60 protein-coding genes, 1 tRNA gene, 2 pseudogenes and 2 riboswitches (1 of these 65 cut by a window edge) are annotated in these 55,495 nt (G+C 67.3%); of the genes and pseudogenes, 25 read left to right on the forward strand and 38 right to left on the reverse strand.

Annotated elements, in window-relative coordinates; translation table 11 throughout:
• Positions 1-588: pseudogene (locus tag ON43_RS41490) on the forward strand (hypothetical protein); the annotation flags it as partial.
• Between the two features lie 7 nt (positions 589-595).
• Here ON43_RS41490 and ON43_RS41495 read toward each other — a convergent pair.
• The gene (locus ON43_RS41495; RefSeq protein WP_157514450.1) at positions 596-1,225 is read right to left on the reverse strand and encodes an SRPBCC family protein; all 630 of its coding nucleotides are present in this window, start codon (positions 1,223-1,225) and stop codon (positions 596-598) included.
• A gap of 68 nt (positions 1,226-1,293) precedes the next feature.
• A complete protein-coding gene (locus ON43_RS41500; protein ID WP_040816584.1) occupies positions 1,294-1,743 on the reverse strand; it encodes a TIGR03618 family F420-dependent PPOX class oxidoreductase in 450 nt (149 codons plus the stop codon).
• Between the two features lie 142 nt (positions 1,744-1,885).
• Between ON43_RS41500 and ON43_RS41505 the strand changes: the two genes are divergently transcribed.
• The 4 genes from ON43_RS41505 to ON43_RS45415 all read left to right on the forward strand — a co-directional run bounded on the left by ON43_RS41505 (position 1,886) and on the right by ON43_RS45415 (position 4,095).
• A complete protein-coding gene (locus ON43_RS41505; protein ID WP_040816585.1) occupies positions 1,886-2,851 on the forward strand; it encodes a DNA polymerase domain-containing protein in 966 nt (321 codons plus the stop codon).
• A 218-nt stretch (positions 2,852-3,069) separates the two neighbouring features.
• Positions 3,070-3,591 (forward strand): hypothetical protein, encoded by a 522-nt coding sequence (locus ON43_RS41510; protein WP_051180230.1) that lies wholly within the window; start codon positions 3,070-3,072, stop codon positions 3,589-3,591.
• 29 nt (positions 3,592-3,620) lie between these two features.
• Positions 3,621-3,926 (forward strand): DUF3467 domain-containing protein, encoded by a 306-nt coding sequence (locus ON43_RS41515; RefSeq protein ID WP_157514451.1) that lies wholly within the window; start codon positions 3,621-3,623, stop codon positions 3,924-3,926.
• A 10-nt stretch (positions 3,927-3,936) separates the two neighbouring features.
• The gene (locus tag ON43_RS45415; RefSeq protein WP_157514452.1) at positions 3,937-4,095 is read left to right on the forward strand and encodes a hypothetical protein; all 159 of its coding nucleotides are present in this window, start codon (positions 3,937-3,939) and stop codon (positions 4,093-4,095) included.
• A 27-nt stretch (positions 4,096-4,122) separates the two neighbouring features.
• Here ON43_RS45415 and ON43_RS41520 read toward each other — a convergent pair whose 3' ends face one another.
• Genes ON43_RS41520 through ON43_RS41530 form a run of 3 tightly spaced genes read right to left on the reverse strand, consistent with a single transcriptional unit; the run spans position 4,123 to position 7,917 of the window.
• Positions 4,123-5,424, reverse strand: a complete 1,302-nt coding sequence (locus ON43_RS41520) for an ABC transporter ATP-binding protein (RefSeq protein WP_040816588.1) — start codon at positions 5,422-5,424, stop codon at positions 4,123-4,125.
• A 25-nt stretch (positions 5,425-5,449) separates the two neighbouring features.
• Positions 5,450-7,207 (reverse strand): ABC transporter permease, encoded by a 1,758-nt coding sequence (locus tag ON43_RS41525; RefSeq protein ID WP_051180232.1) that lies wholly within the window; start codon positions 7,205-7,207, stop codon positions 5,450-5,452.
• Complete coding sequence (locus ON43_RS41530; protein WP_040816590.1) at positions 7,204-7,917, reverse strand: DUF8020 domain-containing protein; 714 nt, start codon at positions 7,915-7,917, stop codon at positions 7,204-7,206. Before ON43_RS41530 ends, ON43_RS41525 begins: the two co-directional genes overlap by 4 nt.
• A 91-nt stretch (positions 7,918-8,008) precedes the next feature.
• Here ON43_RS41530 and ON43_RS47305 point away from each other — a divergent pair.
• A pseudogene (locus ON43_RS47305) lies at positions 8,009-8,083 on the forward strand (hypothetical protein); the annotation flags it as partial.
• Positions 8,084-8,129: 46 nt separating this feature from the next.
• Positions 8,130-8,300: riboswitch (M-box (ykoK) riboswitch) on the reverse strand.
• A gap of 75 nt (positions 8,301-8,375) precedes the next feature.
• On the opposite strand, the gene ON43_RS41535 reads toward ON43_RS47305, so the two are convergent.
• From ON43_RS41535 to ON43_RS41570, 8 genes are all read right to left on the reverse strand, one after another.
• A complete protein-coding gene (locus ON43_RS41535; protein ID WP_040816592.1) occupies positions 8,376-8,555 on the reverse strand; it encodes a hypothetical protein in 180 nt (59 codons plus the stop codon).
• A 235-nt stretch (positions 8,556-8,790) separates the two neighbouring features.
• Positions 8,791-8,962: riboswitch (M-box (ykoK) riboswitch) on the reverse strand.
• 47 nt (positions 8,963-9,009) lie between these two features.
• Positions 9,010-9,201 carry a hypothetical protein gene (locus tag ON43_RS41540; RefSeq protein WP_040816594.1) on the reverse strand — a complete coding sequence of 64 codons (192 nt, stop codon included), beginning with the start codon at positions 9,199-9,201 and terminating at the stop codon, positions 9,010-9,012.
• 268 nt (positions 9,202-9,469) lie between these two features.
• Positions 9,470-10,462 carry an AraC family transcriptional regulator ligand-binding domain-containing protein gene (locus ON43_RS41545; RefSeq protein ID WP_157514454.1) on the reverse strand — a complete coding sequence of 331 codons (993 nt, stop codon included), beginning with the start codon at positions 10,460-10,462 and terminating at the stop codon, positions 9,470-9,472.
• A gap of 9 nt (positions 10,463-10,471) precedes the next feature.
• A complete protein-coding gene (locus ON43_RS41550) occupies positions 10,472-11,416 on the reverse strand; it encodes an AraC family transcriptional regulator ligand-binding domain-containing protein (RefSeq protein WP_040816598.1) in 945 nt (314 codons plus the stop codon).
• On the reverse strand, positions 11,413-12,318 hold the full coding sequence (locus ON43_RS41555; protein WP_063712735.1) for an AraC family transcriptional regulator ligand-binding domain-containing protein: 906 nt from the start codon (positions 12,316-12,318) through the stop codon (positions 11,413-11,415). The genes ON43_RS41550 and ON43_RS41555 overlap by 4 nt, the downstream gene beginning before the upstream one ends.
• A 123-nt stretch (positions 12,319-12,441) precedes the next feature.
• The gene (locus ON43_RS41560; RefSeq protein ID WP_040816600.1) at positions 12,442-12,651 is read right to left on the reverse strand and encodes a hypothetical protein; all 210 of its coding nucleotides are present in this window, start codon (positions 12,649-12,651) and stop codon (positions 12,442-12,444) included.
• Positions 12,652-12,692: 41 nt separating this feature from the next.
• Entirely contained in the window at positions 12,693-14,393 is a 1,701-nt protein-coding gene (locus tag ON43_RS41565; RefSeq protein WP_040816601.1) for an AMP-binding protein, read from the reverse strand.
• Complete coding sequence (locus ON43_RS41570; RefSeq protein WP_051180235.1) at positions 14,390-16,069, reverse strand: AMP-binding protein; 1,680 nt, start codon at positions 16,067-16,069, stop codon at positions 14,390-14,392. The genes ON43_RS41565 and ON43_RS41570 overlap by 4 nt, the downstream gene beginning before the upstream one ends.
• Before the next feature lie 55 nt (positions 16,070-16,124).
• Between ON43_RS41570 and ON43_RS41575 the strand changes: the two genes are divergently transcribed.
• Positions 16,125-16,985: a helix-turn-helix transcriptional regulator gene (locus tag ON43_RS41575; RefSeq protein WP_040816602.1), complete on the forward strand. Its 861-nt coding sequence runs from the start codon at positions 16,125-16,127 to the stop codon at positions 16,983-16,985.
• 14 nt (positions 16,986-16,999) lie between these two features.
• On the opposite strand, the gene ON43_RS41580 is transcribed toward ON43_RS41575, so the two are convergent.
• A complete protein-coding gene (locus ON43_RS41580; protein WP_040816603.1) occupies positions 17,000-17,347 on the reverse strand; it encodes a hypothetical protein in 348 nt (115 codons plus the stop codon).
• Positions 17,348-17,504: 157 nt separating this feature from the next.
• Entirely contained in the window at positions 17,505-17,936 is a 432-nt protein-coding gene (locus ON43_RS41585; RefSeq protein WP_040816605.1) for a winged helix-turn-helix transcriptional regulator, read from the reverse strand.
• 54 nt (positions 17,937-17,990) lie between these two features.
• Here ON43_RS41585 and ON43_RS41590 point away from each other — a divergent pair, with 54 nt between their 5' ends.
• Positions 17,991-18,509, forward strand: coding sequence for a PaaI family thioesterase (locus ON43_RS41590; protein WP_040816606.1), 519 nt, complete (start codon positions 17,991-17,993; stop codon positions 18,507-18,509).
• Between the two features lie 18 nt (positions 18,510-18,527).
• Here the strand turns inward: ON43_RS41590 and ON43_RS41595 are convergent, their stop codons facing one another.
• Complete coding sequence (locus ON43_RS41595) at positions 18,528-19,736, reverse strand: UDP-N-acetylglucosamine--N-acetylmuramyl-(pentapeptide) pyrophosphoryl-undecaprenol N-acetylglucosamine transferase (protein WP_083914403.1); 1,209 nt, start codon at positions 19,734-19,736, stop codon at positions 18,528-18,530.
• Between the two features lie 173 nt (positions 19,737-19,909).
• On the opposite strand from ON43_RS41595, the gene ON43_RS41600 reads away from it, so the two are divergent.
• From ON43_RS41600 to ON43_RS41615, 4 genes are all read left to right on the forward strand, one after another.
• A complete protein-coding gene (locus tag ON43_RS41600; RefSeq protein ID WP_083914406.1) occupies positions 19,910-22,120 on the forward strand; it encodes a terpene synthase family protein in 2,211 nt (736 codons plus the stop codon).
• 42 nt (positions 22,121-22,162) lie between these two features.
• Positions 22,163-22,900: a polyprenyl synthetase family protein gene (locus ON43_RS41605; protein WP_051180236.1), complete on the forward strand. Its 738-nt coding sequence runs from the start codon at positions 22,163-22,165 to the stop codon at positions 22,898-22,900.
• A gap of 274 nt (positions 22,901-23,174) precedes the next feature.
• The gene (locus ON43_RS41610) at positions 23,175-23,999 is read left to right on the forward strand and encodes a hypothetical protein (RefSeq protein WP_040816607.1); all 825 of its coding nucleotides are present in this window, start codon (positions 23,175-23,177) and stop codon (positions 23,997-23,999) included.
• The gene (locus ON43_RS41615; protein ID WP_040816608.1) at positions 23,999-24,439 is read left to right on the forward strand and encodes a hypothetical protein; all 441 of its coding nucleotides are present in this window, start codon (positions 23,999-24,001) and stop codon (positions 24,437-24,439) included. The genes ON43_RS41610 and ON43_RS41615 overlap by 1 nt, the downstream gene beginning before the upstream one ends.
• Before the next feature lie 9 nt (positions 24,440-24,448).
• Here ON43_RS41615 and ON43_RS41620 read toward each other — a convergent pair whose 3' ends face one another.
• Positions 24,449-25,261 (reverse strand): SAM-dependent methyltransferase, encoded by an 813-nt coding sequence (locus ON43_RS41620; RefSeq protein ID WP_040816609.1) that lies wholly within the window; start codon positions 25,259-25,261, stop codon positions 24,449-24,451.
• A 101-nt stretch (positions 25,262-25,362) separates the two neighbouring features.
• On the opposite strand from ON43_RS41620, the gene ON43_RS41625 reads away from it, so the two are divergent.
• On the forward strand, positions 25,363-26,475 hold the full coding sequence (locus ON43_RS41625) for a cytochrome P450 (RefSeq protein WP_245569099.1): 1,113 nt from the start codon (positions 25,363-25,365) through the stop codon (positions 26,473-26,475).
• Here the strand turns inward: ON43_RS41625 and ON43_RS41630 are convergent.
• Both ON43_RS41630 and ON43_RS41635 read right to left on the reverse strand, forming a co-directional pair.
• Positions 26,462-27,193, reverse strand: a complete 732-nt coding sequence (locus ON43_RS41630; RefSeq protein WP_083914409.1) for a phosphatase PAP2 family protein — start codon at positions 27,191-27,193, stop codon at positions 26,462-26,464. The genes ON43_RS41625 and ON43_RS41630 overlap by 14 nt on opposite strands.
• A 53-nt stretch (positions 27,194-27,246) precedes the next feature.
• Positions 27,247-27,852: a TetR/AcrR family transcriptional regulator gene (locus ON43_RS41635; RefSeq protein ID WP_040816703.1), complete on the reverse strand. Its 606-nt coding sequence runs from the start codon at positions 27,850-27,852 to the stop codon at positions 27,247-27,249.
• Positions 27,853-27,974: 122 nt separating this feature from the next.
• Here ON43_RS41635 and ON43_RS41640 point away from each other — a divergent pair, with 122 nt between their 5' ends.
• Positions 27,975-28,781 carry a methyltransferase domain-containing protein gene (locus ON43_RS41640; protein ID WP_040816611.1) on the forward strand — a complete coding sequence of 269 codons (807 nt, stop codon included), beginning with the start codon at positions 27,975-27,977 and terminating at the stop codon, positions 28,779-28,781.
• Between the two features lie 16 nt (positions 28,782-28,797).
• Here ON43_RS41640 and ON43_RS46660 read toward each other — a convergent pair whose 3' ends face one another.
• Complete coding sequence (locus ON43_RS46660) at positions 28,798-29,556, reverse strand: QcrA and Rieske domain-containing protein (RefSeq protein WP_051180241.1); 759 nt, start codon at positions 29,554-29,556, stop codon at positions 28,798-28,800.
• Positions 29,557-29,596: 40 nt separating this feature from the next.
• Here ON43_RS46660 and ON43_RS46665 point away from each other — a divergent pair, with 40 nt between their 5' ends.
• The 5 genes from ON43_RS46665 to ON43_RS41670 all read left to right on the forward strand — a co-directional run bounded on the left by ON43_RS46665 (position 29,597) and on the right by ON43_RS41670 (position 35,271).
• Positions 29,597-29,734, forward strand: coding sequence for a hypothetical protein (locus ON43_RS46665; RefSeq protein WP_167333512.1), 138 nt, complete (start codon positions 29,597-29,599; stop codon positions 29,732-29,734).
• A 166-nt stretch (positions 29,735-29,900) separates the two neighbouring features.
• Positions 29,901-30,920, forward strand: a complete 1,020-nt coding sequence (locus ON43_RS46670; RefSeq protein WP_245569105.1) for a hypothetical protein — start codon at positions 29,901-29,903, stop codon at positions 30,918-30,920.
• Positions 30,917-32,368: an FtsW/RodA/SpoVE family cell cycle protein gene (locus tag ON43_RS41660; RefSeq protein WP_051180244.1), complete on the forward strand. Its 1,452-nt coding sequence runs from the start codon at positions 30,917-30,919 to the stop codon at positions 32,366-32,368. The genes ON43_RS46670 and ON43_RS41660 overlap by 4 nt, the downstream gene beginning before the upstream one ends.
• A gap of 45 nt (positions 32,369-32,413) precedes the next feature.
• A complete protein-coding gene (locus ON43_RS41665) occupies positions 32,414-33,487 on the forward strand; it encodes an amidohydrolase family protein (protein WP_040816612.1) in 1,074 nt (357 codons plus the stop codon).
• Positions 33,488-33,888: 401 nt separating this feature from the next.
• Entirely contained in the window at positions 33,889-35,271 is a 1,383-nt protein-coding gene (locus ON43_RS41670; protein ID WP_086008122.1) for a condensation domain-containing protein, read from the forward strand.
• A gap of 51 nt (positions 35,272-35,322) precedes the next feature.
• Here the strand turns inward: ON43_RS41670 and ON43_RS41675 are convergent, their stop codons facing one another.
• Positions 35,323-36,324 (reverse strand): polysaccharide deacetylase family protein, encoded by a 1,002-nt coding sequence (locus ON43_RS41675; RefSeq protein WP_245569109.1) that lies wholly within the window; start codon positions 36,322-36,324, stop codon positions 35,323-35,325.
• A gap of 124 nt (positions 36,325-36,448) precedes the next feature.
• Between ON43_RS41675 and ON43_RS41680 the strand changes: the two genes are divergently transcribed.
• Together ON43_RS41680 and ON43_RS41685 are read left to right on the forward strand one after the other, a co-directional pair.
• Positions 36,449-37,783 carry a putative glycoside hydrolase gene (locus ON43_RS41680; protein WP_051180247.1) on the forward strand — a complete coding sequence of 445 codons (1,335 nt, stop codon included), beginning with the start codon at positions 36,449-36,451 and terminating at the stop codon, positions 37,781-37,783.
• Positions 37,784-37,910: 127 nt separating this feature from the next.
• Positions 37,911-39,260 (forward strand): DUF2254 domain-containing protein, encoded by a 1,350-nt coding sequence (locus ON43_RS41685; RefSeq protein WP_051180249.1) that lies wholly within the window; start codon positions 37,911-37,913, stop codon positions 39,258-39,260.
• Positions 39,261-39,277: 17 nt separating this feature from the next.
• Here ON43_RS41685 and ON43_RS41690 read toward each other — a convergent pair whose 3' ends face one another.
• Genes ON43_RS41690 through ON43_RS41700 form a run of 4 tightly spaced genes read right to left on the reverse strand, consistent with a single transcriptional unit; the run spans position 39,278 to position 43,912 of the window.
• Positions 39,278-41,395, reverse strand: coding sequence for a hypothetical protein (locus ON43_RS41690; RefSeq protein ID WP_040816614.1), 2,118 nt, complete (start codon positions 41,393-41,395; stop codon positions 39,278-39,280).
• Complete coding sequence (locus ON43_RS41695; RefSeq protein ID WP_157514455.1) at positions 41,392-42,630, reverse strand: hypothetical protein; 1,239 nt, start codon at positions 42,628-42,630, stop codon at positions 41,392-41,394. The genes ON43_RS41690 and ON43_RS41695 overlap by 4 nt, the downstream gene beginning before the upstream one ends.
• A 10-nt stretch (positions 42,631-42,640) precedes the next feature.
• A complete protein-coding gene (locus ON43_RS45420) occupies positions 42,641-42,787 on the reverse strand; it encodes a hypothetical protein (protein WP_157514456.1) in 147 nt (48 codons plus the stop codon).
• 9 nt (positions 42,788-42,796) lie between these two features.
• Entirely contained in the window at positions 42,797-43,912 is a 1,116-nt protein-coding gene (locus ON43_RS41700) for a serine/threonine-protein kinase (protein WP_157514457.1), read from the reverse strand.
• 177 nt (positions 43,913-44,089) lie between these two features.
• Here ON43_RS41700 and ON43_RS41705 point away from each other — a divergent pair.
• Positions 44,090-44,165 (forward strand) — tRNA-Ala (locus tag ON43_RS41705).
• A gap of 74 nt (positions 44,166-44,239) precedes the next feature.
• On the opposite strand, the gene mihF is transcribed toward ON43_RS41705, so the two are convergent.
• The 4 genes from mihF to ON43_RS41720 all read right to left on the reverse strand — a co-directional run bounded on the left by mihF (position 44,240) and on the right by ON43_RS41720 (position 45,485).
• Complete coding sequence (mihF, locus tag ON43_RS41710) at positions 44,240-44,551, reverse strand: integration host factor, actinobacterial type (protein WP_040816619.1); 312 nt, start codon at positions 44,549-44,551, stop codon at positions 44,240-44,242.
• A gap of 65 nt (positions 44,552-44,616) precedes the next feature.
• Entirely contained in the window at positions 44,617-44,940 is a 324-nt protein-coding gene (locus ON43_RS41715) for a hypothetical protein (protein WP_040816621.1), read from the reverse strand.
• Positions 44,941-45,041: 101 nt separating this feature from the next.
• Entirely contained in the window at positions 45,042-45,299 is a 258-nt protein-coding gene (locus ON43_RS45425; protein ID WP_157514458.1) for a MarR family transcriptional regulator, read from the reverse strand.
• A gap of 6 nt (positions 45,300-45,305) precedes the next feature.
• Entirely contained in the window at positions 45,306-45,485 is a 180-nt protein-coding gene (locus ON43_RS41720; protein WP_040816623.1) for a hypothetical protein, read from the reverse strand.
• Positions 45,486-45,628: 143 nt separating this feature from the next.
• Between ON43_RS41720 and ON43_RS41725 the strand changes: the two genes are divergently transcribed.
• Positions 45,629-47,017, forward strand: a complete 1,389-nt coding sequence (locus ON43_RS41725) for a helix-turn-helix domain-containing protein (protein ID WP_157514459.1) — start codon at positions 45,629-45,631, stop codon at positions 47,015-47,017.
• Here ON43_RS41725 and ON43_RS41730 read toward each other — a convergent pair.
• The 4 genes from ON43_RS41730 to ON43_RS41750 all read right to left on the reverse strand — a co-directional run bounded on the left by ON43_RS41730 (position 46,993) and on the right by ON43_RS41750 (position 49,641).
• A complete protein-coding gene (locus ON43_RS41730; protein ID WP_051180251.1) occupies positions 46,993-47,505 on the reverse strand; it encodes a GNAT family N-acetyltransferase in 513 nt (170 codons plus the stop codon). The two genes, ON43_RS41725 and ON43_RS41730, sit on opposite strands and share 25 nt — an antisense overlap.
• Positions 47,506-47,703: 198 nt before the next feature.
• Positions 47,704-48,009, reverse strand: a complete 306-nt coding sequence (locus ON43_RS41735) for a hypothetical protein (protein WP_040816627.1) — start codon at positions 48,007-48,009, stop codon at positions 47,704-47,706.
• Between the two features lie 194 nt (positions 48,010-48,203).
• Positions 48,204-48,440, reverse strand: a complete 237-nt coding sequence (locus ON43_RS43300; protein ID WP_245569115.1) for an ankyrin repeat domain-containing protein — start codon at positions 48,438-48,440, stop codon at positions 48,204-48,206.
• 739 nt (positions 48,441-49,179) lie between these two features.
• On the reverse strand, positions 49,180-49,641 hold the full coding sequence (locus tag ON43_RS41750) for a hypothetical protein (protein ID WP_040816631.1): 462 nt from the start codon (positions 49,639-49,641) through the stop codon (positions 49,180-49,182).
• A 100-nt stretch (positions 49,642-49,741) separates the two neighbouring features.
• Here ON43_RS41750 and ON43_RS41755 point away from each other — a divergent pair, with 100 nt between their 5' ends.
• The gene (locus tag ON43_RS41755; protein ID WP_040816633.1) at positions 49,742-50,287 is read left to right on the forward strand and encodes a hypothetical protein; all 546 of its coding nucleotides are present in this window, start codon (positions 49,742-49,744) and stop codon (positions 50,285-50,287) included.
• 248 nt (positions 50,288-50,535) lie between these two features.
• Positions 50,536-51,030, forward strand: a complete 495-nt coding sequence (locus tag ON43_RS41760) for a DUF4232 domain-containing protein (RefSeq protein WP_051180252.1) — start codon at positions 50,536-50,538, stop codon at positions 51,028-51,030.
• 68 nt (positions 51,031-51,098) lie between these two features.
• On the opposite strand, the gene ON43_RS41765 is transcribed toward ON43_RS41760, so the two are convergent.
• From ON43_RS41765 to ON43_RS41785, 5 genes are all read right to left on the reverse strand, one after another.
• Entirely contained in the window at positions 51,099-51,770 is a 672-nt protein-coding gene (locus ON43_RS41765; protein WP_063712733.1) for a PAS and ANTAR domain-containing protein, read from the reverse strand.
• Positions 51,771-51,891: 121 nt separating this feature from the next.
• Positions 51,892-52,824, reverse strand: coding sequence for an N-acetylmuramic acid 6-phosphate etherase (gene murQ, locus ON43_RS41770; RefSeq protein WP_040816637.1), 933 nt, complete (start codon positions 52,822-52,824; stop codon positions 51,892-51,894).
• The gene (locus ON43_RS41775) at positions 52,821-53,693 is read right to left on the reverse strand and encodes a MurR/RpiR family transcriptional regulator (protein ID WP_040816638.1); all 873 of its coding nucleotides are present in this window, start codon (positions 53,691-53,693) and stop codon (positions 52,821-52,823) included. The genes murQ and ON43_RS41775 overlap by 4 nt, the downstream gene beginning before the upstream one ends.
• Entirely contained in the window at positions 53,690-54,850 is a 1,161-nt protein-coding gene (locus ON43_RS41780) for an anhydro-N-acetylmuramic acid kinase (protein ID WP_040816639.1), read from the reverse strand. The genes ON43_RS41775 and ON43_RS41780 overlap by 4 nt, the downstream gene beginning before the upstream one ends.
• Positions 54,850-55,495 carry the 3' end of a sodium:solute symporter gene (locus ON43_RS41785; RefSeq protein WP_040816640.1) on the reverse strand. 884 nt of this gene lie beyond the right edge of the window, so 646 of the gene's 1,530 nt are visible here — the last part of the coding sequence; the start codon falls outside the window, past its right edge — the gene reads right to left on this strand; it ends in the stop codon at positions 54,850-54,852. Before ON43_RS41785 ends, ON43_RS41780 begins: the two co-directional genes overlap by 1 nt.

A 55,495-nucleotide genomic window follows, 5' to 3' on the forward strand; every position in this document is an offset into this window, starting at 1 on the left:
GTGGCTGCGCGCGGGGCGCTGCTCGCCGCGACCGGGCCGGGGTTCGCCCATCGAGTTCCGGCGCAGCCGTCGCAGCAGCGGCGGACCGCTTCGCGTACGGGCCCGATCTGGGCGGCCGTTCTCGCCGTTGTCGTCGTAATGGCCGGTGGCGCAACCGCGGCGGTCATCCTGGCCGCCGGTAGTGACGACACCACCGCGGCGATCGGGACCACCACAACGGTTTCGGTGACTTCGAGCCCGTCGCCGACCGTCGCCCCGGGTCCGGCCCTCGGCGGGGATCCGTCGCCGCAGGCCGTGCCGCCGCCGGAGACCACCACCGAGCCACCGCCGACCACGTCGAACACTCCGACAACCGCGAAACCGCCCGAGCCCGAACCGGAGAAGCCCAGCACCACGGAGAAGCCGCCACCGCCGACCGACACACACGAGGCGATGATCCGCGGCAGCTGCCAAGGGATCCTGAATCGGCTCGACGGGTTTCCCGGCGGCCTCAACGGAATGCGAGCCGCGATACAGCGACCCTTCTACCTGTCTCCGGCCGATTGGGACGAGGTATGGGCCCGCGCGGCGACCGGGTCGTGTCAGTAGAAACCGTTCAGAGCGTGCCGTTTTCGATGTCGCGCTTCAGCGCCGCCTGATAGGCCCGATGTGATGACGCCCCGTTGTCCGCGGTGAACCCGATCAACAGCGGGTTCGCGGTGAAGGTGATGTGCTCGTTCACCGTCGTGGTCCCGTTCCCGTTGTCGGTGAACGTGATCTTCTGATGCGTGATGACATCGGGGTTGTCATAGCTGTCGGTCAGGTAATAGTGCTGGGCCGGGAACAGCCGTTGCTCGGCCTGCGTCTTGGCCGGGTAGTCCACCGACCCCATAGGAACGTTCTCCAGCGCCGTGAAATCGATCGTCTGCATGGTCCCGTCGTCGCAGGTCCGATGCGTGATGATGTCCTTCAGGAACGGATGCCGCCCGATGTCGTTGCGCAGGTTCGAGTACACCGTCCACACCTTGGCCAGCGGCGCGTTGATGGTGATCGGCAGATCGACCGTGCGCGTGGTCGCCCCGGAGGACGGACTCTTGTCCGCGACCTGGTAGGCGGCCCAGCCGGTCTGCCAGCCCGCGGTGTAGGAGTTCGGGGTATCGGTACAGGTCGGTGCGGAATCCGCTTGCGCTACCGGCGAACCTGTCGCGAACGACAGGGCCAAGGCGCATCCCACAAGGTATTTCACGCGCGGACTGTAACGTGTTATCGCAGCATTCCGCGCGCCCGGCCCTGATCTTGATATGAAATCGTGGCTCAGCCCAGCGCCACGGAACGCCGGAACGGCTCGACCCCGACGGTGCGGTGAATGTGATCGGGCTCGATCACCACCATGACCCGGGTCTCCCCGTCCACCAGCCAGGGGAAGGTCTCGGTGCCGAGGTACTTCCGCGCCAGCCGGTCCATGCACTCCACGGCTTCCCGCCCCGCCACGAAGCCGATCGCGCGCCCGCGAATCTCCATGCGGTCGTAGCGGTTCTCCTCGTCCATGCAGCACAGCGACAGCCGCGGATCGCGGCGCAGGTTCTCCTCCTTGACCCGCCCCGCCGAGGTGTCGACGACGATCCGCTCGACCCCGTCGATCACCTCGAGCCCGACCCACATCGGGCTCAGCTGCGGATAGCCGTCCCCGTTGAGCGTGCCCATCACCCAGAATCGCGGTTCGCTCAGCCAGCGGCGAGCGACGTCGTCCAGTTGCACCGTCATTTCGATCCCCTTCGTATTCGAGTCTCGATTGTCCGCCGCCGCAATGTCTTTGGCGGAAATTTCACGACGGCGAGTCACCCGGCGACGCGACGCGATGCGACCGGTCATTGACGGCGCCCCGATCGGGACGCATGGTGGGGCGATGGGTGACGATGTGCGGGCCGGGCTGAAGTTCTCCAGTCTCGACAGCCCCCTGTTCGACGGGGCCGAGGCGACCAAGGGCGATCTGATCGACTATCTGGAGGCGGTCGGCGAGCGCATGGTGCCCTCGCTACGGGACCGTCCGCTGTCGGTGGTGCGGGTCCGGCCGGGCCAGGAGCCCTTCATGCAGAAGAATCTGCCCAAGTACACCCCGGACTGGATCAAGCGGGCGACGCTGTGGGCGGGCAGTTCGAAACGCGAGATCTCCTACGCGCTGTGCGACGATGTGCGCACGCTGCTGTGGTTCGGCAATCAGCGGGCCGTGGAGTATCACGTGACCTTGCTGCTCGCCGAGGGGCTGGTCGATTATTCCGGCAGCCCAACGCATCTCGTGCTCGATATCGACCCCGCGCCGGACGCGTCCTTCAGTCAGGTTGTGGCGGCCGCAGAGCTCATCCGGCAGGCGCTGGACGCCGACGGGTTGGCGGGGGCGGTGAAAACCAGTGGCTCCAAGGGTGTGCACATCTTTGTGCCGGTGCGCCCCGGCATCGATCTCGAGGATGCGGCGGCCGCCACCCGCGCCATCGCGGCGCGCGCCGAACGCCTCGACCCGGCGCTCGCCACCACCGCGTTCATTCGAGAAGACCGGGGCGGCAAGGTTTTCCTGGATTCGACCCGGGCCGGCGGCGCGACGGTGGTGTCCGTATACAGCCCACGTATCCGCCCGGGCGCGACCGTCTCCTTCCCGGTTGCCTGGTCCGACCTGCCGAGCGTCGATCCGCGCGACTTCACCATCCGCACCGCCGCCAAACTGCTCGGTGATCGTGACCCGTGGGCCGAGGCCATGCCCGAACCTCAGGAACTCCCAGCGGATTTGGTGGAGGAGGGGCACACGATCCCGGTCGCGCGGGTGCAGGCCATGCACGAGGGCAAGCGCCGTGCCCGCGCCCGGCGTACCACCCCTTGACATGGTTTGCCGATCATGTGCACACCGAAGATCATTCGATAAAGCCCTGTGCCATACCGTTTTTCGAAACCTAGCTACGCGCCGGTTCCACGTTTCGAACATGTTCCGGGCGCATTGCGGCCAATTCCCAAGGGGCAGAGGATTGTCACGTCACACTCCATCGGTGAAGTGGACATCCCCCGAAGTAGACATCCCCCAGCGGATGTATTGGAGTCGAAATGGCACAGGAAACCGCAGAAGCAACGCGTGAGGGCACCGTGAGCCAGCGGGATATCGACGTGTTCCAGATGCGAGTCGACGAGGCCCGGCAGGAAGCGCAGAGCGCACGGCAGTACGCGCAACAGGCGCAGAGCCTGGCCCGGCAGGCACAGCAGCAGTCGCGCCAAGTCCAGCATCAGGCGAATATGGCTCAGAGCGAGGCCAATCAGGCCACGCAGCAGGCCCAGCAGGCCCGGCAGCAGGCCAACCAGGCCCAGAACCAGGCGCAGCAGGCTCAGAACGACGCGGACCGCGCGCAGAGCCAGGCTCAGCAGGCACAGAACCAGGCTCAGCAGGCCCAGAACGAGGCCACGCAGTCGCAGCAGAAGGCGCAGAACGCGCAGGATCAGGCCGATCAGGCCAACCAGTTGGCGCAGCAGGCCGATGATCAGGCCACCCGCGCGCAGGATCGAGCAAGTCAGCAGGAGCTGCAGCTTCAGCAATTCCGGCAGCAGTCCCGGCAGTTCTCGCCGCGTCAGTAGGTGAGATCACCCGGTGGGGAGGTGTACTCGTGACGGATGCGACACCACCGGTGAACGTCGAGGTGATCGTGCCGGAGGCCTGGAGTGCCGGGGTCTACGCCAACGGCTTCACCTGCTGGTACAACCGCACCGACTTCACCCTCGACTTCGTCGTACACCTACCCACCGATCCCGGCGTCGACGACAGCGGCAGACCCGTTGTGCGGCAACCGGTTCAGGTGGTGACCAGGGTGAAGTTCCCGCCGTCCATGGTCTTTCGCCTGATGCAGACCCTGAACGACAGCATGAGCAACTACGAGCAGCAGTTCGGGCCGATCGAACACCTGGGAGAATGAGGCCGGGAGAATGAAGAACACCATGCTGGTCACCAGCGCGATCATGACGGTGGACAGCCGGAACGACCGGCCCATCATGGCCGATCCGGCCGTGCGCTACCGCCCCGAACTCGTCCGGGGCCGCCGCTACCGCATAATCGCGGAAGTCCCACGGGCCCGGACGAATTGAGTCCTGCTCAGGCGGCCGCACCCATCGTCAGGCCGCCTGATCCCGGACCAGCAGGTGCTCGTCGGCGTCGTATTCGTAGAGCTCGCCGTAGCGGCCCCAGTCGATGGCGATGCGCAGCTGCTGTTGCGCGGACTCCTCGGTGAAGCCGCGGCGCAGCAGATCGAGGAAGAAGCCGTCGCGCATGCGATGGTTCTGCGCCGTGCCCAGGGCGTGATCGATGGTCGCGACCAGTGGCGCCTTGGCGCGGGCCAGTCGCGCGAAAATCATTTTGGCACTGTCGATATCGGCCTGGGCGAACATGGTCCCGTCCACGGTGAGCTCGATATCGCCGTCCGCGGTGGTGGCCAGGCCGAGCAGGGTCGCGGCATCCACCAGCGGCATCAGATCGTCGACCTCGAACCGCAATCCGGCCGCCAGATCGGGCAGATCGGCGCGGCCGCCCTGCTCCGCCACCAGATCCAGCATGCCGCCGATGCCGTCCACGCCGGCGTCGGGCAGCGGGCGGGTGGTCGGGGTCGGCGCGATGCGTGCGCGGTCGCCGTCGAATCCGCCGTCGGTGAACAGCCGGTAGGCCTGATCAACCAGGGCCTGGAAGGCCGGGCTGCGCGGATCCCGGGGCTGGGTCAACCCCACCCGGATCTCGCCCTTGATGCGCCCGGGATTGTTGTCCAGCACCAGGATTCGATCCGCGAGCAGCACCGCCTCCTCGATATTGTGGGTGACCATCAGCATGGTCTTGGTGGGGAAGGCGGTCTCGGCCCACAGCCGCATGAGCTCGCCGCGCAGGTTCTCCGCGGTGAGCACGTCCAGCGCCGAGAACGGCTCGTCCATGAGCAGCACCTCCGGCCGCACCACCAGGGCGCGGGCGAAGCCCACCCGCTGGCGCATGCCGCCGGAAAGCTCCTTGGGATAGGCGTTCTCGAAGCCGTCGAGCCCGATCATGTCGATGGCGTCGGTCACCCGCTCGCCGCGCTCGTAGGCCGCGACACCCTGGGCGCGCAGCCCGAGTTCGACATTCTGGCGCACGGTCAGCCACGGCAGCAGCGCGAAGGTCTGGAACACCATGGCGGTGCTGGCATTCGGCGCGGTGATCTCCGTCTCGCGCAGCCGCGCGGTGCCCGCCGAGGGCTGCACCAGCCCGGCGATGATGCGCAGCAGCGTGGACTTGCCGGAGCCGGATTTGCCGAGCAGCGCGACGATTTCGCCCTCGCGCAGTTCCAAGCAGACGTCCGAGAGCACGGGCAACTGCTCGCCGGAAGGGTTGGTGAAGTTCTTGGTGACTTTGTCGACGGTGATGACGGGGGCGGCTGTCTTCATTTCAAGGGACATGACAGCTCTCCTTTCGAAAGATGTTTCAGTTCAAGGCGAATCGCTGCTCGGCCTTGCGTTGCAGCCGCCGCCACAGCAGCCGGTTGATGGCGACGGTGACGATGCTCATGACCAGGGTGCCGAGCAGCACCTTCGCGAACTCGTCATTGGCGGTGGCATTGGTGATGTACGCGCCCAGGCCGAATGCCTCGAGATGCGTATTGCCGGAGTCGACCACCTCGCCGACCAGCGTGGCGTTCCACGCACCGCCGAACGCGGTGATCGCGCCGACCACGTAGCCGGGTGCGATGGCGGGCAGGATCAGCGACTTCCACCGCTCCCTGCCGTGCACGCCCAGATCGTCCATGGCCTCGCGCAGATCGGTGGGGATCTGCCCGGCGGCCGCGATCACGTTGAACAGCACGTACCACTGCGCACCCAGCGCCATCAGGACGGTGCCGCCGAAGTTCAGCGAGATGCCGGTGTAGGTGAGCCCAGCGATCACGAAGATGTAGAGGAACTGCGCCGGGAAGCTGGCCATGACCTGCACCACCGGTTGCGCGAACCGGCAGATGCGCGGATTCATGCCGATCCAGACGCCGATCGGCACCCACACGACGGTGGACACGATCAGCAGCACCACCACACGGCTGAGACTGACCAGGCCCATGGCGGTGGCGGGCCCGAATTCGGCGAAGCCGACGGTCCTTTCGAGATAGGTCGCCAATGCCCAGGCGCCCCAGGCCATTCCGGCGAACACCAGCCCGAAGAACAGCACGTCCCCGGCCAGGCTGCCGCGCCCCTCGTCCCACGCGGAGCGGGTGCTGCGCCCGAACACCCGCATGGCGCGGTCGATGCCCTCGCCGACCGGCCGCAGTCGCGCCCCGATCCGCGCGGGAATCGTGCTGCGCCGGATCAGATCCAGCACCAGGCTGCGCGGGGCGACCGCGGCCTCGGTCTGCTCCACCCGGAACCGCTCGGCCCACGCGGTCAACGGCCGCCAGAACAGCACATTGACCGCGACGATGCACAGCACCATCACGCCCGCGCCCGCCATCAGCTTGCCCACCGCGGCGTCGGAGGTGGCTGCGGCGATGAAGCTGCCCATGCCGGGCAGGGCCTGATCGCGGCCCGAGACGCTGATGATCTCGGAGGAGGCCAGCATGAACCAGGCGCCGCCGAAGCTCATCATGCCGTTCCACACCAGCGGAATGGTGGCCGCCGGAATCTCCACGTGGCGCAGCCGCTGCCAGCGGGTCAGGCGCATCATGCGCCCGGCCTCGTCGAGTTCGCGCGGGATATTGCGCAGCGCCTGGTAGTAGGCGAAGGCCATGTTCCAGGCCTGCGCGGTGAAGATGGCGAACACGCACGCCGCCTCCGCGCCCAGCATGGAACCGGGGAACAGGCCGATGAACGCGGTCACCGTGATCGACACCAGCGCCAGCACCGGCACCGACTGCAGGATGTCGGTCATCGGGATGAAGATCTTCTCCACCCGCCGCGACCGGGCCGCGAGCTGACCGACGATCAGGGTGTAGACCATGGACAGGCCCAGGCCCAGGAACATGCGCAGCGTGGTGCGGGCCGCGTAGTAGGGCAGGTTCGACAGATCGGTGGAGACGGCGTCGGGGCTGTCGCCCGGCACCCAAGGCACCGAGATGTCGCGAAAGAGCTTGACCACCAGCAAGGTCAGCACCACCGCACCGGCCAGCAGTGCGTAATCGGCGGTGCGCAGCCCGGAGCGCGGCCGCACGACATCGGGAGATGTCTTGGGGCTGTTCGGGATTACGAGTTCGGCGGTCATCGGTTGTCCTCGGCGGGCGGCGCGGTCATGACGTTGTATGCGTGGATGCCCGAGGCGATGAGCGCGGGCACACCGATCAGCAGGTTGAAGGCGACGACGCCGATACCGGCCCCCGCGACCGCGCCGAGCAGGCAACCGGCCACCGTTCCGATACCGGGTGTGGCGATGAAAGTGCCCAGGGCTCCCGCGAATACACAGCCGAGCGGGCCGCCGATGATGGCGCCGAGCAGGGTGCCGACCGAGACGGCCAGGCCCAGTTCGGTATTCGCATTGGCCATGGCGTCGTTCATCCGGTCTTCGGGGCTGTCGCTGCCCGCGATGGCCGCGGCCGCCGGTACGAGCAGCCGGCGCTCGTCGTCGGTCAGTAGCCGGGTGCGGTCGGTGGCCGGTGTCAAGGTGGCGTCATTGCCGTCGATGTGCGCGTCGACGGGGTAGGCCGTATCGCCCTTGACCAGAGTCAGCGGAATCGCGCCGACCACAACGCCTTTCGGGTCGACGATCTGCAGGTGCCGATCGGCGACGCGCATCGTGCCCAGGCCGGTGTGCAGTTCGACGGCCTGTCCGACGATCTTCGCGTCGACGTGCAGCGCGGGTGCGTCGACGAGCGTGGTGGTGTTCGGCGCGGGCGCAGCGGCGTACGCGGTGGCCTGGACGGTGAGCACGGTGGTGGCGGCGGTGGCCGCGGCCATCATGAGCTTGCGGATCCTCATCGGGTGTTCCCCTCGTGCAATGGCTGCCCGCAGGGGTATCGGGGCAGCATTGAATTCCGTCGCGCACATTTGTGCGGACGGCATCGGACTGATGCGAAATCTCGGAATTGTTCGGCGAAATTCCGCGCGAAATAACGGCGGCGCAATATGCGCAACCGTCATTTCGGTGATCGACGCACGCGGGGCGGTTGTCCCGGCCGCAACCGGGAGGAACGGCACCCCTCTCGTCAGAGTTTTGGCACTGTACGACGTGTTCCGCTAAGGGAAAGCCACTTTGGATTACCCCTTGATCCGGAGAAATCTGTCCTAACCTTGGGCGTCTCTCGACGTCGTCAGATCAGTGGCCTGTGTTCGTACAGGAGCCTCGCCTATCGAGGTGCGGGGACAACGTATCGAGTTCGATATCGAAAGTCAATATTCGATGAATTTCGCAGGCTGAATTCGATATCGAGCGGCATTCAGCTGTGGAAGGGGTGCCCGCCCAGCGACGCGGTGTACACCGCGACGCGCGAGCGGGCGGCGGCCATGTTGTGACGCTCCTGATCGGTGAGCCGGGCACGGATGTGCAGGCGGTGGGCGATCGCGCTCAGCGTCGCCGGCAGCGAAACGGCACGGGGGGTGAGGGTGATGGCGGCCATGATGGCGCTCCTTTGCGGAAGTCATTCCGCCGCAAGAGCTTTCGGGCATGCCGAAGGCGCAGCGCTCAGGGCTGATCGCGGCGGGAGAGGGAAGGGACTACTGGTCGACCCGGACTCGGATACGGACTGTCGCCGGATTTCATGTCTTCTCTCACCGCCTCATGGCCGGGACGCGCGCGGGCGTCGGTATCGCTGGTCCATCGCAGCGGGGGCCGGACGTGCCGATACGGCAGGTGGGGCACCCCTCTCGTCAGAGCTTCGGCACTACACGACGTATCCCGTCGACCGGGAAGCCACCTGGGGTAACCCCTTAATCCGGGGAAACCTGTCCTGAGCCTGGGCGTCTCTCGACGTCGTCGGATCAGTGGCCTGTGTTCGTGCAGGAGCCTCGCCTAGCGAGGTGCTGACCTACCCAGCTTGCACCGCGATGATCATGAGGTCAAATCTCGCCGGATCAGTGCTCCAGGAAGGTCGCGACGATGTTCCAGAACATGTTCCGGTCCACGGTATGGAAATCCCAGCTCTCGGTGAGGCTGTGGGTGGCGCTGACGATCGCCGGGATGTCGAAGTCGTGCCGGGTGGCGGTGCCCTTGGCCTCCACGGCGGTGACGACGTACGCGGTGGCGGTTTCTGCGGTGTGGGCCACGAGGAAGCTCCAATCGATTAACCGGTCCGGTGGGATGGTGCGGTGGATGCGTGGCCGTGGACAGCGTCGGCCGCGACCACACATCCTCAACGCCGTGGCGAGCCTCGCGGCTGGCGCGTCATGGCGTATCCGACCAGTCTTGTTTCCGGTCACGCCGCAGGGGAGTTCCGAAGACGCCAAACCGGCCGGGGACACGCCAACCTAGCTGTGTGGTTGCCGGAATACCGTACGGTAGGTGCGATTTCGGCGTGCGGGCGGGGTCGGTTTTCTAGGATTCCGGGTGCTCGCGCCAGCGGTTCACGGCCCGTCGCAGGCTGGCCGGATCGGCATATCCGAGGAATTCCGCCTGCTGGGCGCGTGGAAGGTGTTCGGCCCGTTGCAATCTGCGCCGCCGCGCGCGGTCCACCTCGCGGCGCCAGGTGGTTCCGGCCTCGGCCAGGCGGCGTTGCAATGATCTTGGTGAGGTCAGCAGCCGCCGCGCTACCACTTCGAGGGTCGCCACGCCGTCCGCGAGGGCGGCGTCGAGGGCATCGCCGAGCTGATCCAGCCAGGTCACCCCGAACTCGGGTGTGGCGGGGAGGGTGGCCGCGTAGGACAGCAGGACCGCGGTCAGTTCGGGGTCGGCGGACTTCATGGGCAACGCGAGGTCGGTCGTCCGCAGGGTGAGGGTGTCGGCGCCGCTCCCGAAATCGATTGCGTGGGTGCCGAACAGCTCGGTGAAGGCGTCGAGCCCGGTCGGCGCCGCCTGGCGCAGGCTCACCCGGGACGGCACCACGGGATACCGTGTGGCCGCGCGGCCCCGGCCGACGAGCAGGGCGAAGCTGGCCTGTACCAACAGCTCTCGGCCCCGGCAGTCGTCGACCGCCGACACGATCTCGTAGCAGACCTCGTGTTCGGTGCGCTCCGCGATTCGGAAGCTGTAACTCGTTGTGAGACTGCCGCTGTGGCGCACGCACGCGTCCAGCGCCGCGCCCAGGGTGTCGGCCGACAGGAACAGGTACTCCAGCAGCCCGAACTCGCCGGTGGTGCTCTCCTCCGAAACCCGCAGCGCGATATCGGGATCGCCGGTCTCCAGCTCCAGCAGCTCCCACACGCGCAGGCAGTAGCGCGGCGCCACCCGGGTGCCCTCGCCCCCCTCCCGCCAGGCGGGAACGCCCGCCAGCCGCGCGATCCGGTCGGGATCCAGTCCGGCGCGGGCCGCCCGCTCCAGCGCGAAGCGGGCCATGAGAATGCTGTCGTGGCAATCGGATCGATTAGTCACGAGCACCCATTACCCCGTGGCCCGACCGCGAGCGCTCGCCAGTTCCCGGCTCCAGCTGGTGCCCGCCGCGGCCAGCCGCCGCTGCAGCGTCCGGGCGCTGACCCCGAGCCGCTCGGCCATGTCGTCCAGGGTCACGGCCTCGAGCGCAAGGGCCTCGATCGCCGCGGTTCCCGGTTTCGCGGGGCCGAGTGATGCGGCGTCCGTGGACCTTCGATCGGGCTGTAGCGAATCGAACTCCGCGGCAAGCAGATCCACCCAGGCACGTGCCGGGGGTGTGGCCAGGGCTGCGACGGCCGCGCCTCGGCGCAGCACCGCGGCCAGGGCGGGATCGGCGCTGTGCTGCGGGCGGTCGCGGTCGGCGCGATGCAAGGTGAGAGTGTCGGCGTCGGCTCCGAATTCGATCGCGGTGGTGCCGAAGAACTCGGTGAACGCCGTATGTCGGTGCGGCGGGCGCTGCCGGAAGGTGACCGCGGCCGGCGTGATCGGGGCTTTCGTGGCGAGGCGGGTACGCGAGATCAGAAACGCGAAGCTGGCCTGGGCGGCCAGTTCCGCGCCGCGCCCCTCGGCGTCGGTGGCCGTCGCGACGGTCAGGTGCCGGTCGGTGTCGGCCACCACGTCCATTCTTCGGGTGGTGGTCAGCCGTGAGCCGAATTCCGCTGCGGCGCGGAACCCTTCGCCCACGGTCGGCGCAGTGGCCACCAAATAGTCCATCAACCCCAATTCCCCCATTCCATACCGTTCGGCCGCTCGCAATCCCACCTGCGGCTGCTCAACCCGCTGCTCGAACAACTCCCACAACCGCGGATAACACTGCCCCGGAACGCTTCCCGACACCCCGTCCAGTGTGCCGGTCCCGATACCGGCCGCCCGCGCCAATCCGGCCGCATCCAACCCCACCGCCCGCGCCCGCACCAGCACGAACCGGGCCAGCAGCACGCTGTCCGAGGTGGTCATAGTTTCGAGACTCGCCGGGAGTCGTGGTCTTCCACATGCCTTTTGCGGGCGCGATCGACCTCGAACCGCCAGGTGGTGCCGGATTCGGCCAGGCGGCGCTGCAGGGTGCGCGGGCTGGTGTAGAGGCGGCGGGCCACCTGATCCAGCAGCGGGCCGGTGTCGTCGAGTACCTCGGTCAGCACCGCCGCCACGCGGTCGGGCCATTCGGTGGTGCGCGGCGGCGGGGGTGGCATATCGGCCGCGCGTCGGCGGAGCACGGCGGCGAGCAGGGGGTCGGCGGTGATCTGCGGGAGCTCGAAATCGGCATTGCGGTAGGTGATGCGATCGATCGGGGCCCCGAAATCCAGTCGCGCCGTGCCGAAATGATCGGTGAAGGCGTCAAGCCGCCGCGGCGCGCGCTCGCGCAGCTCGATTGCGACCGGGTCGATGGGCTGCCCGGTCAGCTGCCGCATGCGCGAGATCAGGGTGACCAGTGCCATCTGCACGGCCAGGTCGCGTCCACGGCCCTCGGCGTTGACCAGATAGATGTCGAAGGTCGACTCGGTTTCGGTCTGCTCGCCCGGCTCGATCCGGAAATTGGTGGAAACCGCGCCCACGTAGGGACCCAGCACGCCGAAGCCCGCGCCGACGGTGTCGGCCGTCGAGATCAGATAGTCGATCAGCCCGAATTCACCCAACCGGTAGCTGCCGGTGGCGCGCAGGGTGACTTCCGGATCGTCCAATTCGTATTCGAGCAGCTCCCACAGGCGCGGGAAGTAGTCGCTGGACACCCGGGCATCGCCGTCGCCCAGTAACCACCCCGGGATCCCGGCCGCGCGCGCCAGCCGGACCGGGTCCAGGCCCGCCGCGACGGCGCGCGCCAGCACGAAACGTGGCAGCAGCACGGAGTCGGAGGTGTGCATGAGCCAATGGTGCGGGGAATTCCCGGCCGGAAACCGGGAATTCGCCGAACTGTGAGCCATCCGGCTCGACACCCCGGTCCGTGGCTGCGCGCCTCGGAGTTTTGCTGCGAGTCGCGCGGCGTGTCAGGCGCGCAGGAAGGTTGCCGCTATGCCCCAGAAGCGGCGGCTGTCGATCTCCTGGAAATCCCATGTCTGCGTGAGGCCGTGCGTGGTGGTCACGATGCCGGATACGTCGAAATCCTCGTGCGAGGCGGCGCCCGTGGCCTCCAGGGCGGCGATGACGTAGGCGGTGGCGGTTTCCACGGTGTGGGCGTTGGACACGAACTGGGGCATGGGAGCTCCGATCTGTCGTAGGGCCTTGGGGCGGTGCGGATTCAGCGGTTGGTGTCGCTCAGTACGTCCTCGTAGCGGTACTCGGTGGAAATGGTTTCGCCGGCCGCGTGCGCCTGCTCCTCTCGGCGGCGCAGGTCGACGCGACGGATCTTGCCGGAGATGGTTTTCGGTAGCTCGGTGAATTCCAGACGGCGAACTCGGAGATAGGGAGCCAGGTGATCGCGGGCGTATTCGAGGATGGCGCGGGCGGTTTCACCGTTCGGTTCCCATCCTGCCGCGAGCGCGACGTACGCCTTGGGCACCGCGAGCCGCGTGTCGTCCGGCTGGGGCACCACGGCGGCCTCGACCACGGCCGGATGCTCGATGAGCACGCTCTCCAACTCGAAGGGCGAGACCTTGTAGTCGGAGGATTTGAAAACGTCGTCGGTGCGACCGATATAGGTGATGTAGCCGTCCGAATCCCGGCTCGCCACATCGCCGGTGTGGTAGTAGCCGCCGTCCATGACCGCGGCATTGCGCTCCGGATCGCCGAGATAGCCGGTCATCAGATTGACCGGCGTCGCGCCCAGATCCAGGCAGATCTCGCCCTCGTCGGTGAGCGCGCCGGTGATCGGATCCACCAGCACCACCGGCACGCCGGGCGCGGGGCGGCCCATGGAACCGGGCTTGAGCGGCTGGCCGGGCGTATTGCCCACCTGCAGTGTGGTTTCGGTCTGGCCGAAGCCGTCGCGGATGGTCAGACCCCACGCCTTCTCCACCTGGGCAATGACGTCCGGGTTCAACGGCTCACCCGCGCCGAGGATTTCACGCAGACCAATCGGTCGCTCACCTAGATCGGCCTGAATCAGCATGCGCCACACCGTCGGTGGCGCGCAGAACGTGTTCACCTCGGCGCGGCGCAGCTGATCCAGCAGCGCGGCGGCGTCGAAACGCGCGTAGTTGTAGACGAAGATGGTCGCCTCGGCCAGCCACGGCGTGAAGAAACAGCTCCACGCGTGCTTGGCCCAGCCGGGCGCGCTGATGGCCAGATGCACATCGCCCGGGCGGACGCCGATCCAGTACATGGTGCTCAAATGACCGACCGGGTAACTGATCTGGGAGTGCTGCACCATCTTCGGCTTGCTGGTGGTGCCGGAGGTGAAATAGACCAGCAGGGGATCGGTGACCTCGGTGACGGCCCGGAAGGGACCGGCCGACTCGACCGTCGAGGCCTCGGCGTAGTCGTGCCAGCCCGGCACCGGCTCACCCACCACGATGCGGGTGTAGTCGCCGGGCACCTCGTCGAACTTGCCGGTGTCGGCGTGATTGGCGATGACGAAACGCGCTGCGCCGCGCTCGATCCGGTCGGTGAGATCCGCCGGGCCCAGCGCCCCGGTGGTCGGCATGATGACCGCGCCCAGCTTGGCCACCGCCAGCATGGCCTCCCACAGCTCGACCTGATTGCCGAGCATGAGCATTACCCGGTCGCCCTTGCCGACGCCCAACCCGGCCAGCCAGGTGGCCACCCGGTCCGAGCGGGCGGCCATGTCGGAGAACGTGATCCGCTGCTCCGAACCGTTCTCCTCCACGATCCACAGCGCGGGCCGGTCGTTGTTCCGGGCGATCGCGTCGAACCAGTCGGTGGCCCAGTTGAATTCGCCGGTCAGCCGGGGCCACTCGAACTCGCGCACGGCGGCGTCGTAATCCGTCGCGACGGATAGCAGCCCGTCGCGGGCCGCGCGGTACACCTCGGTGTTGGTCATGCGTTCTCCTCGGTCAGGCCGAGCATTCGCGCGCCGATCTCGCGCATCTCGACCTTGCGGATCTTGCCGGTCACCGTCATCGGGAACTCCTCGACGAGGTGCACATAGCGGGGAATCTTGTAGTGGGCCAGCTTGCCGGTGCAGTACTCGCGCAGGCTCTCGGCCGTCAAAGGCGTTGCGCCCGCGCGCATTCGGATCCAGGCCATCAGCTCCTCGCCGTACTTGGCGTCGGGCACGCCGATCACCTGGGCGTCGAGGATGTCGGGATGGGTGTAGAGGAATTCCTCGATCTCGCGCGGGTAGATGTTCTCCCCGCCGCGAATCACCATGTCCTTGATGCGGCCGGTGATGGCGACATAGCCGTCGGCGTCCATGGTGGCCAGATCGCCGGTGTGCATCCAGCGGGCGGCGTCTATCGCCTCGGCGGTCTTCTCCGGCTCACCCCAGTAACCGAGCATGACGGAATAGCCACGGGTGCACAGTTCACCGGCTCGTCCACGCGGGAGGGTTACCCCGGTGACGGGGTCGACAATCTTGATTTCTATATGCGGTCCGGCCCGGCCCACGGTGGCGGTGCGCTGGGTCAGTGAATCGTCGCGGCGGGTCTGCGTCGACACCGGCGAGGTCTCGGTCATCCCGTAGCAGATGCTCACCTCACGCATGCCCATGCGCTCGATGACCTGCTTCATCACCTCCACCGGGCACGGCGATCCGGCCATGATGCCGGTGCGCAACGAGGACAGGTCGTAGGTGTGGAATTCCGGATCGGCCAGTTCGGCGATGAACATGGTCGGCACCCCGTAGAGCGACGTACAGCGTTCCGCCGCAACGGCGTCCAGGGTGGCGCGCGGATCGAACGACGGGGCCGGAATGATCATGGCGGCCCCGTGGCTGGTGGCGGCCAGGTTGCCCATCACCATGCCGAAGCAGTGATAGAAGGGGACCGGGATGCAGATGCGGTCCTGTTCGGTGTAGCCGCACAGCTCGCCGACGAAGTAGCCGTTGTTGAGGATATTGTGATGGCTGAGCGTCGCGCCCTTGGGGAAACCGGTTGTGCCCGAGGTGTATTGGATATTGATCGGGTCGTCCGTGGACAGCGCCGAACCGGCCGCCGCCAGCAGATCCGGATCGGCCGCCCGGCCGGTGACGAACAGGTCCCGCCAGTCGGTGCTGTCGAGCAGCACCACCTGCTCGAGCTCCGGGCAGTCCGGCCGCACCTCGGTGATCATGGCCGCGTAATCGGAGGTCTTGAACGCCGGCGCGGCCACCAGTAGCCGAATTCCGGCCTGCCGCAGCACATATCGCAACTCGTGCGCCCGATATGCCGGATTGATATTGACCAGGATCGCGCCGATCTTGGCGGTGGCGTACTGGGTCAGCGTCCACTGCGGGCAGTTCGGGGCCCAGATGCCCACCCGATCGCCCTTGCCGATCCCGGCGGCCAGCAGACCCAGCGCCAGCGCGTCCACCTCGGCGGTGAACTCGCGATAGGTCCAGCGGATGCCGGTGGTGTAGTCGATCAGCGCCTCGCGATCCGGATGCGCGGCGGTGGTCCGATCCAGATTCGCGCCGATGGTGTCGCCCAGCAGCGGCGCGTCCCAGACCCCGAAGGTATAGCTCCGCGAGGCTTCGGCGGGGTGTCCCGTCGCCTCGTGTCGGCCCGTGCTCTCGCTCACACCAGTAGGATCTACGTCACACCCAACCCCGACTACCCCCGAAAGGGGCTGACCGATGATCCCGGCCACAGACGGGCTGCTGCGCCCGAGTGACGGTGACGCGCTGCGCGCTGAGCTGCGCGGACTCGCCGCCCTGTCCAAGCTGCCGGTCGTGTTCGGGGGTGAGGTGCACGCGGGCACGCTGGTGCTGAGCGAGTTCGTGGGCACCCGCACCAACAGCATGCGCGGGCTCGCGGTCGCGCCGAGTTCCGGTTTGGGCGGTTCCGCGGTGGCGACGGGCAAGCCGCGCTCGGTGGCCGACTACCGCTCGGCCTCGACCATCACTCACCACTACGACGGGCCGGTGCTCGGCGAGGGGCTGCGCGCGGTGGTGGCGGTGCCGGTGGTGGTGAAGGGTGAGGCGCGCGCGGTGATCTACGTGGCCAATCGGGATTCAGGGGTGATCGGCGACCGCATCGCCGACGAGATGGTGCAGGCCGGGCGGCGGCTCAGCACCGAGCTCGCGATCCGCGACGAGGTGGATCGGCGGCTGCGGCTGTCCTTCGCCCAGCAGGCATTGACGAGCGCCAATACGGTTGTCACCGAACAGCTTCGGGACCTGCACGCGGAATTGCGGGGCATCACCCAGGCAGTGTCGGAGCCCGCGGCGCGCTCGCGCCTGCGGGACGTAACCGAGAAACTCGCGCGCCTGGTGTCGGGCGTCGCCGCCCCCGACGATGCGGTGACGCTCGCACCCCGCGAATTGGATGTGCTCGCGCATGTCGCGCTGGGTTGTACCAATTCCGAAGCCGCACAGCGGCTTTCGGTGGGCGCGGAAACGGTGAAGAGCTACCTGCGCAGCGCCATGACGAAACTCGGCGCCCATAATCGCCACGAGGCGGTCGTGCGAGCACGCCGCCTCGGGCTACTTCCGTAGTGTCACTTGATCTTTCAGTCTGCCACGAGGTGGCGGATGGTTTCGCCGCCCTTGGCGTGGTGGAGTCGGCCGAACTTGCTGTCCAGCAAGTGCGCCATGCTTTCTGCGGCTCCGAGGTAAGCATCCTCGGCGGTTCCCGCCCGGTGTGTGACCGCTACCGGTGGCTGGCCCTTCGGCCGCGCCTCGAGGGAACACTTCTTGTCTTCGGATCCACCCTTGTGGCCGTTCACATCGGTGATGTGGGCTTCTACCCGGGTGAGATGATCCGCGAATCGATCCAGAATCGAAGCGATGGAGTCAGTTGCTTCCTGGGCGATCGCGCCGCCACCGACATGCTTGTCGGCGAAGACCTGGATTTGCATGGCATCTCCAATCTCTCGGAATAGCCGAGAACTTGCTGACACCACAGACCCTACTCGCTATTTGCGGCTTTCGCCGGTCTGAAAGATCACCTCTAAGGCACCTCTTATGAAAGGTAATGTGGCAAGCGAGCTTTGCGTTCGGCCCGTGTCTACGGCCCTATCGCGGGATCGCGGTGAGTTCGCGGCCGGTGTCCTCCAGGTGATGCCCCTCGGCGCAGCACAGCGTCGCGCGGACCGGAGCCCCGCAGTCGGTGTGCGTGACCGCCAGCGGCGGACCCTCCGGCCCGGCCAGGTGCTTGTCGCCCCACTGCATGAGCGCGGTCAGCACCGGCTGTAGTTCCCGCCCCGCCGCGGTGAGCCGATACTCCTGCCGCGTGCGCGCACCGGGTTCGCGATAGTCGCGGCGCTCCAGGATCCCGGCCTCGACCAGCCCACGCAGCCTGCGCACCAGCACCGCGCGCGGTGCGCCGGTGGCCTCCTGAATGGCGTCGAAGCGGCGCACGCCGAGGAACACCTCGCGCAGGGCCAGCAGCGACCATTGCTCGCCGATCAATTCCAGGGTGGCGGCCACCGAACAGTTCCGTGCCATGCTGTGATTCTACCTAGGTTCGCATTGTGAACTCAGAGTGTTAGGGTCCTGGATATGACGACCTTCGATGCCCCCGCCGGTTGGGGAGAAGCGCGCAGCAAGACCGTGCAGTGGTACGACCCCAAGGTCGGACTCGAGGCGGCGCCCGGCAAGACGGGCCTGGAATACCTCACGGCCATGGCGAGCGGGGAGATCCCGGGCGCGCCGATCGCGGGGCTGATGAACATGCGCCCGATCAGCGCCGGGCCGGGTGACGTCGTATTCACCTGCAGCCCAGACGAATCCCTGTACAACCCGATTGGGATGGTGCACGGCGGCGTCGCGTGCACGCTGCTGGACTCGGCGGCGGGGTGTGCCGTGCACACCACGCTGGCGGCCGGGGTGGGCTACACCTCGATCGAGATCAAGGTGAGTTACCTGCGGCCCATCCACGCGCACACCGGGGAGATCCTCGCGCACGGCTGGGTCACCAAGCCGGGTAGGCGCGTCGCCTTCGCCGAGGCGGATCTGCGTGACGCGGACGGGACGCTGCTGGCCACTGCGACGAGCGCCTGCCTCATCATCGGCGCGTAGCCGTCGCGGCGGATCCGGTCAGCGGGTCGCGAGGTCCAGCACGGTGAGCGCCAGGTGTTCGGCCGCCAGTGGGTGGCCCAGAGCCTTCGCGGCCGCGGAAACGGCTGCGCGGGAATCGGATTCGGTGAGCAGCTCGGTGAGGGCGGTGCGCAGGTTGGCGACCGTGGCATCCTCGCCGACCAGGGCGCGGGCGGCATTGTGGTCGGCCAGGATTCGAGCGTTGCGGATCTGCTCGCCGCCGACCGAATGCGGGTAGGGGATCAAGACCGAGGGCTTGCCCAGGGTGGTGAGCTCGGCGAGAGTGCCTGCGCCGGAGCGGGATACGACGACATCGGTCAACGCCAGCACGTCGGGAAGCTCAGGGCCGATGAATTCACGGACCAGGTAGCGGCCGCGCACCTCCTCGGGGAGGGTGGCGGCGAGGTCGCGGACCTTCTCGTAGGACAGGCGGCCGCACTGGTGAATCACGTTGGCGGAGTTGAGGAGTTCGGGCAGCAGCCCGGCGATCAGGTCGTTGATCTGCACCGCGCCCTGCGCGCCGCCGGTGATGTACACGGTCGGCAGGCCGGGGGTGTAGCCGTCCCAGTCGAGGGCCTTGACGGCGGCGGTCGCGTCGCCGGTGGTGAGCGCGGGCCGAATCGGGTTGCCGGTGACCAGCGCCCGGCCCCGCACCTTGGCGGGCAGCATGTCGATCGAGGCCTCGGAGCTGAGCGCGATGCGGTCGGCCATGCGGGCCAGCAGCAGGTTGGCCTTGCCGATGCCGGTGGTCTGCTCGTGGATCACCAGCGGGCGGCGGCGCAGCGCGGCGGCCATGCCGATCGGGGCGCAGACGTAGCCGCCGGTGCACAGCACGGCGTCCGGCCGGAACTTCCCGACCACGCCCTGGGCGGTGACGACGCTGACCGGCACCCGCAGGGCATCGCGAGCATTGTCCTTGTTGAGCATTTTGAGCGGATTGCGGTCGCGCCGTAGCTTTCCGGCCTTGATGCCGTTGAAGTCGATGTCGTTCTCCGCGGCCACCCGCTGTTCCAGGCTGTCGGGGACGCCGACCCACAGCACCTCGGCCTGCGCGCCCGCCTCCGCGGCCAGGTCGCGCAGCGCGCGCACCGCCGCCACGGCCGGATAGGTGTGCCCGCCCGTGCCGCCCCCGGCGACGATCACGCGGACCCGGCCACGATCGCCCAGGCGCCGCAGAATCGGGGCGCGGTCGGCGGCGGGATTCGACATGGACGATCCTCCTGGTGGGGCGGGCGGGTGTGGATGTGGCAGCGCCCAGGCTATCTCGACGGCGGCCGGGATGACTGGTCCGGCTGGTACTGGTCGGTCCGGTGCGATTGCGGGGTGTTGGCGAGACGGCAACGGGCCTCTACCATGGTTGTGACGCTGATCACGTTGTCGCAGTGAGAGTTCTGCCGCGCTCCATCCACCCGGCGCCCAGCAAGAAGGCCCACGCATTGAAGCCCTTCACCCTGCCCGATTTCTATACTCCCTTTCCGGCCCGCCTCAATCCCCATCACGAGTACGCCCGCGCGCAGGCCGCCGCGTGGGCGCTACGGATGGGCATGCTCGGTGAGCGCGGGGTCGACGGCAAACCCATCTGGGACGCCGAGAAATTGGAGCGGATGGACTACGCGCTGCTGTGCGCCTACACCCATCCCGACTGCGACGCCGAGGTTTTGGCGCTGCTGACCGAGTGGTACATCTGGGTCTTCTACTTCGACGACTGGTTCCTCGCCCAGTACAAGACCACCCGCAATCGCGCCGAGGCCACCGAATACCTGCGGCGGCTGGAACTGTTCATGGGCGAACCGGGTTGTCCCGCACCGGAACCCGCGACGCCGTCGGAGGCGGGACTGGCCGACTGCTGGGCCCGCACCATTCCGGTCATGTCGGCGGACTGGCGGCGGCGCATGCGCGTCAGCACCCACAACCTGATGGTCGAATCCCTCTGGGAGCTGGACAATATCGCGCGCGACCGGGTGTCCAACCCGATCGAGTATCTCGAGATGCGCCGCCGGGTGGGCGGTGCGCCCTGGTCCGCGGCCCTGGTGGAATTCGCCTGCGGCGCCGAGGTACCCGACCGGTTCGCGTCCGAGCGCCCGCTGCGGGTGCTGTGCGAAACCTTCTCCGACGCCGTGCATCTGCGCAACGATCTGTTCTCCTATGAACGAGAGGTCCGCGTCGAGGGCGAGAACGCGAACCTGGTGCTGGTGCTGGAACGGTTCCTGGGCCTGCCCACCCAGGCCGCGGCCGAGCTCACCAATGACGTGCTCACTTCGCGCCTCAAGCAATTCGAGGACACCACGTTGGTCGAGGTGCCGCAGCTGTTCGCCGAGCGCGCGGCCACGCCCGCCGAGCAGCTGGCCGTGGCGCGCTACGCGCAGGGTCTGCAGGATTGGCAGACCGGCGGGCACGAGTGGCATCTGCGGTCGAGCCGGTACATGAACGGCGGGATCAACCGCGGTCCCAGCGGGCTGGGCAGCGCCTCCGCGCGGCTCGCGCCCGGACTGCGCGTGCAGCTGAATCAGCATGTGCCACCGCCCCGGACGCCCGGGCCGCTGCCGGTGCGCGGGCTCGTCGTGCCCGCCACCGTCGCGGTGAATCCGCACCTGGAGGCCGCGCGCGCCGATGTGGGCGATTGGGTCGCGGCCGTGGGCCTGCTGGATCCGGTGGTGGGCTGGACGGCCGAATCGGTGGCCGACACCGACTTCGCCGCGCTCATGGCCATGGTCGGTCCCGGGGCCGGTGCGGCCGAGCTGATCTCGCGCACCCGCTGGACCGCCTGGGGGACCTACGCCGACGATCTGGCCACGCGGGTCTTCCGTGCCGAGCCGGTCTCCGGGCGAGACCAGTTGCGGCGCTTGCCACTTCAGCTCGCCGATGCCCCACCGCCGCCCGGCATCCCGCTCGAGCTCGGCCTGTCCCGGCTGTGGCACGACACCGCACCCGGTCTCGACGGCCCCGCGCGGGATCGGTTGCGGGCGGCGCTGATCGAGCTGATCGAGGGCTGGGAGGTGGTGCTGGAGAACGAAACCCGGCGACGCCTGCCCGATCCGGTCGACTATCTGGAGCTGCGGCGGCTGACCTCGGGCGGCCCGCTGTTCCGCGCGCTGGACACCCCGTCCGCGCCCGACTCGCCGCCCGTTGCCGGGGTTTCCGATCTCGCCGACGCCGGTATCATTCGGCAGCTGGAGAATTCGGCCCACGATTACGCGGCCCTGATCAACGACCTCTACTCCTATCAGAAGGAGATCGAATTCGACGGCGAGCTGCACAATCTGGTGTATCTCACCCAATCGTTCCTGGGCTGTTCCCGGGAGCGCGCCGCCGATATCGTCGTCGATCTCGCCAACGAGCGTTTGCGGCAATTCGAATTCATTGCGCGTGAACAGATTCCGGGGTTCTTCGCCGATTACCGACTGTCCGGGCCGGTGCGGAGCGCGACGCTCGCGCATATCGACCGGCTGCGCCATCACATGGCGGGAAACGCGTACTGGCACAGCCGCACCGGCCGCTATGCCGAGCAGAAGCTGCGGGCGTCCCGGCGGCTGCCGCACCGCGCGCCCGGCCCCTTCGTCAGCGTGTTCGCCGATCCGGCGGCCCGGCGCTGAGGCGTCGCGACCGCGTGTCCGCAGCAGTCACTGGAGGTTGCCATGAGTTCGTCGACAGCGGCCGATCCCGCCTTCTCCCACCGGGAAGGCAAGCGGGACAGCGTGATCGGACCCGGTGACCGCGCCCGATTCCTCTTACGCCGGGCCCAGTGCCTGACCACACCGCTCATGCGGGTCGCGGTCGACACCCTGCCCGAGGAATTGCGGGTGATGGCCGGATACCACCTGGGCTGGTGCGCCGCCGACGGCTCGGCCACCGCGGACCGCGCGGGCAAGGGGCTGCGGCCCGCGCTGGTCCTGGCGGCCGCCGCGGCCGCGGGCGCTCCACCGCGCGCCGCCCTGCATGCCGCCGCCGCGGTCGAGATGGTGCACAACTTCACGCTGATTCACGAGGACGTCATGGACGGCGACACCGAGCGCCGCGGCCGCCCGACGGTGTGGCGGCTGTGGGGCGTCGATGACGCGGTGCTGGTCGGGGACGCCTTGCACAGCCTGGCGATCTGGATCCTCGCCGATGGCCCCGCGGCGGCGCTGGGCGCGATCGCCCGGCTCGAGGACGCGGTCATCGAGGTGTGCCTGGAGCGGGACAAGGGTTCGGCCCTGCTGTCGTGCGCGTGTGCTGTCGGTGCGCTGTCCGCCGGTGCTCCCGCGGAGGTGGTGGCGGCTCTGGATCGGTTCGGCCGGGAGCTCGCGGATCCGCGATCGGGCGCGAGCGTCGAGCCCGGCCTGCCCGCCGCCGATTTGCTGGCGCTGGCGGATTGCGTCGGCGCGCGGCGATAACAAATTCGACCGGACGGTTCATATTGCGCGGCAATATCTTTCCGTGATGCAACGGTCAAGCGCACTTGACTCGAACTCGTGGGACTAAAGTAATCAATTCACCGGAATCCATTGCTCCAAAACAGCTGGGCTGTCACGATATCCCACACGCGGTGAGCGGGGCTCGGTGCGATTCACCGTCGAAATATCAACCAGGCGTGCGCTTTTCGCACTCGGTTTGTTTCCGGCTGCCACTACGCCTATTTCGCCATGCCTATTTCCCAGGAGTTCGAGCATGACCACGGGAACTGCCGCCGGATCCGGGCGGCTGCCGGCGCTGGGCCACGAATCCGCCGGGGAATTGGTCCGGGAATTGGCGCAGGCCGCGGTCACCACGCGCACCGGGGTGCTGCGGGTGGCCGGGGAGCCGGGCGGAGACCTCTATGTCGTTCGCGGCCTGGTGGTCACGGTGGATTCGCCCGGCGCGCCCGGGGTGCGCGCATTGCTCGCGCGCCCCGGGCGCACCTCCACGGGACCGGCCGACCGGCATGTGGTGGCCATGATGGCCGCGCTGGACGGCTGCTTCGCCATCGCCTCGGGCTGGATCGGAAGTTGTTGCTGGCAGCCCGATTCCGCGCCGGACGGGCCCGAGGATCCGCCGGTGCCCGGCGTCGAACCCGGCTGGCTGCTGCTGGAGACCGAACGCCGGCTCGGCGCGCTCGCCCGCGGGCGCGTCTCGCCGCACCGCAATCACCTGCTGCTCACCGAGCGCGGGCGCACCCTGCTCAGCGGTCCCGGCGGCGGGCGGCGCCGCGAGATCCTGCTCTGGGCCAACGGCCGGCGCAGCTGCCGCGATATCTCGATGTTGTTGTCCCGCAGCCTGTATGCGGTCACCGTCGAGGTCACCCGGATGCTCGAGGACGAACTGCTGGCCATCGCGCCGGTGACGGTCGAACCGCCGGTGGCCGAGATCGAGCCGAACCGCACCGGCGCGGTCCGCTTCCTGCTGCCGCGCCGCCGCCGCGGCGCCAGCGGCATCAACGACACATTTCCGCCGCGCCCGCCCCAGCCCGCGCGCGGCCAGCGACTCCTGACCCCGATAAGAACAGAGAGGGCGTAATGAACACAACGAGCGGAGCCGGCGGACCCGGCAGCATGACCGACCGGGTCGCGACGCTGGTGAAGGTGCTGAGATCGGAGGTGCCCGACTGCATTGCCGCGGGCGCGATCGATATGGCCACCGGCATGCTGCTGGCGGTCGAGACCGTCGACAACCATCCGCAGGAGGTGCTCGATCTATTGGCCGCGGCCACGCTGGAACTGTTCCAGGGCCGCAATGTGGTGATGATCGAGAACATCTGGAAGGAGCGGCGCGGAATCCGCTTGGAACGTCACTACTTCCAGGAGATTCTGGTCAACAGCGACAACCTCACCCACCTGTTCGTCCGCACCGAGAGCCGCGAGGACGTGGTCGTGGTGGTGGTGTGCCGCAAGTCGGTCAATGTCGGCATGCTCTTCGCGCAGGCGCGGCGGGTGCTCAAGGACATCGGCAGGCTGTGATCGAGGCGCTCAGGGAATGCGCGCCACGCCGCCCAGCATGCTGACCGCCTCCGGGCGCGGATGCGGCCGGTATTCCTCGGGCCGCCACAGGGTCACCGCGGTGATGCCCGGCGGGACCAGGGCGCACCCGTCGAAGAACTTGGCGAATTCCGCGCCCGAGCGGAGCCGGAACGGGACGCCGCTGCGCTGGTTGGCCTCGGTCGACCGGGCCAGGTCCTCCTCGTCGAGGTAGTCGCTGGTGGCGTGGGACATGACCAGGAAGCTGCCGGGCGCGAGCGGCTCGGTGAGCTGTCTGATCAGTTCGTAGGGATGGTTGTCGTCGGTCATGAAATGCATGACGGCGACAACCATGAGCGCGACCGGTTGGCTCAGGTCCAGGGTGGCCCGCAGGTCGGCATGGTTCAGGATGGCTTGCGGATCGCGGAGATCGGCGTCGATGAAGGCGGTCTTGCCCTCCGGGGAGCTGTTGAGCAGATCGCGGGCGTGCAGCAGCACGATCGGATCGTTGTCGACGTAGACGATGCGCGATTCCGGGGCGATGCCCTGCGCGATCTCGTGCACATTGCCCGCGGTGGGCAGGCCGCTGCCGATATCGAGGAACTGGCGGATGCCGGCCTCGGCGGTCAGGTACGCGGTCGCCCGGCGCAGGAAGTTGCGGTTCTCCACCGCCGCGAGCTGCACCGTCGGGAAGGCCTCGGCCACGGCGTCGGCGGATTCGCGATCGGCGGCGAAATTGTCCTTACCGCCGAGCCAGTAGTCGTACCGGCGCGCCGGGTGCGGCTTGGTGGTGTCGATCCGCTCCGCCGCTGAATCCGAGTTCACTTCGCTCCCAATTCTTTTCGGCTAGTGTCTGAAACATGGAGTTGCGCTATAGCCCATACGATTTCGCTGTCCACGCCGATCCGTATCCTTACTATGCCAGGTTGCGTAGCGAGGCCCCGGTTTACCGCAACGAGGACGACGACTTCTGGGCCCTCTCACGCCACGCCGATGTGCTCGCCGCGCTGCGTGATTCCGAGCGTTTCTCCAGCAAGAACGGCCTGCGGATGGAGCCGGCGTTCTGGGGACCGCAGGCCGAGCGCTTCTTCTCGTTCGTGGCCATGGACCCGCCCAAGCACACCCGGCTGCGCGGCCTGGTGGCGCGCGCGTTCACCGCGCACCGGGTGCAGTCGCTGGGGCCGCGGCTGCGCGAGATCGCGGTCGGCCTGCTGGAACCGCTGCTGGCGCGCGGCAGTTTCGATCTGATGGCCGAGTTCGCCGGGCCGTTCCCGACCGAGGTGATCTCCGAACTGGTCGGTGTGCCCGAGAACGATCGCGAAATGCTGCGCAAGCTCGGCATGGAGATCATGTACACCGAGGAGGAGTCCACCGATCTGCGGCCCGAGGCCATGCAGGCCATCGGCGCGCTCGTCGGCTACTACACCGAGCTCACCATCGAGCGCGCGAAATCCCGTCAGGAGGACCTGCTCTCGGGTCTGCTCGACGCCGCGGACGGGGACGACCGGCTGACTCCCGAGGAGATCGTCGGTGTCCTGATCCTGCTGATCGGCGCGGGCATCGAGACCAGCATGCTCACCTTCGGCAATGCCTGGCATGCGGCTTCGCTGCATCCCGACCAGCGGCGCCAGGCCCTCGACGGGCGCATCGACGCCTGGATCGCCGAGTCGATGCGCTGGGATCCGGCCACCCAGGCCCAGCTCCGCACCACCGTCGAACCGATCGAGCTGCACGGCGTTTCGATTCCGGCCGAGGCCCGCATCCTGCTGCTCACCGGTGCCGCGAACCGCGACCCGGAGGTCTTCGCCGACCCCGACACCTACGACCTGGACCGCGACACGTCGGCGTCGCTGGTGTTCGGCAGCGGGCGGCACCATTGCCTGGGCTCCAACCTGGCTCTGCTCGAACTGCGCACGGCCTTGACCGAAATCGCCGCCCGGGTCAGCGATTTCGAGGTGGACACGGCCGCTTCGAAGCGCATTCACGCCTCCAACAACCGGGGCTTCGCGAGCCTGCCCACCACCGTCACGCTGCGCTGATTCCGTTTTCGCGGTCCGGGCTTCGCTTTTCGATGCCCCGGCGGATTCGCCGGGGCAGCACGGTGAGGCAGAAGGAGAGCCAGCACAGGCCGACCAGCCATCCGGCCAGGACGTCGGTCGGCCAGTGCACGCCCAGGTAGAGGCGGGACAGGCCGACCGCGATCACGAAGACGGTCGCGAGGACGAGCGCGGCGACGCGGGTCACGCGGCCCCAATAGGGCAGGGCCACCGCGACCAGGATCCCGAACACCACGGTCGAACCGAGCGCATGGCCCGACGGGTAGGAGTGGTTGGTCTCGGTGACCAGGTGGTCGATCACCGGTGGCCGATCGCGGCCGATCAGCAGTTTGCCGAAGTAGGTCAGCGCGCCCGCGCCGAGCGCGGCGATCGCGATCAGGATCGCCTGCTCCCAGTACCTGCGCCAGGCCAGCACGACAACCGCCAGGGTCGCGTAGATCGCGACGGACGTGGTGTCGCCCGCGGTACTGACCGCCTTGGCGAGAGCGGTCCAGGTGTCGGTGCGATGGTCGATGAACCATTGCAGCCAGGCCGAATCCGGTCCGGCCGGGCCGTTGTACCAGAGCACCACACAGGTGAGCACGAGGATGGCCGAGGTCAGCGCCAGCATGACGAGTACACCGACGAGGGTGCGGTCGGGGTTACAGGTGGGGAAGTGCGCCGGGGTCGCGGCTTCCTCTGCTGGCGGTGCGGACGGCATACCTTCGAGGTTGCCACGTCATCGCTGAGAGGATGTTGAGAGCCGGGCAGAAATCAGCCCCCGGGCCGCAGCAGGCCCCGATTGACCAGGCCGAGCACCTGCGAGACGGCGAAGTCGATATCGGCTCGGGCGGTGGGCAGCGAGCCGTCCAGAAGCAGATCGGCCAGTCCGTGAACGGCCGCCCACGCCGCGATCTCCGCGCCCGGCCGCAACTCCGGATCCATCAGCCCCGCCGCGGCCGCCTCGTCGAGGACTTGGCCGAGGACGCGGTGCGGGTCGTCGGCGGGCTCCGGCGGTGCCGTCGCATGCGCGCCGAAGGCGGTGCGGAACAGCCCGGTTCGGGTCAGCGCGAAATCGATGTAGGCGGTGCCGACCGCGTGCAACCGCATCCGCGGATCCTCGGCGCGTGCGACGCGCTCGCGCATCTCGGCCGCGAGTTCGGCGCGAGCGTGGCGGGAGACCTCGGCGAGCAGGGCCTCGCGATCGGCGAAGTGGCGGTACGCGGCCGAATGCGAGACACCGGCCGCGCGGGCGACCTCCCGCAGCACCACACGATCCGGCCCGCCCTCGCCCGCGAGCGCGATGCCCGCCTCGACGAGGGCCGCACGGAGTGCGCCGTGGTGATAGGTGGCCCGTCGCTCGGGACCCGCTGAACTCATGGGAGTCAGGATCGCACAGTTCGCGGAGATGTTGACGGCGGTCACATCGGCTCGCATACTGGCAGATGTGACCAGTGGTCACTCTCCGGCCCGCGCCCAGCCTTCGAATGAAAAGTGCTGATATGAACGACATCTCAGTCGACTCGCCCTACTCCTCCGGCGTCTCCCGGATCGACATCGAAAAGGCCCTGATCGCGGCCGGACGCGACCTCGACGCACTACAACTCACCGACCTCGCCCTGGTGGAGGACTTCCACACCATGGGCCGGATCGCGACCGGGGGACTGGCCGAGCTCGCCGCTCTCACACCGCGGACGAGGGTTCTCGATGCCGGCAGCGGAATCGGCGGCACCGCCCGCTACGTCGCGGACACCTACGGCTGCCAGGTGACCGCGGTCGACCTGACCGAGGACTACTGCGCAACATCGCGCTGGCTCAACGGCCTGGTCGGCCTGGACGACCGCATCGTCGTGCAGCAGGGCGACGTCACCGAATTACCGTTCGCAGATGGCACTTTCGATGTCGTGTTCAGCCAACACGTCCAGATGAACATTCCCGACAAGGCCGCGCTATACCGTGAGGCGCACCGCGTACTGGATACCGCTGGTCTACTTGCCATTTGGGACATCACCAGCGCCGAGGACGCCGTCCCGTCCTACCCGCTACCCTGGGCCGACCACCCGGACCAGAGCCATCTGATAACACCGGCCGACCTACGTGCACTACTCGAACGCTCGTCCTTCACGATCGAACACTGGGACGATCTCACCGACCAGGCCGCCACCATCATGCGAATGGTGCTAGCCACCCCACCGAACCCCGTTGGCCTGCAAGTATTCGTACCCAATTTCGCCGAAAAGATCGAGCACCTGACCCAGGGCCTCGCCGACGGCCGCCTGCGCGCCATTCGAGCTATAGCGGTCAAGTAAGTCCGGTGCGACGACCTCAGCAGCCCAGGCAGCCGGGCGGGACGATCTCGCACCACCAGGGTTTCGGGGGTGGGATGGGTTCATTGGGGTCGCCCGCTCCGGAGACGACCCAGTCGCCCTGTACGGATACCTCACGGCCGTCCAGGGAACGGGTGGCGGGGCCGGTGGCGACGGAACCGTCGAGGTTGAACTTGCTGCCGTGGCAGGGGCAGTTGATGGTGCCGCCGGAGATCTCGTTGACGGCGCAGCCGAGGTGGGTGCAGATGACCGAGAGCCCGACATAGTTGCCCGCATTGGGCTGTGTCACAACGGTATTGCCGACGATCAGGCCGCCGCCCACCGGAATCTCGGAGGTGCGGGCGAGGGCATTGTCGGGTGCGCCGGGCTCGGTCACCGTGACCGGGGCGGGCTCGGCGGCCTGCGGTTGTTCGGCGGCCGGTGCCACCGGTGGCGCGGGGGCTGGACCCGCTATCAGTTGTCCCGCTTGCACATTGACCTCACGCTCCGCGAGCCCGCGAGTAGCGGGACCGCGGATCAGGGATCCGTCGAGCGCGAATTGGCTTCCGTGGCAAGGGCAATTGATGACGCCGCCCGAGATGGAGTTGACCGCGCAGCCCTGGTGTGGGCACACCGTCGAAAAGGCAAGGTAGTTACCGGCATTCGGCTGGGTGACCACGGTGTCGCCGAGGATCACGCCGCCGCCGACCGGCACCTGGGAGGCGGCCGCCAGGACGGTCCCGTTCAGCGGGGCCGGACCCGGTTCCGCCGCAGGCACTTCCGAAGTGGGCGATGGCGTCGTGGTGGGCGGTGCGGTGGTGAGCGGAGCGCCAGTGGTGGTGGTCGTCGCGGTGGATGTGGTTGCGGCTGTCGGCGACGTCCCGCGCTGCGTCGTGCAAGCGGCCGCCGCCATCACCACCCCCGCCGCGACGACGATCTCCCTGCGCCCTATGTGATCGACACTCATGGTGAACCTCGATTGCTCGGCACGCCGATGTGGTTGAAACGGGACAGCCCCTGATTCGGTTCGATCGTCACGATCACCGGTTCTGTGTCACGGTGGAAATCGTGTTCGGCGAGCGTGTGGCGAAGATGAGGTGGCGGCCGGGATCCGGGCGTCTGGTGACGATCATGGCGGTCTGTTTCGGCCTCACCGTGGTGATCACCCGCCTGTACCTGATGGCCTCGGGCTATCCCAAGATCGGCGGCAAGACCTACCACATCGCACACGCCCTGTTCGGCGGATTACTGCTGGTCATCGCCTGTCTGGTGGTTTTCCTGTTCGCCGGGCGCGCGGCGCTGAACACCGCGGCCATGCTCTCCGGCGTCGGACTGGGCCTGTTCATCGACGAGGTCGGCAAGTTCATCACCTCGGACAACGACTACTTCTTCCCGCTGGCCGCGCCCATCATCTACCTGGCCTTCCTGCTGATCGTACTGGTCGCCCGCTATGCCGCGCGCAGCCGGATCCGCCCGCCCGCGCTGGTGCTCGCCGATGTCACCGCCCAGGTCGGCATGGATCTGGGCGCGCCGATCAGCCTGGAACAACGCAACTATCTCCTCGACAACCTCGACCGCGTGGACCGTAGCGGTTTCAGTCCCGACACCGTGCAACTCTGCGACGCTCTCGGCGCCTACCTGCGCACCACCCACCGGCGGGCCGAACCCTCCCGTTTCGCCCGGCTGGGGCGCGTGCACCGGCGCTTCGAAAACACACTGCTCCCGCAGCGACTGATGGCGGCCCTGCTCATCGCGGTGCTCATCGGCCATGCCGCCTGGACGCTGCTGCGGCTGGTGCTGGCCGTCATCGTGCTCGCGGGCTGGCATTCGCCGTGGACGCCGCTCAACCATTTCCTCGATGTCACCCAGAATCACGGATGGAAATCGTTGGTGGGCTTGGGCATCGCGGCGGTGGCCGAGCTGCTCGTCGGCATCGGCTGCGCGGCGGCCGCGTGGCAGTGGATCCGCGGCCGGGTCGATATCGGTGTCCGGTGGGGCATCTGGTCCAACATCTTGTCCCTGACCGTGGTGAACGTGCTGGCAAGCTATTTCAGCCAGTTCCTGACCGTGTTCACCGCCATAGCCGAAGCCCTGCTGCTTTGGCTCCTCATCCGCTACCGGACGCGATACTGTTCGGTGTGAGCGCATTTCGGCACAGCCCTCCCCCGGCGAAGTCGAGAGGGCGGGTTCCGCGCAATGCCGAGCTACTGCTGTGCGTGGCGGCGCTGGCCCTGACCGCCTTCGCGTATCTGGCCATGACCTCGGCCACCGGCAACGGCATCGACGGCCAGGGCATCCGGGCGTTACTGGTTTTCACGGTGTTCGTGCTGGTGTCCCATCTGGCCGTGCGCCGCTGGGCGCCCGCCGCCGACCCGGTGCTGCTGCCCTGCGTGGTGCTGCTCAACGGCGTCGGCCTGGTGCTCATCGACCGGCTCGACCGCGCCGAGGCGACCACCGCCAAGAACGCGGGCAAGGCGATCCCCTCCTCGGATTCCGCGCATCAGCTGATCTGGACCGGCCTGGGCATGCTGCTGTTCGTGCTGGTGCTGGTCCTCATACCCGACCACACCAAACCCGCGCGCTACGGCTACACCTGCGGTCTGGCGGGCGTGTTCCTGCTGCTCATCCCCGCGCTGCTGCCGTCGCGATTCAGCGAGGTCAACGGCGGCAAGAGCTGGATCCTGCTGAGCGGATTCTCGATTCAGCCCGGTGAATTCGCGAAGGTGCTGCTCATCATCTTCATCGCCGCGTTCCTGGTGGCCAACCGGGAACTGTTCACCGTCGCCGGAAAACGCTTCCTGGGCATGACCTTCCCGCGGCTGCGCGACCTCGCCCCATTGCTGCTGGTCACCTTCGTCGCGGTGCTGGTACTCGTCTACGAGAAGAACCTGGGCTTCTCGCTGCTGATCTTCGGGACCGTGCTGGCCATGATGTACATCGCCACCGGGCGGGCGTCGTGGCTGCTGATCGGCCTGGCCATGTTCTCCGTCGGCGCGATCATCGCCTACAACCTGTTCGGCCACGTGCGGGTGCGCGTGCAGGTGTGGGAGGACCCGTTCGCCACGTATTACACGACGGGATACCAGATCTCGCAGGGCCTGTTCGGCATGGGCACCGGCGGCCTGGCCGGGACCGGGCTGGGCAGCGGGCGGCCGCAGGACGTGCCGTTCGCCAAGACCGACTTCATCATCTCCACCATCGGCGAGGAGCTCGGGCTGATCGGGTTGGGCGCGGTGCTCGCGCTGTTCCTGATCCTGTGCGTGCGCGGTTTCAGCGCCGCCCTCACCACCCGCGACGCCTTCGGCAAGCTGCTCGGCGGCGGGCTGGCGTTCTCCATCGGCTGGCAGCTGTTCGTGGTCGTCGGCGGTGTCACCAAACTGATTCCGCTGACCGGTCTCACCACCCCGTTCATGTCCTACGGCGGATCCTCGCTGCTGGCCAACTACATCATTCTGGCGTTGCTCATCCGCATCTCCGCCGACGCCCGCTCGGCCCCGCCGCCGCCCACCCGGCCGGTGCCGACCGTCCCGCCCATCGCCGAGGCCATGACCGAACACGTGTCGCGTCGTCTACTGCCACGCCGACGCTGAGCCAAACCCTGTGCCGCCCGGCCGCAATGGGTGGAAGCTGTTCGGGTGACATCTTCAAGCCCAGCGGGTCGGACCGCGCTCGACAATGTCCGAGTCTTCGACGGCCGCACCCTCAGCGAACCCACCACCATCGTCATCGACGGCCCGGTCCTGGGCACCGACGACACCGGCGCGCAGCGCATCGACGCGGCGGGCGCGTTCCTGCTCCCCGGCTTCATCGACGCACATGTGCACATCAACGACGCCGAATCTCCCGGCCGTTTCACACCTTTCGGCGTGACGACCGCGCTGGACATGGCCAGTGACCCTGACGTTGTCGCGAGCCTGCGCAATACGCTCGGCACGACCGACATCCGCAGCGCGGGCATGGCCATCGTCGGCCCCGAAGGCATGCACAGCACCTTCCTGCCCGAACCCGCCGTCATCCGCACCCTCGACCAGGCCGAACCCATGGTGGCCCAACGGCATTCCACCGGTTCGGACTACATCAAACTGGTCCTCGAGGCCCCGGGTGAGGGCGGCCCCGATCCCGCGGCGGCGAAAGCCGTTGTCGCCGAGGCGCGCGCCCGTGACCTGCTGGTCATCGCCCACGCGGCATCGGTCGGCGCGTACGAGCTGGCGATCGATCTCGGAGTCGACTTCATCACGCACGTACCCGTGGGATATCCATTGCCCCAGCACGATATCGACCGCATCGCAGCCGAATCCCGCGTGGTAGTCCCCACCCTCACCATGATGGAGGGCATGGCCGCCGCCCGCGGCGTCCCCCAGGCCTTCGACGCCGCCCTCGCCAATGTCACCGCCCTGCACGCCGCGGGCGTCCCGATCCTGGCCGGCACCGACTCCAACGCCTCCCCGGGCGTCCCCGTCAACCCGCCCTTCGGCGAAAGCCTCCACTACGAACTGGAACTCCTGGTCCGAGCGGGCCTGTCCCCGCTCGAAGCCCTCAACGCCGCAACTGCGCTGCCCGCCCGCCACTTCAACCTCACCGACCGAGGCGCCATCACCCCCGGCCTCCGCGCCGACCTCGTCCTCCTCGAAGCCAACCCCCTCGACGACATTACTGCGACCAGGCGAATCCGCCAGGTCTGGTCCGCGGGCATCCCCGTCCCCCACTGACATTTCAAGATCAAGGAGCTCTCACCGCGCCGATTCGGGCAGATTTCAGCAGTGAGAGCTCCCTGATCTTGTTATGGGACGCCCGAATTGCGTCAGCGTCACGCCTGGGACAGCGGGCTGCCTGCTGGTTTCCTGGGCTAATGATCGCGGTTGCGACCGCCAGTGACCCTCGTCTCCTTTCTCGATCAGCGGAATAGCCGGGCCGTTGCTACCGTGGGCCGGATCGTCGTCGCGCAGTGCTGCCGGGCTCTCCGGCGACGGTGTGTGATTCGTCGAAAGCTGAGAGGGCGGCGTCGATGGTCGGGCCTGTTGCTGTCTGGACTGGGCCGCTGGAGCGGCGCAAAGCCACTGACGTGGCGGAATTCTTGCATGTTGTGGAGGAGCCGGAGCCACTGCGGCGGATGCCGCGGTCGCCGCGGATTCCGCTGGCGCCGGCGCAGGAACGGATGTGGCACGCCGCGGCCGCCGGGCAGTCCGCTGACTGGAATGTTGCTCGAGCATTTCGAATTCGTGGCGCGGTGGTGAATACGGCGGCGCTGCGAGCGGCCATCGACGATGTGGTGCGGCGGCACGCGCCGCTGCGGACCTGCTATCCCGCGACCGCCGACGGTCCGATCCAGATGGTCATGGACGCCGATGTGGCGCGCGTGGATGTCCGCGTGGTCGACAGCTTTCCGGGGGAGCTGACCGAGCGGATCGCCGAATTCTCCGGCCGCGCCTTCGATCTCGGGACCGAGCTGCCGATCCGCGCTCGCATCTACCGGCTGGGGAGCCGGGATGTGGTGCTGGCGTTGGTGGTTCACCACATCTCGCTCGACGGCCAATCCATCGGCCCGCTCATGCGCGACCTGGTCACCGCCTACCTCGCGCGCGGCGCGGGCCGGGCACCGGACTTCATTCCGCTGCCCGTCGACTTCATCGACTACACGCTGTGGAAGCACGAGTACCTCGGCGCGTTCGACGATCCGTGCAGCCGCGCCAGCACCCAGTTGCGGTACTGGGCCAACAATCTCGTCGGCCGCCCGATTCCGCTCGAATTGCCTTATGACAGACCGCGTTCCGCGCGTCCGGATGCCTCCGGCGATATCGTCCAGGTGCGCTTCGACGCACCCCTGCACGAGGCTCTGCTGGCCCGTGCCAAGCAGGCCGGGGCCAGCCTGTTCATGTTGCTGCAGACCGCCTTCGCGCTCAGCGTCGCCGCCTTCGCCAAGTCCACGGACGTGACCGTCGCGACCGCCGTCTCGGGCCGCGACGACCCGCAGCTCGCGGATCTGGTCGGCAATTTCGCCGACGATGTCCTGCTGCGCATCCGGATCGACCGCGCCACCGATATGAACGATCTGATCGATCAGGTCCGTCGGGTCGCGCTGACCGCCTTCGCCAACCCGGACACCCCGAATCCTCGGCTGCAGCGCAGCCTTCCGCAGGACCCGGCCCACCCGCTGTTCCAGGCGACCCTCATCCTGCAGCGCGCCGACGCCGCCCCGCCCGCGGCCGCAACCGGCGGCATGTCCATCACCGAATTCCCGACCGGCGTCGTGCGCGCCAAACACGACCTGGAATTCGGCCTCACCGAGAACTACGACCACACCGGTGCGCCCATCGGAATCACGGGTCCGTTCCTCTATCCGACCGCCCGCTTCGACCGCGCCACCGCCACCCGCTTCGTCGAAACCTTCGGCACCATGGTCGAACTCGTCGCCTCCGGATACTCCGGGCCACTCACGGCGCTGCTGCATCCCGAGCCCCGCCGCCGCGGTCGGCGCGGGAATCGCGGCCGCTGATCCGGACTCGGCCACCCACCGGGTGATCGGACTGTTCGTTGGCCGCGCAGGTCAGTAAGGCTGGGCCCTAGTAGACCAGCGGGCTCCCAGCTGATCGGCTTGGGCGCGGGGGAATGAGATGTGTGCGGGGTCGCCGTCGGAGGTGTAGCGGGCGTCGGGGTTGGCGGCGAGCCAGTCGAGCCAGTAGGCGGAGTCGAAGGGGACCGGGGTGCGGCCGGAGCGGATTCGGGGGAGGGCGGCGGGGTTCATGGTGGCGCTGGCGGGGGAGGGGGCGGGGTTCGCGCCGACCAGGAGTACCGCTTCGAAGGTGTAGGAGGTTCCGTCCCAGGTGCCGGAGGTGGCCAGGGCCTGGTCCGAGGGGTAGACGCCGAGCGGGAGGGCCATCGAATGGAGGGGCGTGCCCGGGGCGGCGGTGGTGATCGCGCGGACGTTCTGGACGAGTTCGCGTTGGACGTCGGTGGCGGGGAGCCTGCCGAGGTTGGCGTGGGTGGCGGTGTGGGCGCCGATGTCGTAGCCGTGGGCGGCCAGCCACGGCAGGGTGCGGGGGTCGTCGCCGAAGGGCTCGTTGTTGACGTAGAAGGTGGCGGTGGCCGCGAAATCCGGGTGGCGGGAATGGAATTGCTCGAGTAGGCCGACCGCACAGTCCGGCGTGGGGTCGCCGTGATCGGTGAGGGTCAGCTGCGGGCGGGTCGAGTCGTCGAAGGTGAAGATCACCGGGTGGGTACCGGCCGGGAGGTCGATGGCGCCGGACAGGTACCGGGCGATGGTGATCGGGCGGTAGCCCTCCGCGTACAGGCGATCCAGCTCGGCCGTGAATTTCGTTGGCGTCTGGTCGTATTCGCTGCCGGGCTCGGCCTCGACGCGGTGGTACATGAGGATCGGGATCTGCCCGAGCTCGTTGGCGGCGACGGCGGCCGGGTCCGGTGGGCGGGAGGTCGGGGCCGGGGTGGTGGTGGCCGCGGGTGGCGCGGTGGCCGTGGTTCCCCCGCATGCGGTGGCGGTCGCGCACAGTAACGCCGCCGTGACCATTCGCAGCATGGTCGAGCCCTTCATCGCCGCAACGCTACGCGGCGACAACGGTTTTGAGATGATCTCCGCGAAACCCGGCCGACATCCGCGCACTGGCGTAATAGTGATGCGCAAAGGCGTCTGGTGGAAGTTGGTGTGTAGGTTGCTCATGCGACTCCGGTCGATCCGCCGCCGGCGGTCCGCCCTGCTCGCGGTCGGTGCGGTGCTCGTTCTCACGCTCGCCGTGGTCGTATTCGTATTCGGGCGCAGCCGCCCGGTGGTCGCCACCGCGGAGTCGCAGCCGCCGCGGCTGGAGCTCACACCGATGGCCGCCGCCACCTCCTATCGTGACCCGGTAGTGGTGCGGGGCAAGGCGATCGGCGCGAAACAGGTCACCGTTGCCGACCGGTCGGTTCAACCGGCGGCGGACGGCAGCTTCGAACTCGCGCTGTCGCCCGCGCCGCTCGACACCACCGTGGTGGCGACCAACGGCGTGGGCGACAAGGCCACCGCCCCGCTGAAGGTGGACGTGGTCGTGCCGCGCATCCGGGCCGTCCACGTCACCGCCTACGCCTGGGCCTACGACCCCATGCGCGATGCCGTTCTCGACATGGCGCGCGAGGGCCGCATCGACACCGTCGAACTCGATATCAAGGACGAGGACGGCATGGTCGGCTACGACTCGCAGGTGCCCCTCGCCCGCGAATCCGGTGCCGCCACCACGATTTACGACGCACCCGCCGCGCTGAAGCAACTGCACGACATGGGCGTGAAGGTGATCGGCCGCATTGTCGCCTTCCGCGATCCGACCCTCGCGGGCTGGGCCTGGCACAACGGCCACCCCGACTGGGTGATCCAGAACGCGGGCGGCGGACCGTACTCCAGCGGCTACGGCGCGATCGCGTTCACCAATTTCGCCAGCCCCGAAATCCGTTCCTACAACCGGGATCTCGCGGTCGAGGCCGGACACCTCGGCTTCGACGGCGTCATGTACGACTACATCCGGCGGCCCGACGGCGGCCTCGGGGGCATGCAGTTCCCCGGCCTCACCGAATCACCCTCCGACTCGATCGCCGGCTTCCTGCGCGAGATCGAGCAGCCGATCCACGCCGCCGGAGCCTCGCTCGGCGCAGCGGTTTTCGGCATCGCCGCCACCCGGCCGGATGAGATCGCCCAGGACATCCCGTCCATGGCCCGCTACGTCGACTACCTCGCGCCGATGCTCTACCCCTCGCACTGGCACTCCGGCGAATACGACGTGGCCAACCCGAATTCGCAGCCCTACGACATTATTTTCCGTTCGCTGCAAGACTTCCGGGCGCGCACCGCGGGCACCAACGCCCAAATCATTCCGTGGCTACAGGATTTCAGCCTGGGCGTCTCCTACGGCGACGCGGAGGTGCGGGCCCAGATCGATGCCACCTACGCGGCGGGATACAACGGCTTCTTCCTCTGGAACCCGAGCGTCATCTACCATCCCGGCGCGGTCCTGCCCGATCGCTAGAGGGACATCTAGTAGCCCTGCGATAGCCGGAGTAGCCTGGTCGCACGTCCGAGACGCGAGCGCGGTCGGCGAGCCGATAGGTTCGGCGATGTGAACGGTGTCCGGGGACAGCGCAGGAGGCTCGATCGTGTCCGGTTTTCCATTGGAATCCGACCGCCGTCGCGAATTCCTGCGGACCAATCTCTGGTTCGTGCCCACGGTCGAAGTGCTGGCGGCGATGGTGCTCTTCGCGCTCACGTACCTGCTGGACCGGGCGGCCTACCGGGGCGAGTTCACCGTTCCGGCCTGGGTGATCGGCGGGACCGAGGACTCGGCGCGGCAGGTGCTGACCGCCATCGCGGCGGCCATCATGACGGTGGTCGGCGTGGTCTTCTCCATCACCATCGTGGCGCTGACGCTGGCCTCCACGCAGTTCGGGCCGCGCATGATGCGCACCTTCATCCGGGATCGCGGCACCCAACTCACGCTCGGCACCTTCGTGGCGACCTTCGTCTACGCCATCGCGTCCCTGGTGGTGATCAGCCCGGACTTCGTGCCGCACATCGCCACCACGATGTCGATCGCGTCGCTGGTGCTGGATCTGGCCGTGCTCATCTACTTCATCAACCACATCGCCGCGGCCATTCAGCTGCCCAATGTCATCGCCGGCATCGCGGGCGAGGTGGCGCAAGCCATCGAGACGCAGCGGGGCGACGCGCGCGCCGAGCCGCATTCGGGGCCGTCGCCGGAGGAACTGCTGGAGCGCATGGCCGCCGAGGGCGGTGAGGTCCGCATCGCCGGCAGCGGCTACCTGCGCTACATCCGCTACGAGCAGCTGGTCCGGATCGCGAGCAAGGCCGACGCGGTGATCCATTTGCCATATCGGCCCGGCCATTTCCTCACCGAGGGGCAGGTGGTCGCCACGGTCTGGCCCGCGTCCGCCGCCGAGCGGGTGGGCAAGAGCTTCTCGCGCGGGCATGTGGCCGGGCCGACCCGGTCGCTGACCCAGGACATCTCCTTCGGCATCGATCAGCTCGTCGAAATCGCCCTGCGCGCACTGGCCGCCGCGACCAATGACACGTTCACGGTGTTGACCTGCATCGACTGGCTGGGTGACTGCCTGTCGCGGATCGCGGTGGCCTGGGAGCCGAGCCCGGTGTACCGGTCCAAGGACGGGTACGTGCGCGTCATCGCGGCGCACGCGAATTATGAGCGGCTGGTGCAGCGGTCCTTCGAGAAGATCCGCCAGGACAGTGGCGGCAGTCCGGCGATCATGATCCGGCAGCTCGACGCGCTGGCCCAGATCGCCACTCGGGTCAGTGATCCCGCGCGGCGGCGGGTGTTGCTGGAGCAGGCGGAGATGATCGAGCGGTCGGCGGTCGAGTCGATTCGGGAGGACGCGGATCTGCAGGATGTACTGCGGCGGTATCGGGTGATGGCTCAGTTCCGGGAAGGGGTGGAGCCGTCGGCGGATCAGCGCCAGAACCGCCAGGAATGACGGGGATGGGGGCGGGATCAGCGCCAGAACTGCCAGCCTCGGCGCGAATCCTGTTCCCGGGCAACGGAGTGCCAGGATTGAGGGGAACCGTCGGCCGGGAGGAGGGTCAGCAGGGGAGCGATGACCTGGGGGAGGTCCAGGCGGGTGCGGAGCCAGGGCCAGGCCTCGGTGAGGGCTTCTCTGAGGTCGGCCGGGGGGAGGTCGAGTGCGGCCAGAGCATGCATGAGAGTTGTTGGGGACAGGTCCCATTGGCGAGCGCAGGCGCCAACCAGGGCCTGGAGCTGGTCGGGTGGGGTGGTGGCGAGGATGCGTTGCAGGGCCTGAGGGTCGTCGGGGGAGTGGAGGAGGGGGGAGAGGTCGGCAGGGATCTGGTCCTTGCCGTTGCGGCGTCCGAATCCCAAGTGGGGTAGCCGGATTCCGCCACGCTGCCCGTTCTCGGCGGGCGGCTCGGCGGCGCTGAGTACGACCAGTGCCTCGATCTGTTCCGGGAGGCCGAGGGTGCGGCGGAGGTGGTGCCAGGCCGGGCGGAGGGCCTCGACCAGGTCGGCCGGGTCCGAGCGGGTGAGGGTGAGGGCCTTCATCAGGTCAGTGGCGGGGAGAGCTGGGTAGCGGGCGCATTCGGCGACGAGGGCGGGCAGGCGGTCGGGGGGTGCGCAGGACAGGATTTGTTCGAGGGCGTAGCGGTCTCGGCCGTCGCAGGCGACATCGACCGCCACCTGGGCGACGACGGTGAGGTTGGTTTGCATGGCGGTGCGCAGCACGTGGCTGCTGCCGGTGGGGACGGCCGGGTCGTCGACCTCGGCACGTATTGCCTTGTGCGCCAAGGCTCGATCGCGTGAGAGCGCGGCGGGTTCACGCAGGGCGCGATGCTGGGTCAGATAGCCCGCGATCGCTTGGCGGCGTTTGTGATTTCCGGTGGCCCATTCTTCGTGCAGGCGCGGCCACACCGCTGCCGCGTCGGCGGTCGACAGTCCGTGGCCGGTGTCCAGTCGCCGCCGGGCGGCCTTGACCACGACTTCGGAGAGATCGAAGCCGAGCTGGCGGGCGACGTCGAGGGTGTGGCCGGGGTCGCGGGTGTCGTGCATGACGCGGTCGGTCAGGACCTCCTCGAAGGTTCTGCGCACGCTGGGCCGGTGGTCGATCCGGGCCAGCGCCCTTGCCACGCTGGGTCTTTCGAGTGCGAGCCGGACCGCGCGGGTGGCGACCGTCTTGTCCTGAAACCACTCCGGGCCGATCTCGGGGTCGGCGATCACCTCGGCGAGACGGTCGTCGTCGAGGTCGACGGGGGCGAGTGCGCGCAGCTGACGCCGGTAACACCAGTGGCCGATTTCGTCTGCCGTGGTGAGGTTTTCGGGCAGCGTGATCCCCGCCCGCCGGAGGTCGACGATCTGCTGTCCGAGTTGGACGAACGGGTCCGACTCGTTCCCGCGGTCGCCGGGCGTGACGATGCGGCGTTCCCCGGCGACCGGGCCGGGACCGTCCCTCGTCACGGCGCTGATGGCGACGTCCGGTCCTGGTGCAGCCGAAGTTCGGAACGTCAATTCCCGCAGGCTGTTCCGCGGCAGCATGCCGTAGATTGCCCGCAGCATCGCCAGCGCGTCGGAGCCGTGCTCGACATGTAGCTCGACGGCGGGACCGCGACCGGCCAGCCGCGCGAGGCCGTAGCCGAGCAGCGGGGGCAGCCAGTCCAGGTCCAGGTAGGCGTCGGCGGCCGCGGTGAACGCGAAGCTGTTGTCTTCCAGTGGTTTCGGCAGGAGATCCCAGCGATCGGTCGGAAAGCCGGGATCGTCGATCCCGGTCCGGAACCGGCCGGAATCGTAGAGGCTCAAGGCCACCGCCCCATCCAGCGCGCCCCGCTCCCCGGCGATCAGGTGTGCCACACAGGTGCCGGGCCGGTCGTTCGAGGGAGTCTTCAACACCGCGACGGCCAGCCCGCGAACCAGCATGAACTCCAACGCGAACGCGTCGGGCGAGGCGGGTGTCCCGTCCCAGGTGACCAGCGATCCCAGCTCCCGCGTGGTGAATCCCAGTGTGGCGGGCCAATTTCCGGACCGCGCGACCACCCCGACACCTGTCCCGGACGATTCCAGATTCACCACGGCCCAGCCGCACAGCAGCTGCGCGAAACCCGTCATCTGTCCGCCCGCAGCTGGTCGATCCGGTTGAGCATGTGAATCACCGGGTCGACCGCGCCGAACGGCTTGAACACCGGATACGTATTGTCGGCCCGCTTACCGCAACCCACGGCCGAGACCGGGAAGTAGCGGTTGTGCGGAAAATGAATCGACAGGGTCGCATCGACGGCCGGAAACAGCTTGCGCACAAGTGATCTCGTGGCGTCGGACCGATAGTCGATCTGTCCCGGCTGATACAGATTGCCCGCCCCGTTGAGGCTGTACGGGCTGTCGGCCCAATCCGCCGGCGGCGCGACGATACCCACCTCGGGCAGGCTGATCAGCGACAGCAGATCGGATTTCGCGATGATGGTCGAGACGTGCAGGCGCGGCGGTTCGATCGGCAGATCCAGCGGATAGCTGTTGGCGGTGCGCCACAGTTTCGCGATCTGATCGATCATCATCTTGGTGCGACCGACGGTCTGGGAGTGCTCGACGTTGTTGTTGAGGCTCTCCTCATTGGCCGGACCGGCGTGCTCGCGCATCATGGCCAGGTACTGCTTGTTCAGCGTCGACGGGACCACGAACCAGAGGAAGTCGGCGACGGCCAGATGCGGGCTCACCTTCGCCGCGATCTCGGCGTCGGCCACATCCTCGCCCGCGACATCCACGAACGCGAGATTCACTGTGCGCCTGCTGGATAGCGAGGTGAACTTGATGAGAATCGGCTGGCGTACCTGCCACCCGGTCCAGGCGTGCTGCGTCTGCTGCTGGGTCGCGGGCGGCCGCGGCGGCATGGGCGGTCGCGGCGGCTGCGGTGCGCCCATCGTCCCGATGCCGTTCTCTTGCCGCTGTGCCTGCGCGCCGACGTACCCGCGCTTCTGGGTGTAGCCGATGGCACGTCGGTTCATCAGCGTATTCTCCAGTGCGGCAAGCATTTTGGCGGATCGCCGCGATGGCACGATGGACCATTCCTGCGCCAGCACCGGATCGTTCATGACCGAATAGATCATCGACACGATGAGATGCGTTTTGGACGAGGCGGATTCGCCGACGAAGCCGATCACCGTGGTCGGGTGGTCGAGAATCTCCTCGTCGATCTCGCAGCCGTTGGGGCAGCGCCGGTCCAGCCGCCGCGAATAGTCCGCGACCCGGGTGGCGAAGCCGCCGTTGGGCTGGCGCAGCACCCAGATCCAGGAGCGGCGCGAGGAGTCGAATTTGAACTCGGCCAGGCAGTTCAGGCAGACGATTCTCAATGCGGGCACCTCATCGCAGCACGGTGTAGGTCAGCCACAGCACGGTGATCAGGAAGCAGGCCGCGCCGAATCCGGCCGCCACCCGCAGCCAATGCCAGGCGCGCGATCCCGCGTACACGTACTGCTGCCAGGCCAGGCCCGCCCGGTGGTTTGTCATCGCAGATCCTCACAGGTGGTTGGCGATGGAGACGATCACCCAGGCCAGCAGCACGAAAACCAGCCAGCCCAGGACGATTCCGGTGGCGGCCGCGCCGAGCAGGACGCCGCCGATGTAGCGGGGATCGTCGCGGGTGAGACCCTCGAGGACGCGCTGGCGGAACTCCAGGGCCGGGTGGACGAAGATGCCCCACAGGCCCGTCGCGGGCAGATTCACGCCGGGGTGTGGGGCAGGCGGTGGCGGGCCGGTGAGCACGCTGGTGTACGAGCGCACCGGGACGGTCGCGGGTTCGGGCCGGGGGCCCTGGATCTTTCGCGTCACATCCGGGTTCTCGGTGCGCACCACGCCGGTCTCGGAGTGCACGGCGTCGCGGAAGTAATGCTGGAACTCGGCCGCGGACTGGAATCGCAGCGCGGGATCGGGTGAACGCGCCTGATCCAGCACCGATTTCAGCTTCGGCGGCAAAGGCGCGGGCGCGAACACCGCCTCCAGCACCTCGGTGCACACCACCGCGAACGAGTACACGTCACTGAGATGGGTGAACCGCCCGTGCTCGAGATACTCCGGCGCGGAGTAATTCTGCGTCCCCACAACATGATTCGCACGAGTCAGCCGCAGCATGTTCTCGCGCATCTCGATGGCGATCCCGAAATCGGCCAGTTTCGCCGTCCCATCCCGGCAGATCATGATGTTCTCGGGCTTGATATCCCGGTGCACCACCTGCTTGGAATGCGCGTACACCAGCCCGCTGAGCGCATCGGTGAGTATCCGCGCGATCCCCGGCAGCGACCAGTTGTTCCGCCCCCGCATGTACTGCCGCAGATTCTCCCCGTGAATGAACTCCATCACCAGAAACGGTGACCGGCACCCGTTCTCGGCGAACACCCCCGAATCATGCAGCATCACCACATTCGAGCAGTTCATCTGCGCCGCGATCCGCGCCTCCCGCTCGAACCGCTGCCAGGCAACCTGCTCCCCCTGCTCACCGACCGCGAGACTCCCGGCATCGAGCACTTTGACCGCAACCTGCCTGCGCAACTGCCGATCCCAGGCATCCCAGACCTCGGCCATCCCGCCCTTACCGACGAGCCCCCGCAACTCGTACCGGCCATTGATCAGCCTCACCCGCGTGCGACCTTCCCCGCGGAGCAGCCACCTCACCGGCAACCCACCCCGGACGACTAACGAATCCCCCGCGAGTCTACGCGCGCCCCCACCCCCGCTGCCCAGCCGATTTGCATCACATGGGGTCCCATGGTGTACCTTCACCCAGTCGATCGAGATACCGACCGGCAACCATCCGGGGCTATGGCGCAGCTGGTAGCGCACCACACTGGCAGTGTGGGGGTCAGGGGTTCGAGTCCCCTTAGCTCCACCAATCGTGCCATTGCACGAACCGCTCCCGTTGGGCCGATATCGCGAAAGCGGTACCGGCCCATCATCGTTCGGCAATCAGTGGCTCGCGGCCTCCAATAGGGCGGTGCGCTGACGGGGCCCCAGGCCGCCGATTCGGCGGTCGTCGGGGATCGCGGCTTCGGACATCACTTTGTCCAGTTTGACCGGTCCGAAGCCCGGTATGGCCTTCAATACCGTGGCTACCTTCAGCTTCTTGACCAGGTCTTCTTCGGAGCGCTCGAGTAGATCGGCGAGCCCGATCTCCCCGCTCTTCACCTGCTGGAGCAGCTCTGACCTCGCCTTGCGAGCCTCGGCGGCCTTGGCCAATGCGGCGGCGCGTTGCTCCGGGGTCATCGTGGGCAGAGCCATGGATTCTTACCTCTCACTCGCTATCTGGTACCTCGGCAACGAGTAAACAGCACCACATAGTGACCTCACCGGGCTACTGGGCGGTGCAACCGCACCAAGTCGAACAAGGTCATTGGCGGCTGATTTCGTCCGTCCTCGCGGCAGTTCCTGCAATTGATCGTCCAGGCTGGATTCGTCGTGCTCGTCATCGGTGGGATCGCATGTCTGGTGCCGGTGTCTGCACAGATCACATCGGCGACCTTGACCAGGGCCGGGATGTCGTCGGGCTCGAAATGGTCTGCGCTCGGGGCGATCACGGCGATTGCGTACTCGCTGTAGGCGAGGTTCATCAGGCGGTTGATCACCGCGCCGCTCGGCCGGTCCGCGCCGCCGTAGTACAGCAGGATCACCGACCACCCCTACTCGGCTGCAAGGGCGTGGATCAGCGCCTCGTCCTCGCGCCATGCCTCGCCGGACACGTCCGGTCGCAGGAATCCGATCGCATAGCTGCTCATGGTCGTATCCCGGCGTAGTCGCGGTACACGGGCCGGGCGATCGCCAAACGGCCGCGATCGGTGCAGCGCCACCGTGCTGGACCTTGTGGGGCGCTCACCGCCAGGCCGGTACGCAACAGTCGCAGCAACGCCCGGTGGACCGAGGTCTCCGGCAGCAGGGTCGCGCGGCAGAGTTGCCGTACGGTCAGAGTGTGTAATGGGTCGAGGTTCGCCAGTGTGCCAAGGACTTTCGCCTCGGGCTCGGTGAATGCCATCGGTCGTCAAGCCTGGCTGATCGGGAAGTAGGGTCGCGAGCGTTCGGCGGCCAGACGTGCCTGAATATCGGCAACGGTGAGGATCGGGCCCGTTCGCGAACCTCGATCTGTTCGTGCGGCGACGGCGGACATGGCACCACCGGCGAGGAAGATCGCGACGGCGAGAAGTACTGAAGCGAAGGTCATTTCGATACTCCTTGGTGAGTTCGGTGTTTCCGGTCGCGGGTTCGAGTAAGCGTGCGCGTTTCGCGGTGGTGCATACGAGGACCAAAGCGGTGCGAAAGGGGGTATCTTTCTGCGGTAGCTGGGTACATGCTGTGGAGCGGAGCATGATCGGTGACATGCAGTGGACACCGAGAGAAGTGCGGGCGCTGAGGAATGCGATGGAGCAGAGTCGGCTCGAGTTCGCACGCTGCTTGGAGGTCGATAAGAGGACCATCGCGCGGTGGGAGGACAGCGAGGTAGCGCTGCACGCGGCGAGCAGAAGGCTGCTGGGTCAGGTTCTCGGCGCCGCCGATCCCGCTGTGCAGGAGCGTTTTCGGTGGTTACTGTCGGGAGACGGATCCGGGTCGGAATATGCCACGAACGAGCTTGCGATCGTCAGCCCCGGCTGGCTGGTGGTTCCCGGGCGAACGGTGTCGGATCGATGGCTGGATGCTGAGCTTCGAAAATGGATCGATATGAACCGTCGTGAACTGATGCGGCTGTTCGGTGGGGTGGCGGGTGGTCTACCTGCTGTGGCGGCGATGCTGGCAGGGCTCGACGTTGACGAGCGAGCCCGGATAGAGGAAGTGCTGGTTTCGCCGGAGCGGGTGAATACCGAGGCGGTCGACCACATCGAGACTGCTCTGAACATCGCGCTTGCGCAGAACGATGTGTACGGCCCACACGCGGTACTGGCCATGGTGCTCGCGCAGAAGCGTATTGCGGCTGCCCTGCTCGAAAGCTGCCCTCCGACTCTCGAGCATCGCCTGATGAACTTGTATTCATCGCTGTCGCAACTGGCGGGCTGGATGCAGTTCGATCTGCGGGATTTCCGAGCCGCGCGCGCAAGCTATGAGGATGCGCGCGAATTCGCGCACAAGGCGGACAACACCGACCTGGCAGTATTGGTGCTGTGTAATCTTTCCTACCTGTCGATCTGGCAGGGCAATCCCCGGGTGGGCATTGATCATGCTGTGGCTGCTCAAAACTGGGCCGCCCGATCATCGGACCGTCGGCTTCGCGCGTACTCGCACGATATGGCGGCTGTCGGGTACGCACGAGACAACCAGTACAAGGCTTGCATGAGCGCGCTCGACGCCGCCGACGTCGAAATCGCCGCTGCCGCTGGGGATGATGCGACCGCGTCGGTCGCGTACTTCGAAGGTGCCGGGTTGGCGGCCAGCATCCGGAGCGAATGCATGCACCACCTGGGTGACGGAAGGCGGGCGCGTGTGGCAGCCGAAGACGCTCTCGCGCTCATCGAGGGGCCCTTCGTTCGCAATAGAGCACTCGCCCACCTCGACCTCGCCGTGGCGCTGGCCGATGACAGACTTGCGGACGATGCTGCCGACGCGATCGGCAAGAGCGCACGTCTCGCCATCTCCTGCCGCTCGGATCGCCTGGTCGAACAGATTCAGCAGACGCGGCGCAGCCTCGACCCTTGGGCCGATTCGGCAGGTGTCCGCGGCCTCGACGATGAGCTCGCCTCCTACGGATTCAACACTCGGACATAGATGTCGAACTCCGGTGAAACGTAGCCGGGAGTGTCTTGCCGACCGACGTATTGCCATCCGCCGATCGCCTCGTAGAAGTTGTGGGAAGCGATCGCCTGAGGCTGCACGGCCAGCGTCGCGCGTTCCTCGGATCGGGACTTCAAAAGGAGATCCAGGACACCGCGCCCGATACCCTGCCTGCGCCACTCCTGCTGGACCGCCAAATCGATGACGGCGAACGTTCTTCCTGGGCGTTCCTTGGACAGATCGTCTGGTACCGGGTTCTGAAAGCCATTCCACCAGTTGGTATTCGGTCCGAGGCGGTATCCGTACGCGAAGCCCACGAGACCGCCGTCCACTTCAGCAATGCTCAGTCCGAATGTCGGATCCGCGATCAGCCGCTCCAAAAGCCGCCGGTGGTGCGTGGATTCGTCGGCCGGCCAGACGAATGGCGGGACCGAGAACGCCTCGTCGTAGAGATCGCAGATCGGGTCGACGAGCGACGGCACCCTCCCAGGATCAGGAAGGCTCACAACCGGCGCCGACGAACTACCCATGATTCAAGAAGCTAGCGCGCACCGTGGCAGAGCGTTGGCAGGATGCCTGGTGCGGTTAGCGCATCGATGGTGTTCTTACAGCCGACCGTGGCGGCCGGTCGGTCCGATCAGCTTGCAAGCCCCGTTGAGGATTGTTGTGTGCTGGACCGATTAGACCTTGATCTCGCTGACGAGGACGTCACCGGGCGCGAAGTCTGACTTCTTAAGGTCTCGGAAGATGAGGCCAATGAATGTAGGTTCTGGAGCTCGTCGGCCGATCCTGCACGGCACATCGACCCACGAGCAAGTGCCCGACGGACCCGGCCGACCGTCGGCGCGAACTATTCGGAGCCGATCGCCCATCCTCACCGTGCCTGACTCGATATGCCCCGCGGCCACAGTCCCGCGTCCCGTCAGCGTGAACACGTCCTCGACCGGGAACCGGAACGGCTCGTCGAGCGGTGTTTTGTCGGCCATGACACGATCATGAATGGCGTTGGGCCAAGCGGGTTCATGGCGCTCCGTGGCCTAGCAAATTTGCGTGCCTCGCGCTAACCCAGGATGTGAATTCGCCGCCTGGTCTGGCGTGGCACGTCGAGAGGCTGCATGCGAATCCTCTACCGTGAGCGGGACCTTGAACCGCTGAAGCAGGCGGAGGACACCAGAGTTCGCTAATGGCTGTCGGCAGGCCGATTTCCGAACTCATCTCGGATTTCGAGGGAAGCCCCGTTCGCGATCAAGAAATCGACTGCTTCTGTCTGCCCGGTCGTGTATGCGTTATGCAATGGCGTCTGGCCCATGTCACCCAGCTGGTTGACATCTGCACCGGCCTTCAGCAGCAAGCTAAGGGTATGCACGTCGCCTCGATATGCGGCGATGTGCAGCAGGCTGTCCCCACCCGAATCCACATAGGTCAATGGGTCGATGGGGTCGTCGATCCATTCGCTCTGCTAGTTGGTCAAATCGCGGTATTTGTGTTGGATTTGCCGAATCTCGTCATGCGTCAGCTTCACTGTTCACCTCCAACCGTTCGATTGCATCCGCACATCGCCCGCAAGACTATGACCGCCTGGGGCGGGCACGTCGGATCACGGCTGGGCAGCGCGTCGACCAGATGTCGCGATCAAGGTGCCCGCTAATTCGCTTGAATTACTACGGCTGTGGGCTCGAGCCGGACAGCGGGGACAGTCCAGCAGTCGGTGGACTCGGTTGCGACTTCGAGTCCGCACTGTTCGCAGACAAGGTTAGGGCCCTGCCCGCCATCGGGGCCACAGCAGCCGGAGGTCCGGTATGGATCGGAATGCTTGGTGACGCCCCGCATATCGGCTGGGTTCAACACGATCGTGTTCGCCGTGGAATGCTCGCCGTTGCTCGAGCGGACCGCGGGTTCGGGATCGATTCCGTAGGTGCCTTGTGCCATGAGGGGGAGGTAGCCATAGTCGGTTTGCTCGTCGCGGGTGGCACGGGCAGGTACATCGGTCTCCACGACTTCGGTGGTGAGTCGCTGTCCGCACTTCATGCAAGCGAACACCGTCATAGGTGACGGCCCTGGTCGGTAACGGTTTTCATGGAACCTCGCCCTGATGCTGCTGGAACGTAGTGTCGGCAAGATGTTACGTCCGGGCCAGTGCCCGCCACTTACAGCATCTATCTGGGACTGGTTCTCGGGAGTTGGTATCGGCTGCAGAATTCGGCCCATGGTCGCAGGCGTCCACCGGGGACATAGCGCAGATAAAAATGAAACTCATCCACCTCGGCGAACACCGGCAGCGACCGGACAGGTTGTGCGAATACGTCGCCGTGTTCATAGGCGATCGCGGCGACCGCGATGAGACGCTCGTCGAGCGGCTTCGAATGATCGCAGAACACTACCGCGAGATCCTCCCACCGCTGAGCGATCCCTCGCCCGCCTTCGGCAGGAGGTTGATACCCCTGCAGCACCCAGGAGACAGCTCCGACGACATTGGCGATGTAACTGCGTGCCACCTCGTAGATGACCTCGGCGACCGTAATTTCCGACGGCGCATCCCACTGGGCTACGTGACTGTGCACATCGTCGCCGGCATGCACGCTGTCGCGGTTGAGGCCGATTCGGATTGTGTGCTCCATAGCCGGATGACACTACCGAGAGCCGGGCCTCCTGGTCCTGGACCGCAAGCCATACGGTGCGTCGGAACGAACATGGCGCAGCCTGGCCAATAATCGTGCGGTGTCCTACTACGGCATCCTCGGATACCAACCGCGCTGGCTCGTGGGGCGCGCCGCCGTCGAATCCGCTCACGGACCACGGTTGAGCCGACTCGTTGGCAGGTCTCTGTCCAATTCGTGGCTGGTCTGGGATCAGGCGGACGATGAGTGGTTCGCCGACTGCCCGGTAGTGCTGGACTTCGACGGTGAACGGGTCGAGATCACTCACCAGAAGTTCGACGAGCTGTCGATCACCTGGAACAGCATCGATCTCCATCGGCAGCGCTCCTGGTCGGACCGCGAGGGCAACGAACCAGAGATCCATGCCTTCCACCCGTCCTGGCGGTCCGACGCCATCCAGGCGTTGACTGCACTCGAAGGCCAACCGCTGCTCGCTGTCGACTTGCTCGAATGGACAAGTCAGCGAGCCGATTTCGCTGCAGGCATGGTCGCGGTCAGCTTCGCATTTGCCGATAACCGGGTGACCATCAGCAACGGGCTCGACGAGAACAGCCTCGAATTCGGTGCCCCGCAGGGCGACTACATCCAACACCCGATCCGTGACTGAGAATCGGTCACGCTGGCCGGTCCGGTCAGCGCGGTAGCTGGTTTTCTACCCAGCACCTGATTGATTTGCCGCTAGCTATCTGGTTGATCTGTCGCTCCATCCATGGTTGATTCGCCGCAACTTGACGGGTTGGCCACCGCGGTTGTCGTCGGGGGCGAGGATGGTGGGGTTCAGCGGATCATTGGGCGTTCATAAGGGGTCTTCCGCAAGATCACTGTCGATCACGGATGACACGGGAGGATCGGGAAATGCGTTTCAAGGCAGTGGGTTCGGCAGTGCTTGTGGTGGCCGGGGCGATTGTTCCCTGTGTGGCGGCGGGGGAGGGGCAGGCGGCAGAGTCGTGGTGTGAGGCATCCTGGCTGGGGCTCAGTGTGCAGGGCGAGGTTGGGCAGGCCAGTGGGAATCAGCGCACTGCGAGTATTGTGCTTACGAATCTGTCCGGGGAATCCTGTGTGCTGCAGGGCTTTCCGGGGGTTGATTTGGCTGGAGTGGGTGAGAAGGGGAGGGCCTCGCTGCCTCGGACCAACGAGCAGGGGCAAGTGGTCCAGCTGGCTCCGGGTGGTCAGGCCAAGAGCACGCTGACCTATATGACCGGCGGTGGTATGCCCACCGAAATCATTGTCACCCCACCTGATTCCACCAACCAGTTGCATGCCGTTTGGCCGGCCGGCCTGGGGTCGATCGGGGTGTGGCCGGAAGGTGCGACCCATCCGGGCACGTATATCGGACCTTTGCGCGGCTGAGCTGGGGTCCCTCGATGTAGCCAGTCGAGGGACTAGTGGACGAAATGGGTGATGCGGGCGGCGGGTGGTCAGGGGTTGGGGATGCGTTCGTGGAGGGTTAGGAGGATGTGGTCGAAGGCGGCGACGGTGTCGGGGGGTGGGGCGGGGACGGCGGGGAGTTCGGCGATCAGTTGTTCGGCCAGGGCGCGGAGTTTGGTGTTGGTTTCCTGGGAGCGCCAGACGAGGACCTTGAAGGCTTGGTCGGCGTTGATGCGGTACATGCGCATGAGGACGCCCTTGGCCTGTTCGATGATCGCGCGGGATTCCACCAGTTCGGGCAGGCGCTGGTTGAGGGTGTCGCGTTCGGCGGCGGCGAGGGTGTCGGACAGGTCGATGTAGAAGCCGGTGGTGCCGACGGGGTGGCCGGTGTCGTCGACGATGCGGTCGGCCACGACCATCACGGTGTGTTCGGCGCCGTGGGTGTCGATGAACCGGTGCCGGCTCGAGAACGGCTGGCCCTGGTTGATGGAGCGGGCGATGGCTTCGGCGACGTGTTCGCGGTCATCGGGATGCTTGTGGGCCAGCAGTAGTTCGGTGGTGGGCTCGATTTCGCCGGGGGTATAGCCGTGCATGCGGAAGACCTCGGGCGACCATTCCCACCGCTGGGGCGCGAACCAGAAGCGGAAGCTGCCGGCCCTGGGCCGAGGTTCCGCCGGTGCGGTGTGATGGATTGACGCCGGGACCCCGGCAGTTGATGTCATTACTCGAGTATGGACCGGTAAACCCGCGAAAGCGCGGCGTGCGGGAGTAAAAGTCCTGGTAATCGGCACTATTGGTGACCGAGTGCCAGCACTATCGCCGGTCTGTTGCCAAGCTTGCGTATCACCTGCCCGGTGCGCGGGGGTCGCCGATGGCGGGGCGGACGAAGCCGTGGGATTGGGCCAGGAGGGTGCGGGCGGTGGGGGCGTCCACGCCGGCCAGGTGCATGACGATGGCGGTTTTGGGGTGGTTGTCGGCGGCGGCCAGCAGGGTTGCGGCGGTGGTGAGGTCCAGGTCGGTGGCTTCGGCGACTATGCGGCGGGCGCGGTCGGTGAGTTTGGCGTTGGTGGGGTTGAGGTCGACCATCAGGTTGCCGTAGACGCGGCCTTCTCGGACCATGGCGGCGGTGGTCAGCATGTTGCAGACCATTTTCTGGGCGGTGCCGGCTTTGAGGCGGGTGGAGCCGGTGAGGATTTCGGGGCCGGTTTCGAGTTCGATGGCGACGTCGGCGTGGGCGCTGGTTTCGGCATTGCGGTTGCAGGAGATGGCGATGGTTGTGGCGCCGATCTCGCGTCCGTAGCGCAATGCGCCGATGGCGTAGGGGGTGCGGCCGCTGGCGGCCAGCGCTACGACGCAGTCGGTGGGGGTGAGGTGCACCGCGGCCAGGTCTTGTGCGGCCCGGGCCGGATCGTCCTCCGCGCCTTCGATTGCGCGAGTGAAGGCGTCGGCGCCGCCCGCGATGAGGCCCAGCACCTCGCCGGAGTCGATGCCGAAGGTCGGCGGGCATTCGACCGCGTCGAGCAGGCCGAGTCTGCCGCTGGTGCCGGCTCCGATGTAGATGAGTCTGCCGCCGCGCCCACGGGCTTCGACGATGCGCTCCACGGCTCGGGTGATCGCTGGAATCGCCTGCGCCACAGCGGAAGACACGCCCGCGTCCTCGGCGTTCATGGTGCGCAGCAACTCCTCGATCGGCATCGAGTCGAGGGCGGCGGTACGCGGGTTGGCGAGTTCCGTGGTCAATGCCGCGATCTCGTGCGGCGGGCGGGTGCGGCTCATCGAACTCCCTTCGCGCGGCGGTTCGCGACCGCGTCGTAGGTGCGGTGCAGCGCGGTGTGCGCGGCCGGAGTGCGTTGCAGGACACCGACATAGAGGGTGTCGACGATCAGTAACTGGCTCATGCGACTGGCCAGCGCCGCGGAGCGGAAACCGTCCTCGCGGCCGGCAACGAGGACGGTGTGCCGCGCCGCACTCGCCAGTTTCGATGCGGCCCCGGCCGTTACGGCGACCGTGGTGGCGCGCATGCTCGCGGCACGCTCGACCGCCTCGACGATTCCGGCGGTCTCGCCGGAATGGGAGAAGGCGACGATCACGTCGCCCGCCTCGAGCAGGCTGGCCTGCACGAGCGCGTCGTCCTCGGAAGTGCATGCACCGCACCACATTCCGATACGGGTGAGCTTCTGCGCCATATCCATCGCGACCAGCCCGGACGCACCGATGCCGATGAGTTGCACGCGCCGCGCCCCGACCAATGCATCGACGACGGCCTCCATGGTCGCGGGGTCGGCGAGTTCCGCGGTGGCCAGCATCCCTTCGGTCTCGAACGCGGTCAGCTTGTGCAGCACCTTCGACAGCTCGTCGGCGGCGTCGATGTCGGTGGCGAACACCGGTGTGCCGTCCTCGTTTCCGGCGGCGGCGAGTGCGAGGCGCAGTTGGGGATAGCCGTCGTAGCCGAGCGTTTTGGCCAACCGGACCACCGCGGAGGTGCTGGTGCCGGACCGCTCCGCGAGCTGGTTGACCGTCAGCTGTGCGACGCCGGACGGGTCGTCCTGGATGGCGCGGGCGAGCTTTCGTGCGTTCGGGGACAGCCGTGGGATCGCCGCGAGGAGCCGCGTACGGACGTCGTCACCGGCCGAACCGGCGCTCACAGCGTCACCGTCAGTCGCTGCGGCTGCACGAAAAACCCTGTGGGGAGGGCGAATCCGGCCGCTCCGGGGGTGAGCGAGCCGAGGACACTGGCGTGCGCCGCTCCGGTGCAGGCGGGATAGCTGCCGGTGAGGCCGTGCACAGTGAGGAAGCCCAGCACGGCGAAGGCGGTGGCCTCCTTCGCCGCCGAAGGCAGGCCGAGGTCGTCGGAGGTGCGCAACCGCGCGGTGTCCAGCCGATCGCGCAGCATGGCCAGCAGCGTCGGGTTGCGGGTGCCGCCGCCCGAGGCGATGACCTCGGTGAGCCCGAAGGGTTCGAGCGCGTCGGCGATGGTGTGTGCGGTCAGCGCGGTCACAGTGGCGACGATATCCTCGGGCGCGAGCGGCCGGTCGCGCAACACGCGCTCGAGGTAGGCGCGGTTGAACAGCTCCTTACCGGTGGACTTGGGCGGCCGCACGGAGTAATAAGGCTCTGCCAGAAGCTGTTTCAGCAGCTCGGCATCGATCGTTCCGCGAGCGGCCCGAGCGCCCGCCAGGTCGATATGCTCGGCCCCGTCGGTGGCGATCTCGACCGCGGCATCGATCAGCGCGTTCCCCGGCCCGGTGTCGAATGCCGCCGGGGCATCACCGGTGACGGTCATGTTGGCGATCCCGCCGATATTGAGCGCCCCCGCACGGCCCGGACGCCCGGCCAGCCACAACATGTCGAACAGGCCGACCAGCGGCGCGCCCTGTCCGCCCGCGGCGATGTCTCGGGCCCGGAAATCGCTGACGACCGGAACTCCGGTGAGCTCGGCGATCCAGGCGGGCTGGCCGAGCTGGAGGGTGCCGTGCGCCGTACCCTCGCGCACCCAGTGGTACACCGTCTGGCCGTGTGAGGCGACGAGATCCGCTGTACCGCCGAAGAATTCGGTATCGGCCGCGGCGGCGACCGCCGCGAACTCCTGGCCGATCGCGGTGTCCAAGCGGCAGACCGCCGCCATGTCGACCGATCCGGGCGGCAACGCGGCGATGAGTTCCGCGCGCAGCTGTTCGGGATACGGCCGACTGAGCAGGCCCGCGACGCGGACATGCATGGTGTCGTCCCGCAGGCTGATCTCCGCACCGACGGCATCGATCGCATCGTGCGAAGTGCCGGACATCAGCCCGATGACACGCATCACGCCACCGCCTGCACCGGGTCCGGCTCGGTGGGAGCGGGCGCCGGATGGAAGCGAGAGGTGATCCCGCCGACGACCAGGGTGACGAAAACGCCGATGGGGACCAGCCATTGGGCGGCGATACCCTTTTCGACCACCTTGCCCGCCACCGTCACATCGATCTTGATCACGCGCACCACGAAGGTCATTACGGCCACGGTCACCACGAAGGCGACAATCGCGTCGAACTGATTGGCGCGCTTGACGAGTCGCCCGAGCAGGAACGCTCCGAGCAGCGCGCCGTAGGTGTATCCGGCGATCGTCAGCGCGGTCAGGTACACATTGCCGGTCGTCGTGCTGAACCCCATCGCGAACAGCGCCATCAGCGCCGCCCACACCAGCGTCATCACGCGCGCCAGCCGCAGCATCGCCTCATCGGACATCACCCTGCGACTGAAACTGCGAATGATATCGGCGACAGTCGAATTCGCCATCGAGTTCAACGCCGAGGACAGCGATCCCATGGCCGCGCCGAGTATTCCGGCGACCAGCAGTCCGGAGATCACCACCGGCAGCCCATGGAGGATGAAGTCGGGGTAGATGCCATCGGCGCTGGACAAGCCGAGCTGCTTCGGCGTCTTGCCGCCGTTGTAGGACCACAACAGC

Source organism: Nocardia concava NBRC 100430 (genome assembly GCF_000308815.1).
In the GTDB taxonomy this organism is placed as follows: domain Bacteria; phylum Actinomycetota; class Actinomycetes; order Mycobacteriales; family Mycobacteriaceae; genus Nocardia; species Nocardia concava.

Bases quoted from the DNA above. Each gene is read 5' to 3' on its own strand.
- ON43_RS41500 (WP_040816584.1), bottom strand. From the start codon at position 1,743: ATGACGGTGCAACTGGACGACGTCGCTCGCCGCTGGCTGAGCGAACCG.
- ON43_RS41505 (WP_040816585.1), top strand. From the start codon at position 1,886: ATGGGTGACGATGTGCGGGCCGGGCTGAAGTTCTCCAGTCTCGACAGC.
- ON43_RS41510 (WP_051180230.1), top strand. From the start codon at position 3,070: ATGGCACAGGAAACCGCAGAAGCAACGCGTGAGGGCACCGTGAGCCAG.
- ON43_RS45415 (WP_157514452.1), top strand. From the start codon at position 3,937: ATGAAGAACACCATGCTGGTCACCAGCGCGATCATGACGGTGGACAGC.
- ON43_RS41520 (WP_040816588.1), bottom strand. From the start codon at position 5,424: ATGTCCCTTGAAATGAAGACAGCCGCCCCCGTCATCACCGTCGACAAA.
- ON43_RS41525 (WP_051180232.1), bottom strand. From the start codon at position 7,207: ATGACCGCCGAACTCGTAATCCCGAACAGCCCCAAGACATCTCCCGAT.
- ON43_RS41530 (WP_040816590.1), bottom strand. From the start codon at position 7,917: ATGAGGATCCGCAAGCTCATGATGGCCGCGGCCACCGCCGCCACCACC.
- ON43_RS41535 (WP_040816592.1), bottom strand. From the start codon at position 8,555: ATGGCCGCCATCACCCTCACCCCCCGTGCCGTTTCGCTGCCGGCGACG.
- ON43_RS41550 (WP_040816598.1), bottom strand. From the start codon at position 11,416: ATGACCACCTCGGACAGCGTGCTGCTGGCCCGGTTCGTGCTGGTGCGG.
- ON43_RS41555 (WP_063712735.1), bottom strand. From the start codon at position 12,318: ATGCACACCTCCGACTCCGTGCTGCTGCCACGTTTCGTGCTGGCGCGC.
- ON43_RS41560 (WP_040816600.1), bottom strand. From the start codon at position 12,651: ATGCCCCAGTTCGTGTCCAACGCCCACACCGTGGAAACCGCCACCGCC.
- ON43_RS41565 (WP_040816601.1), bottom strand. From the start codon at position 14,393: ATGACCAACACCGAGGTGTACCGCGCGGCCCGCGACGGGCTGCTATCC.
- ON43_RS41575 (WP_040816602.1), top strand. From the start codon at position 16,125: ATGATCCCGGCCACAGACGGGCTGCTGCGCCCGAGTGACGGTGACGCG.
- ON43_RS41580 (WP_040816603.1), bottom strand. From the start codon at position 17,347: ATGCAAATCCAGGTCTTCGCCGACAAGCATGTCGGTGGCGGCGCGATC.
- ON43_RS41585 (WP_040816605.1), bottom strand. From the start codon at position 17,936: ATGGCACGGAACTGTTCGGTGGCCGCCACCCTGGAATTGATCGGCGAG.
- ON43_RS41590 (WP_040816606.1), top strand. From the start codon at position 17,991: ATGACGACCTTCGATGCCCCCGCCGGTTGGGGAGAAGCGCGCAGCAAG.
- ON43_RS41595 (WP_083914403.1), bottom strand. From the start codon at position 19,736: ATGTCGAATCCCGCCGCCGACCGCGCCCCGATTCTGCGGCGCCTGGGC.
- ON43_RS41605 (WP_051180236.1), top strand. From the start codon at position 22,163: ATGAGTTCGTCGACAGCGGCCGATCCCGCCTTCTCCCACCGGGAAGGC.
- ON43_RS41610 (WP_040816607.1), top strand. From the start codon at position 23,175: ATGACCACGGGAACTGCCGCCGGATCCGGGCGGCTGCCGGCGCTGGGC.
- ON43_RS41615 (WP_040816608.1), top strand. From the start codon at position 23,999: ATGAACACAACGAGCGGAGCCGGCGGACCCGGCAGCATGACCGACCGG.
- ON43_RS41630 (WP_083914409.1), bottom strand. From the start codon at position 27,193: ATGCCGTCCGCACCGCCAGCAGAGGAAGCCGCGACCCCGGCGCACTTC.
- ON43_RS41635 (WP_040816703.1), bottom strand. From the start codon at position 27,852: ATGAGTTCAGCGGGTCCCGAGCGACGGGCCACCTATCACCACGGCGCA.
- ON43_RS41640 (WP_040816611.1), top strand. From the start codon at position 27,975: ATGAACGACATCTCAGTCGACTCGCCCTACTCCTCCGGCGTCTCCCGG.
- ON43_RS41670 (WP_086008122.1), top strand. From the start codon at position 33,889: ATGCCGCGGTCGCCGCGGATTCCGCTGGCGCCGGCGCAGGAACGGATG.
- ON43_RS41675 (WP_245569109.1), bottom strand. From the start codon at position 36,324: ATGAAGGGCTCGACCATGCTGCGAATGGTCACGGCGGCGTTACTGTGC.
- ON43_RS41680 (WP_051180247.1), top strand. From the start codon at position 36,449: ATGCGACTCCGGTCGATCCGCCGCCGGCGGTCCGCCCTGCTCGCGGTC.
- ON43_RS41690 (WP_040816614.1), bottom strand. From the start codon at position 41,395: ATGACGGGTTTCGCGCAGCTGCTGTGCGGCTGGGCCGTGGTGAATCTG.
- ON43_RS45420 (WP_157514456.1), bottom strand. From the start codon at position 42,787: ATGACAAACCACCGGGCGGGCCTGGCCTGGCAGCAGTACGTGTACGCG.
- mihF (WP_040816619.1), bottom strand. From the start codon at position 44,551: ATGGCTCTGCCCACGATGACCCCGGAGCAACGCGCCGCCGCATTGGCC.
- ON43_RS45425 (WP_157514458.1), bottom strand. From the start codon at position 45,299: ATGGCATTCACCGAGCCCGAGGCGAAAGTCCTTGGCACACTGGCGAAC.
- ON43_RS41720 (WP_040816623.1), bottom strand. From the start codon at position 45,485: ATGACCTTCGCTTCAGTACTTCTCGCCGTCGCGATCTTCCTCGCCGGT.
- ON43_RS41725 (WP_157514459.1), top strand. From the start codon at position 45,629: ATGATCGGTGACATGCAGTGGACACCGAGAGAAGTGCGGGCGCTGAGG.
- ON43_RS41735 (WP_040816627.1), bottom strand. From the start codon at position 48,009: ATGGCCGACAAAACACCGCTCGACGAGCCGTTCCGGTTCCCGGTCGAG.
- ON43_RS41750 (WP_040816631.1), bottom strand. From the start codon at position 49,641: ATGGAGCACACAATCCGAATCGGCCTCAACCGCGACAGCGTGCATGCC.
- ON43_RS41760 (WP_051180252.1), top strand. From the start codon at position 50,536: ATGCGTTTCAAGGCAGTGGGTTCGGCAGTGCTTGTGGTGGCCGGGGCG.
- ON43_RS41765 (WP_063712733.1), bottom strand. From the start codon at position 51,770: ATGACATCAACTGCCGGGGTCCCGGCGTCAATCCATCACACCGCACCG.
- murQ (WP_040816637.1), bottom strand. From the start codon at position 52,824: ATGAGCCGCACCCGCCCGCCGCACGAGATCGCGGCATTGACCACGGAA.
- ON43_RS41780 (WP_040816639.1), bottom strand. From the start codon at position 54,850: ATGCGTGTCATCGGGCTGATGTCCGGCACTTCGCACGATGCGATCGAT.